Below are 57,671 nucleotides of genomic sequence, written 5' to 3'. Positions count from 1 at the left end.
GATTCTTTATCAATTCCTTAACTCAGATAAAATTACAAATAAAGCGCTTGTTTCCGCTTCAACCATTAAACAGGAAAACACTGATAATCAAATCCATGAACAACCCACTGAAGATTCAAAACCTGCTGGTCCAGAACTGATTGCTGAAATCGAAAATACGGATAACAGTTCTGTACTGAATAAATTCGATGTAGATAACATCATTGAAAAGGAAGAAATACTGACAGAGGATTTTATTTTGGTTAACGGAGAAAAAAACCGATTACTTTTTGATGGCGAGGAAAATTTCTTGGAAGAAAAATCTTCGGAAGTTGATTTAGATGCCTCGAAAGAATCCGGGCAACTGGTTCTAATAGAGGAAACTAAAACTGTTAATACTCAAATCATCATCGACGAAAATCCTTCTGAAGAGTCGATTTCTGAACCGAAACATATTGAAGACATTTTAACTTTACAAGAAACTAAAGTTGAGAATATTGCTGGAAAACAAGAATCTGAGCCTGAAGTTTCTTCTAAAGACATCAGTTTTAGTGGCATTCAGGATTTTCTTCCTGAAGTGAAATTTTCTGTTCCGAAAAATCACTTGGATTATCTCAATCCGCCTAAAAAACAAAATCTACAATCTCCAAAAGTTGTAGATTCGAAGAGTGAAAATATAAATTTCGAAACAGAAAAAAAGACATTTTTTGCTGAACAGTTAGCGGAAAAAGAATTGGAAATCGAAAATGAAAATTCCATTAGCTTTGAGAATACGCAAGCTTTTCAAATTACAGAAATAGAAAAAACAACCGCTGATTCTAATGTTGAACATCATAAAAATTCTGAAAATGAGGTCAGTTTTGAAGTAACTAAGAATTTTGAAGTTGCTAATGAATTCTCTGCTGAAAGCGGGCTAGATATAATTGAGCCGATTTCTAATGAAACAGAGTGGAAACCAATGGTTTTCGATGCGCATATCCCGGATGCTTTAATCGGAAAACAACCTGAATCAGAATCTAAAAAAGCTGATAAAAATTTTATCGATCAAGAAATACAGCCATCGCCTAAACCTGCTGAACCTGCTGACATAAATGAAAACAAAAAAGAAGTTGCGGAAGAGAAATTAATTCCGGAAACAGAAAGGCCTGTTTTCAATGTATCTTTTTTTGGAAATGATGTTTCTAAAATTGAGGAAAAACAGGAACTTCAGCCCGAGAGTCCAGCACAACAAGTTGAACTACAAACTGAAAGTAATGTTGGAACTTTCATCAATACGTGGCAAAGCTGGCTGAAAATTGACCGACCAAAAGCAGAAGAAAATACAGCAAAGGCTAAAGAAAAAATCATTGACAATTTCATCGAAAATAATCCAAGAATTTCTCAGTTAAAAGAGGAAAGTAGTTTTATTATCAAGGAGAAAAAGGATGACATTTCACACCTGATGACAGAAACACTGGCAAGACTCTATGCTGAGCAGAAGCTTTATTCCAAAGCCATAAAAGCTTTCGAAATACTCTCCGAAAAACATCCTCACAAAAAGGATTATTTCAAGGAAAAAATTGAAGAAATCAAGGCAATTAGAAAAGCATAAATAAAAATGTCCCAAACTCGGGACATTTTTTATTTTAATTCAATCGGATTATTCCGACTTTTAATTTCGGCTTCCATTCTTTTCTGCATTTCCTGCATCTGCTTTGGATCCATTCCCAGACGATTTCCACCCGAACCTCCTGGCGCACCTCCAGAATTTCGCTGCGCAGAGATGAAACTTGCCGGATCCTTCTGGAATTTTTTCTCGATATCCATGTATTTATTTTTCGGCAGATTGATGAATTGTCCTCTAACCTGTGGTTGCTGGATCTCAGCGATTTTTTTAGTCTGCATCAGGTCAAATGAATAATCGCCTTTCGAGTCCTGAACTTTCACTATCAGTCCCGGCAGACCAGAAAATTTATACGGTCCATCCTGCAAAGGAATTTCTGGAGTAAACCAGGCGTACCAAGTTCTTCCGCCGAAAGTCGTTTCTGCTTTCTGCGTTTTAAAATCCCCTATCTTCACAGTTTCTGGTAAGATTTTCCAACTTAAAGATGGGTTTTCGTTATAAGAATATTGATCTCTTCCGATTCTGGATTTATATACCAAGCTTTGATTGGACAAATCCTTTTCGATGGTGAAGTTAATATTGCTTCTCAGATTCTGCATTTGCGTTCTGTCAAAATTTCTTGTGGTACGCATTCTATCCATTATAGAATCTCTCTTCAATGCATTCTCTGCGTAAAAAAAAGATTTTTTGCCATCTGAATCCAGATATGCAAGTTCGGTTTTCTTTTCTGCATTGGTAGAATCAAGCGTCATAGAAACCTGGTAAATAAATCTTGTGCCTTGCTGCGCCATTAGAAACGGCATCGAAATGAAAGCTAATAGTTTTAAAAATTTCATGTTAATTTATTATTTGCAAAATCAGTTATTTTTTTTGATTGATAAAATCGAACAAAGTTAATTTTTAATCAAACGGAAGTAACACTATTTGGTAAAATTTATAATTTCCTTAACATCAACTGATTGAATTTCAACATCAATAGAATAAGTTCCTAATACTAAAATCAACAAAATAGATGTTGTCGATTTGAGAATGCGGAAATTAGTTCGTACTTTTGTAGACTAAAATCAGTCTAAATAAAAACAATGATACAAGTAAGCGATCAGGCAAAATCCAAAGCAGCTCAGTTGATGACTGAAGAAGGCTTCAACCCTGAGACTGACTATATAAGAGTGGGCGTAAAAAGTGGCGGTTGTTCCGGGCTAGAATACGTTCTGAAATTTGACAATGTGAAAGGCGAAACCGATCAGATTTTTGAAGATAATGGTGTACGCGTAATCATCGAGAAAAAATCAATCCTTTATCTTGCAGGAACAACTCTGGAATATTCTGGAGGATTGAATGGGAAAGGTTTTGTTTTTAATAATCCAAATGCGGCAAGAACCTGTGGCTGCGGAGAATCTTTTAGTTTATAAAAATTATGTCTAAATATACCGAAGACGATTTACGCGTCGATTTAGAAAATAAAAAGTACGAATTCGGATTTGAAACGGATATCGAGTATGAAGATTTTCCGATTGGTCTGAATGAAGATATCATTCGTGCTATTTCTGCCAAAAAAGAAGAACCAGAATGGATGACCGACTGGCGTCTTGAATCTTTCCGAATCTGGCAAAAAATGGAAGAACCAAATTGGGCCAACATCAGATACCAAAAACCTGATTTCCAAGCCATCAGATATTATGCAGCTCCAAAGGCAAAACCAGAATTGGCTAGCCTTGATGAAGTGGACCCAGAATTGTTGAAGACTTTCGCAAAATTGGGAATCAATATCGAGGAACAAAAAAGATTAGCGAACGTTGCGGTTGATATTGTAGTAGATTCAGTATCCGTAAAAACGACTTTTCAGGAAACTTTGAAAGAGAAAGGTATTATCTTTTGTTCAATTTCTGAAGCTATCAAAGAACATCCGGATTTGGTAAAAAAATACATCGGAAAAGTAGTTCCAAGAGGTGATAATTTTTACGCAGCTTTGAATTCCGCTGTTTTTTCTGACGGAAGTTTCTGCTACATCCCAAAAGGTGTAAAATGTCCGATGGAATTATCAACTTATTTCCGTATCAATCAGTCTGGAACTGGACAATTCGAGAGAACTTTGGTTATTGCGGATGAAGGAAGTTATGTTTCATATTTGGAAGGTTGTACAGCGCCATCAAGAGACGAAAACCAGCTTCACGCGGCAGTGGTTGAATTAATTGCAATGAACGACGCTGAAATCAAATATTCTACGGTTCAGAACTGGTATCCTGGAGATGAAGAAGGAAAAGGAGGTGTTTTCAATTTTGTAACAAAAAGAGGACTTTGTGAAAGAAATGCAAAAATCTCTTGGACTCAGGTTGAAACAGGTTCTGCTGTAACTTGGAAATATCCGAGCTGTATTTTGAAAGGAGACAATTCGGTTGGAGAATTTTATTCAATCGCTGTTACTAATATGCACCAATATGCAGACACAGGAACGAAGATGATTCACATCGGAAAGAATACCAAATCAACTATTATTTCTAAAGGTATCTCAGCTGGAAAATCTCAAAACTCTTATCGTGGATTGGTAAAAGTAATGCCAACTGCAAAAGGAGCGCGTAACTTTTCTCAGTGCGACTCTTTGTTGATGGGTAATGAATGTGGAGCTCATACTTTTCCTTACATTGAAATCAAAGATCCGACTGCACAATTGGAACATGAAGCAACCACCTCGAAAATTGGAGAAGACCAGATTTTCTACTGTAACCAAAGAGGAATTGACACAGAAAGAGCAATTGCTTTGATAGTAAATGGATTCAGTAAAGAAGTTTTGAATAAGCTTCCAATGGAATTCGCAATCGAAGCTCAGAAATTGTTGGAAATTTCTTTGGAAGGAAGCGTTGGTTAGATTCTGCCATAAAAAACATAACAATATGAATATCAAATTAAAGTGTATATTTTTTATATTATTTTTGAGCATCAATGGCTTTGCTCAAAACAACTATTACAGAATACTTGGTGGAAAACCTTTTGATGAAGAAAAATATAAAACCATCAAAGAAAATGTTGCCAAGCACGGAAAAGTTGAAGAAATCATTTTAAAAACGGAAATCAAAAAAGATTCGATTATAAATTATGTGAAAATTGGAACCAGTGCACTCACACCTGATGGAATCGACCCTTATGAAGATTTGAAAAAATTGATTGGCACAAAATTTAAAATCGAGAAATTCGTTGATGAAAATTCTAAAAATTTCAAAAACGATTATCTCAATGGAAAACCTACACTCATCAATTTTTGGTTTACGAGATGTCCGCCTTGTATCGAAGAACTTCCGACCTTAAATAATCTGAAAGAAAAATATGGCGACAAAGTGAATTTCATCAGTATTACTTTTGAAAATCAAAAAGCTGTTGAAACGTTTTTGAAAAAATACAAATACAATTTCAAGCACATTCCAAATTCCCAAAAACAAATTGACGAGCTGAATATTTCCAGTTATCCAAGCAATTTAATTCTGGACAAAAACGGAATTGTAAAAATCGGAGAAAGTGAAATTGTTGAACAAAATGTAGCAACTATTGAGAAAATTCTTGATATTTTGCTATAAAAAAATGATAATTTTTCAACATTAAGAAATTTAGGAAAATAGAAAAACTTAATCTAAATCAATTTATTGAATTACTTAAAAAGAAATAAAAACATTAGAATTAACTTAAATTCTTAATGTTTTAAAATATAATATTTAAGAAAATTTGCGATAATTTATATAATTAAAATGTTAAATATCAAAAACTTACACGCCAAAATTGAAGATGGCGCAGAAATTTTAAAAGGAATCAATCTTGAAATAAAACCAGGCGAAGTTCACGCTATTATGGGACCGAACGGAGCTGGAAAATCTACACTTTCTTCTGTGATTGCAGGAAAAGAGGATTATGAAGTAACAGATGGCGAAATTCTTTTTGAAGGAGAAGAAATCGGCGAAGACGCACCTGAGGAAAGAGCTCACAAAGGAATTTTCCTTTCTTTCCAATATCCTGTGGAAATCCCTGGTGTTACTGTTACCAATTTCATCAAAGCAGCTCTTAATGAGACAAGAAAAGCAAACGGATTGGAAGAAATGGGCGCGAAAGAAATGTTGGCATTGATTCGTGAAAACTCTGAGAAATTAGGAATCAGAAAAGATTTCCTTTCTCGTTCTCTGAACGAAGGTTTCTCTGGCGGTGAAAAGAAAAGAAATGAGATTTTCCAAATGATGATGCTGAATCCGAAGTTGGCAATTCTTGACGAAACCGATTCTGGATTAGACATTGATGCGTTGAGAATCGTTGCGGATGGTGTGAATCGATTCAAAAATGAAGGCAACGCAGTTTTATTAATCACGCATTACCAAAGACTTTTGAACTACATTCAGCCAGATTTCGTTCACGTTTTGGCAGATGGAAAAATCATAAAAACAGGAGATAAATCTTTGGCTTTGGAATTGGAAGAAAAAGGTTACGATTGGCTTTTAAACTAATCCGGTTTTCATTTAATCTTCTAATCGATACAAAATCAAACCATTACAATGGCTTTATTTGAACAAACTATCAACACGCATTCTTCTTTCTTAGGAACGCTTCAACATTCTTTTTTGGATGAAGACAGAAAAACTGCCCTTCAAAACTTTGAATTGAAAGGTTTCCCTACCAAAAAAGATGAGGAATATAAATACACCAATCTCAAAGAAATCACGGAAAAAGAATACAACTTTTTTCCGACAGAAGAGCATAATATCTCTAAAGAGCAATTGGATGCCCTTCATTTGGGCGAAGAAAACTTTGACAGAATTGTCTTTATCAACGGAAAACTTCACAAAGAATTTTCTAAGATTTCGATTGGCAACGCAGAGTTTCTATCTTTCGGTTATGCACTGAATGATTCTGCTCACAAAGAAGCTTTCGACCAATATTTCAACACGATTGCAAACAGAGATTTGGCTTTCACTAACTTGAATTCAGCTTACTGCAACTTCGGATTTTTCCTGAGAGTTCCAAAAAATGTAGTGATTGAAAAACCAATTCACATTTTCTATCTGTCTCAAAATCAAAATGAAAACACTTTTTACAACACCCGAAATTTACTAATTGTAGAAGAAGGAGCGAAAGTAGAAATCATTGAAAGTCATCACAATCTGGACGAATCTTTTGTGCTAACGAATTCGGTTACAGAAATTTTCACTTATCTAAATGCAAAAACCGATTGGCATAAATTACAGAACGATAGCGACACTTCTTACCTTGTGGACCACACATTTGCGAAGCAGGAAAGAGACAGCTTAACGACTGTGAACACATTCTCTTTCGGAGGAAAATTAGTTCGTAACAATCTGGATTTCATCCACAACGGAGAAAATATCAATTCGTTTATGAACGGAATCACAATTATCGGAAAAGACCAATTGGTAGACCACCACACCGCAGTGCATCACAATACGCCAAACTGCGAGTCTTACCAGAATTACAAAGGGATTTTCAAGGACAACTCGCACGGTGTTTTCAACGGAAAAGTATTCGTAAACAAGATTGCTCAGAAAACTAATGCTTATCAGCAGAACAACAACATTTTGCTGGACGAAGGCGCAACTATCGACACGAAACCTCAGCTGGAGATTTTTGCAGACGATGTAAAATGTTCGCACGGTTGTACCGTTGGACAGTTGAACGAGGACGCAATGTTCTACCTTAGAGCTCGTGGAATTTCCAAGAAAGAAGCAAGAGCATTGTTGCTTTACGCTTTCGCCAACGATGCGATGCAAAACATCGATATCGAGCCACTCAAAGTAAAAGTTTCCAAACTTCTGGCAGAAAAACTGGAAGTCAATATGGAATTCTAAATCAATCAAATCGCATCTCTCAGGTGCGATTTTTTTATTGTTCATTATTTTTGTGCGCCTTAATCCGCCTGTAGTTTATCCTGAAGGGCTCCCGCTTTTTTCTTTTTTATTCAAAAAAGAAAAAGAGCTCCACTCAAGTCGGGGCGCAGATTCAGCTTCTACAGAACATTTGAGCCCAAAAATTAGTTTTAAATTATCAGCACGAAACAAATTCAGAATTTCATTAACTTTGAAATCATCAAATAACACAAAATGGACTCAAGCATTCAACTCAGAAAAAAAATCCACGACTTTATCGACCAAGCTGACGATAAAATGTTGCAGATTTTTAATGCGATTATTTCGTCGGAACAAGCTTCCAAACCTGTTATTCCCGAATCTTTTTATAAAGAATTGGATGAAGACAGAGAAAAGCATTTAATAGCTGAAACACCTTCTCATACTTGGGAAGACGTTAAAGAAAGGCTAAGCAAAAAATTATGAAATATAATTTAATTCTTAAGCCTCGCGCAGAAAATGATTTAGCAGAAGCGATAGAATGGTATGAAAGTAAACAAAAAGGATTAGGTCAGAAATTCTTAAATCAAATTGATAAATATCTCAATCAAATAAAAAGAAATCCTCTACATTATCCGTCCAAAAGACTTCCATTCCGCGAAGCATATATCAAGAAATTTCCTTATATCATTATTTATGAAGTTTTTAATTTAGAAATCGTTGTCTATTCCGTCTTCTGCTCATATCAAAATCCCGACAAAAAGCCTTAACCAAAAACACACAAATGAATTACGAACAATTACAATTCAACCTCAACGCTTACAAAGAAACAGGCGAAATCCTAGACGGTGCAAGATTCCTAATCCACGAATTCGAATTGGATGATGAAAACTTTTTAGGATTCGGCTTTCGGGAAGAATTAGAAAAGAACTCGATTTTATTGACTGCTAATGGAGAAATCGGAGATATGCAGGAAGTGATGATTCCAAGAAATCTTTTCGATTTTGATTTGACACTAGTTCTTAATCTTCTGGCTCACGAGATGCTGCACGTTCGTCAGAAATCGCCAAAAATGATGATTATGGACAAGAACGAACGCGAATGGCAGGCTTACTACGAAATGTTATTTCATACCAATTTTCCACAGATTCCAGAACTTTCCGATTATTACAAAAACTTCTTTGGCGAAAAAGCTTTGATTTATTATGGAAGAATGGGCGAAGGAAGTGAACTTCAATTAAAATATTTGGAACAGAAAAAAGAAGTTGAAACTTTGCTGAAAAAAATTAACAACTCAAACACTTCGACAAGCTCAGTGAGACATCTCTAGTATTATTTGTTCAAATTGGACTGTCAGGCTGAGCCTGTCGAAGCCTTTACATGATAACCATCATTAAAACAAAAAACAATGACAAAATCAGAAATATCTTGGCAAGATTTTGAGATAATCGACATTAGAGTTGGAACCATTATTTCCGTGAATGATTTTGAAAAAGCCAGAAATTCTTCTTATCAATTGGAAATCGATTTTGGAGATTTGGGAATCCGGAAATCATCAGCTCAAATAACAGCTTTATATAAAAAAGAAGATCTGATGGGACAACAGATTCTCGCCGTGGTTAATTTCCCAAAGAAACAAATCGCCAATTTCTTCAGCGAGTGTCTTGTTCTTGGAGTTTATGGAGACAATAAGAGTGAGGTGACTTTATTGAGTCCGAGTTTGCCTGTGAAGAACGGATTGGAAGTCGGGTAAAATTCAATTAAAATCAAAAATTTATTTGATATAAGTCTTCACCTCATCAAGAATATTAAAAATCAATTCCATTGGTAAATCTTCATCCATATCCAAAAGCAAAATTTTGAATTTTTTTCTACCTTCAGACAAGAGTTCGGGATAATCCACTCTATCGCCGTGATAAAAACTGAGATAATGTTTCTGATGTTGTTTGCTGTAATAAAAATAGCAGAGCATTTTCTTTTTGTATTTCAAAAAAGGAAGCCCAAAGCTGAAAGTCTCGGTAATCAGTTCATCAGAATTCAGAATCTTTTCTCGGATAAATAGAAGAGAACTTCTCGCAGGCTCATCAATCCGATAAAAATATTCCTGAATTGGATTCATCGATTGAAATTAATCAAAATTCTGGAGCTCAACCAACTTTCTGTAAGTTCCATCTTTTTCCATCAAATCCTGATGAGAACCTTGCTCTATAATGTCACCTTTTTCCATCACGACAATATGATCCGCTTTCTGAATCGTCGATAATCGATGTGCTATTACCAAAGATGTTCTGTTTTCCATCATTTTTTCCAATGCGTCCTGAACATATCTTTCTGACTCTGTATCCAACGCAGAAGTTGCCTCATCGAGAATCATAATTGGCGGATTTTTAAGAACCGCTCTCGCAATAGAAACCCGCTGTTTCTGTCCACCGGAAAGTTTGTTTCCATCATCTCCAATATTGGTATCATAACCTTCTGGGAGACTTTCTATGAATTGATGGGCATTGGCAATTTTCGAAGCTTCGATAATTTCTTCTCTCGTCGCATTCTCTTTACCCATTGCAATGTTGTTGTAAACCGTATCATTGAAAAGAACAGATTCCTGCGTTACCATTCCCAGAAGAGAGCGATAATCTTTTAAATTAAGATTTTTGATATTCTCTCCATCAATTTCGATACTTCCTTCGGTTACATCATAGAAGCGTGCCAGAAGATTGGCAATTGTTGTTTTTCCACTTCCACTTTGTCCAACGAGGGCAACCGTTTTTCCTTTCGGAATTTTAAGTTCGAAATTTTTAATAATTGTTCTATCCTGATTATAGTAGAAACCAACATCTTTGAAATTAATTTCAGACTTGAAATCGTGGATTGGAACTGGATTAGCAATCTCATCCACACGAACATCAGCGTCTAAAATTTCCATTACTCTTACCAAAGACGCTTCTGCTTTTTGAACATTAGAAATGGATGATGACAAACTCTTGATTGGAGGAAGAATTTGGAAAAATATCCCTAAGAAAACCAAGAAATCTTCTGGACGAATACTTTGATTCACGATGATTTCTTTCCCTCCGTACCAGGTGATAATCAAGAAAGTAACAGCGCCAAGAAACTCACTCATCGGCGAAGCTAATTCTTTTTTACGACCAAGACTTACGGAATTACTAATCCATTTTGACATTGAATTGGTAAATCTGTTACTCAATAATTTTTCTGCATTGAAGATTTTGATGATTTTAGAAGACTTCAAAGTTTCATCAACAATAGAAAAAATATTTCCCAATTCGTGTTGCGCTTCGTGAGAATCTTTTTTAAGGCTTTTCCCAATTAACGAAATCATTGTACCCATTATTGGCAAGACAATCAAACTAAATAACGTTAATTGAGGACTTAAATAAAATAATGTCACCAAGGTACTGATTAGCATAAAAGGTGAGTTGATAAGATCCACCAAACTTCCTAAAATATTATTTTCAACTTCGCCAACATCATTGGACATTCTGGACATCATATCGCCTTTTCTCTGTTCTGTAAAAAAGGAAACAGGCAGAGCCAGAACTTTATTATACATGGCACTTCTCAAATCTTTGGTAACGCCCACTCTGTAAAAAATCAAAAGATAGGCACCAAAATATCGGAAAATATTTCTCAATAAAAATGTAAATGCCGTGATGACACAAAGCCAAGCCAAAACCGTCAAAGCACCTCTTTCATTAACTTCTGATTGTATGAAATAATAAGAATATTCTTTCACATAGCCGAAGAAGTTGGTGATATCGCCGTCGTAGACTGGTTTTACAATATTGGCGTCCATTTTTACACTTCCGAACAACATACCTAAAACCGGTAAAATGGTTCCTAAAGATGCAATTTGAAATACAGAATACAGAATATTAAAAAATAAACTGGCGTAGATATATTTCTGATGCGGACTGGCAAATTTTAGAATTCGTCGATATAAATTCATTGAAAAAAATTGAAATGCGAAATTACGGAAAATAAATAGTTTACTTTATCAAGACGTTAGAAATCGTATTTTACTTTATCGTTATACTTCGGCTGGAAATTTTTCGTGTTCAATTTTTCAATCGTCTTCGCAAAATTATTGATGATGTTCGTCAGATTATCTGCATCAACAATATTAATATCATCATTCACAGCGTGATAATGCATTGCTTTATTCATATCTACCGTTGAAATAGAATGAGCGACGATCTTTTTCTTAACAAAATTGACATTGTCTGACCTGTAAAATAATTGCTGACCTTGATATGGATCTGGATAAACTTTCAACCCGTTCACTGCGCTGGCATTAATCAATTCATCAAAATCAGAGAATTCATCGCCTGTCATAAACACCGCATTTTTTCCGAACTGAGATTCTGTAGCCAGCATTTCGAAATTGAAAAGCGCTTTGATATTATCGAAAACAGGACTCAAGTTTTGATTTTCCGATAAAGCTCTGGAGCCCACCAATCCAATCTCTTCTGCATTGAAAGCCATGAAAACCATCGAATAATCTGTCTTTTTATCTTTGAAATAATCTGCCAAACCAATCACGGTGGCAACACCACTTGCATCATCATCTGCGCCGTTGTAGATATTATCGCCTTCTTTATTGTTAGTTCCGATATGATCAAAATGAGCCGAATAAGCTAAACTTTCCTGTGATTTACCTTTCTTGAGAGCACAAACATTGTAACCTTTCTTTCCTTTATATTCAAAGGGAATCAAATAAGAATCTCCAAAACAGTAATCCAAATTATTTTTTTTGAATTCAGAAGCGATATATTCTGCAGCTCTATCATTTTCTTGCGTTCCGAACTTTCTGCCTTTCATTTCGTCTGAAGCTAAAGTTGAAACAATATTTACAATTCTTTCTTTGGAAATATCCTGCGAAAACACGACTAATGGTAACATCAAAAGAAAAATAACACCAGATTTTTTCATAATTTTATGGTTAATTTTGTAAAGTTAATTAAGAATAAGTATTTTCATCTAGCAACTTGTTACTTTGAAGGCATAAAAAAAACAGCCTCCAAAAAAGGAAGCTGTTCTCACTCAAAAAAATCGTCGCTAGGTCTATCGTAGTCTGTCTACAGATTTTACGAGCCTCTCATCTTTTCTGATATACATATTTGCAAGCAGCAAACAAACTATAGAAAGGAATGGAAAAACCGGCTCAATACCCTTCTCAGGAATAGAAATTCCTCCGGATAAGTTTAGCAGCCAATACGCCAAAAGACCAATCAACAAAGCGTTTATAATGATGCTGATGTTGTTCAGCAAAATCTGTCTTTTTCTGTTTCTGAAACTAAAAATACTTAAAACCCCGAATAAAATTAATATGACTGTGGAAACATTAATGGTGAGATAGGCTCCCAGAACATCAAAATCCTGCGCAGTGATATTTAGGAAAACGGCTCCTAAAACGGCTAAAAATATCCAGACTGTCTGTATTCTTTGTAACATCTTCAGTGGTAAATCCTTGATATAAAGCTTATCAATAGGTTACAAAAATAAAATAATTTTTGCTTAATTCAAAAATTAATGTAGATTTGCATTGTAATTACCTTTTTTAAAAATGATAACCTCCTGGTTTTCATTCTTATCAGATACACAAATAAAAATTACCCTTTTTACGATTATATGTTTAATATCGAAACGCTAAGGTCCAAATCCGATGAGGAATTGGCTAAACTTTCTAAAGATTTAGGCGTTAAACTGACAAAAAAAAGTACTCCCGAAGAAACTATTTTTGCAATCCTTGATTATCAGGCTTCTAACCCGAAGGTTATCAAAGATTATCTGAACGCCAACAATGAAAATATGAATAACACTCCCGACGAAACTCCGAAGGAAGATAGCCCTGCTCCAAAAAAAAGAGGCCGGAAACCCGCTGAAAAATCAGCTGAAAAACAGGAAGAAAAGCCAGCAGATCTAGAAAATTCTGAAACAGAAAAACCTGTGAAAGAAGAAAAAGCTAATGAGGATGCTAAACCTCAAAATCCTGCAAAGAAAAAACAAAGAGCAAGAATCAGCCAAGAAAAAACAGAAGTTAAGAATACTGACACGCCTCAAGCTGAAACTTCGCAAGTTGAAGAAAAAACTGAGCATTCAAGACCAAAAAATCAGAATCAGCAGCAGAACAATCAACAACAAAAGGCTAATCAAAATAAAGGTCAGCAAAAGGTGCAGAGACCACAACAGCAGTCAAATCAGTCTCAACACAATTATTCGCAACAAAATAATCAACCTACCGAAACGCAGCAGCCAGTTGAAGCTCCTAAAAAGGAATTCAATTTTGATGGTATCGTTACGATTGAAGGCGTTTTGGAAATTCTACCGGATAACTACGGATTTCTCCGCTCTTCAGACTTCAGTTATATTTCTTCTCCGGATGATGTTTATGTTTCTACCAATCAGATCAGAAATTACGGACTAAAAACGGGTGACACTGTAAAAGGAATCGTGAGATTGCCAAAAGAAGGTGAAAAATATTTCTCTCTTCAAAAACCTACAGAAGTTAACGGAAGAGATTTAGCTTTCATCAAAGACAGAGTTGCTTTTGAGTTCTTGACACCACTTTTTCCTCAGGAAAAATTCAATTTGGCAGGTAAAAATTCTACACTTTCTACTAGAATCGTAGATTTATTTGCGCCCATCGGAAAAGGACAAAGAGCAATGATTGTTGCACAACCTAAAACCGGTAAAACAATTTTACTAAAAGATATCGCTAACGCCATTTCTGCCAATCATCCTGAAGCTTATATGATGGTTCTTCTAATCGATGAAAGACCAGAGGAAGTTACAGATATGCAAAGAAGTGTGAATGCAGAAGTAATTGCTTCTACATTTGATGAAGCAGCAGATAAGCACGTAAAAGTGGCGAATTTGGTATTATCAAAAGCGCAAAGAATGGTAGAATGTGGCCACGATGTTGTGATTCTTTTGGATTCTATCACGCGTTTGGCAAGAGCTTACAACACTGTAACGCCGGCTTCTGGAAAAATTCTTTCCGGAGGTGTGGATGCAAACGCTCTTCACAGACCTAAACGTTTCTTCGGAGCAGCTAGAAAAATCGAAAATGGAGGTTCTTTGACAATCATCGCAACTGCTTTGATTGATACAGGTTCCAAAATGGACGAAGTAATCTTCGAAGAGTTTAAAGGAACGGGAAATATGGAACTGCAACTGGACAGAAGAATTGCCAATAAACGTATCTATCCAGCTGTGGATTTGGTATCCTCCAGTACCAGAAGAGATGACCTTCTTCAGGATGAAGCCACCCAGCAACGGATGTGGATTATGAGAAAATATCTCGCAGATATGAATCCTTTGGAAGCAATGGAATTTGTTCAGAAACAAATGCAGGGAACGCGGAACAATGAAGAATTCCTTATGTCTATGAACAGATAATTTTCAAATTAAATAAAAAAAGCTCGGCTCGCAATTGCGAGCCGTAACTTTAGTATTACCACGGTAAAAATTTTATTTTTAAGCCACGAAAACGTCTTCTACATCTGCCTTTCTGCTTAGAACTGCGTGAGCATAAGAACAGTGAGCTTTGATTGTCCAACCATTTTTTCTGGCAAATTCCACAGAATTTTCAACCAATTTTTTTCCCAGTCCCTGACCTTCAAATTTTGGAAAAACCATTACGTAGCTAACGATTATTTTTTTTAGTTCCGGAACAATCGTATAAGTCAATCTTCCTATTTCTTCGTGAGGATTTTTCATTGTGATAAAACCACCATTTCCGGATTTATGATTTTCAAAAAAAAGTTCCATAAATTTTTTTTAAAATAATCAGCTAAAATTGTTCCAAATTACCTCACAGGTGTTCTAAATTCTCCATAACCAATCAAACCATCGAAGTTTCTTCCGAAAGGTGTATAATATAAAAACGCCTGATAAAGGTTTTCTGTCTGCCAAAAATTCCCGTTAACTTCGCCGTAATTCAGCTTTCCGTCTGAACCTTTTGTTGCGATGATGTAATTGTAGAAACCTTGTTTCAGATATATTTTGGCGATGTATTTCTGTGCTTTTTCATCGTATTGCATTTGGCTGGTTTTGTCCGCTTTGTAGTCGTTAAAAAGTCCCAAAACATAAAATTCCTTATCTGATTTCTGACTATCCAGTGCGAAATAAACCCAGGAATAATCTGCCTCACGATTCGCATTTCTCTCGATTCCGAGATCATTCCTACGGAAATAAAAAGCACCATTCACATCTGGCTGGTACTGGTAATCCCCGGGATAAGCCCAAACCGGATGAAGATATGTATAATTTCTGCCTTCAATATTTTCTGTTCCGGCAACCATATCCATTGCCTGATTAATCACCTTGTTATCAAAATAATAGAATTCATTATTGCCGGGAAAAGCCAGATTCAGCTGCTGGAACAACAGTTTATTTCCCATAGTGGAACTGGCCCTAAGATTTCGGAGTGCGATATTCCAGTTATTATTCTGAATGACATTGAGGGTGATAGAAGAAAGATTATTAGTAATTCCCGCACCATTTCCTACAGCCTGGATTTCTAATCGCTGCTTTAGATCCGGATTTTTCGCGTCCATAAACCTGCTTACATTGATGCCTAAATTAGCGCCATCTTCATAGATACAAAATCTTCTTGTAAACAAAGGTTTTTCCTGAGAATCTTTGTAAACAATAATCTCATAGTTACCTGAGATTTTTGGCTGAATTTTTTCATTCGGGAAAGCTAATTCGTAATGTGTATATTTCTGATAAGTATTGAAAGAATATTGGAAATTCTCAATCAACGCATTCATACTTCCATTAGCAAATTCTGTGAAGAAAAGTCCGTCATCTTCCCAATTTCGGCTGTAGTGTTTTAATGTATAGCGATATAACTGGCTGCTGTTGGAGAGATCGTCAAATCTCAGGATTAGTTGTTCACCCATCGCAATAACAGGCGTTTCATCATTGGTTTTAGGGTTAAAAACCTGAACACTCCTGATTTCCTGAGAAAAAATAGAAATGCTCAAAAAAACAGTTAATATCTTGAATAACTTCATCCGCTGATAATTGTAAAAAGTTTATTAGGCTAAGTTAATGTTTTATATTTTTACATCTAAATTTAAAAGAATGTTGCACGTAAAATCCCTTACCTTTAATCCTTTTTCCGAGAATACATACATCATTTATAACGATGAAAAGGAAGCTTTTCTTATAGATGCTGGAAATATGCCGGAAGCAGAAACCCAAACTTTGCATAGTTTCATCAAAACGAATGAACTTAAAGTGAAAAATATTTTGCTCACACACGCTCATATCGATCATATTATCGGTTTACAATGGGCTTATGATATGTTTAGTGTTCCTGTCCTGATTCACCCTGACGAAATGGAAATTCTTGACAGAGCGTCTTTCACCGCAAAGAACTATGGTTTTTTCTTTCCAGCTTTTAAAGGAGAACTTCAAAACATTAAAGAAGGGGAAACACTGATGTTAGGCTCCGAAACTATCGAAATCTATGATGTTCCGGGACATTCGCCGGGAAGCGTGGCTTTTTATAATCAAAATAATGGATTTGTGATTTCCGGTGATGCATTGTTTATGATGAGCATTGGCAGAACCGATCTTTACAAAGGTGATTATGACCAACTGATCTCCAGCATCAAAACTAAATTACTGACTTTACCAGATCATACAAAAGTCTACAGCGGACACGGAGAACCAACATCTATTGGTTTTGAAAAGGAACATAATCCTTTTTTGAAATAATAATAAGAATTATGCGTTATAAGGCTAAAGCTCTGGAAGCCTTTTTGCAAAAAAAACGCTTCCAATTCCGGAAGCGTTCCTATTTTTTTAGTCCTGATGAATTTCAGACAAAATCGGGCCGGAGGAAACCAATTCCAAGGCTTCTTCATTATCAGTAAATTGCTCAAAATACTTAATATATCTCGCAGCCAAATCTTTCGCTTTAGCTTCCCAATCCGAATTATTCTCATAAGTATCTCTTGGGTCAAGTATGTTTTCAGAAACATTCGGCAATGCAACTGGGAATTCCAGATTCATTACAGGAACTTTGTTCGTATCAGCTTTATCAATACTTCCATCAATAATTGCATCGATAATCGCTCTTGTATCTTTCAGAGAAATTCTCTTTCCGGTTCCGTTCCAGCCTGTGTTTACCAAATAAGCTTTCGCGCCGTGTTGCTTCATTTTTCCAATTAATGTTTTGGAATACATCGTTGGATGCAATGTCAAAAATGCTTCTCCAAATGCCGGTGAAAAAGAAGGCGTTGGTTCTGTAATGCCTCTTTCAGTTCCTGCTAATTTTGATGTATAGCCACAAAGGAAGTGATATTGCGCCTGTTTATCCGTCAATATAGAAACCGGAGGCAAAACCCCGAATGCATCGGCTGACAAATAAATGATCTTACTCGCGTGACCAGCCTTGGAAGGTAAAACAATTTTGCTAATATAATAAATAGGGTACGAAACTCTTGTATTCTCTGTAATCGAACCGTCGGCATAATCTACGTTGCCTTCATCATCCGTTACCACATTTTCCAGCAATGCATCCCTTCTAATGGCACCATAGATATCTGGTTCTTTTTCTTTGCTCAAGTCAATCACCTTGGCATAGCAACCACCTTCGTAATTGAAAACACCGTTGTTATCCCAGCCGTGCTCATCGTCACCAATTAGGTAACGTTTTGGGTCTGCAGAAAGCGTTGTTTTTCCAGTACCGGAAAGTCCAAAGAAAACTGCTACATCTCCCTCCTCACCTACGTTTGCTGAACAATGCATAGAAGCCATTCCTTTCAGAGGAAGATAATAATTCATAATAGAGAACATTCCTTTCTTCATTTCTCCGCCGTACCAAGTTCCTCCGATAATCTGCATTTTCTTGGTCAAATCGAACATTACAAACACTTCGGAATTAAGTTCGTGTTGTTCCCAATTGGGGTTTACAGATTCGGAAGAATTGATCACCACAAAATCTGGTTCACCATAATTTTGAAGATCGTAATGAGAAGGACGAATGAACATATTCATCACAAAATGAGCTTGCCAAGCCACTTTTGTAACGAACCTCACTTTCAGTCTCGTGTCTTCGTTCGAACCACAATAGGTATCGATAACATAGATTCTGTCGCCCGAAAGGTCTTTGGTTACAATGTCTTTTAATTCATCAAAAACTTCGACTGTAGTTGGACGATTGATGTTCCCGTCCCACCAAATCGTATCCTGAGTGATATTGTCTTTTACAATATATCTGTCTTTCGGAGACCTGCCGGTAAAAATTCCTGTTTTTACAGCCACAGCTCCCGACTTTGTCAGAACGCCTTTAGCAAATCCGGAATTATTAGGATCCATCTCTGCTTGGAAAATTTCTTCGTAAGTTGGATTGTGGATAATCTCTTTCGGATTGAAAATACCTTGACGTTCAAGATAAGATTTTAACTTGTCCATTTTTAATTTTTTTTGAAGATTAAGGGTGTTGCGACAAATGTAAAAATATCAGCGAATTATCAATGCATTTATAAACTGACATTCATCAGTTTAAATAAAATTTATAATTAATTGATAATCAATTTATTAAACATTTCCAAGAAAATATTTTGGAAAAACCACGCTGTTTGAAATAGTCTTGATAATCTCCAAATTTGGATGCAAGGACGAAATCTCCTCCCCAAGCTCCCAAACTTTTGACAAAACTTGGACAATCTTGGAAATATTTTTCTTTCACAGTTGGAGTTCCGAGAAAATCAGACAGTTTTTGCTCGTGAATTGTCATTAACTGTGAAAATTCTTCCAAATTTTGACTATTGACAATCTTTTTGGTTAATTCAGAATAATCATTGATTAATTCCGTTGAAGTTGGCATGGATCTGTAATGAGAAATTCCCTCCCGCGTATCTTGTTTTTGATTGAGATGAATGAAAATCAACTCATCTTTGAAATTCGGTTGAAAATCAATCGTTTCATAAACTCTTTCAGGAAAACGACTGTAAAGAACTGCAGATTTTTCTTTGGCAACCGCAACATCATAACCACTTCCTCCTAAACTGATTTCATTAAGAATAAAAGGGTCGATATTTGCCCATTCTGCAAGATTATTCATCAAGGTAGAACTGCTTCCTAATCCAAAATCTGAAGGAAATTGAAGGTTGGTTTTGACGTGATAAGAAGTATCGCTTTTCAGTTTGATTTCAGAAAGATTCTGAACATTTTTGAGCGTTTTAAGAATGAATTCTGAAGCTTTGGAATCATTGGTTTCAAGGATTTTCCAATTTTTATAATCAATTGTAGCCTTTAACCATAATTGATTCTGATGATAAGCTTCCCAAAAAATCAATGACTTTTGGTTTTCATTCTCTGTATAAAAAAGCTCTTGTCCCAGCTTTGTTGGAATAGCTAGAACAAGAGCGCCATCAACAGCAACATATTCTGAGGTAAGCATTAACTTGCCCGGTGAAAATATCCTGCTCATTTGTTGATTATTTATATTGCAGATGCAACACTTACTTCAGGATTAATTTTTTTAATCAAACCTTGAAGCGTTTTTCCAGGTCCAACTTCTATAAAATTGGTTGCTCCGTCTTTTATCATATTTTGCACACTTTGAGTCCATTTTACAGGACCAGTCAATTGAGCAATCAAATTTTTCTTGATTTCTTCCGGGTCAGAAACTGCAGTAGTTGTGATGTTCTGGTAAACCGGAATTGTTGCTTTACGGAATTTGGTTTTCTCTATCGCTGCAGCCAATCTCTCTTGAGCAGGCATCATCAATGGTGAATGGAAAGCGCCATTTACAGGTAGTAATAAAGCTCTTTTTGCACCAGCCGCTTTCAAAGCTTCACAAGCTTTCTCAACAGCTGCTGTTTCTCCGGAAATCACCAATTGCCCAGGACAATTGTAATTTGCAGGAACTACAATTCCTTCGATTTCTGCACAGATTTCTTCAACTTTGGTATCTTCTAATCCAAGGATTGCAGCCATCGAACTTGGATTGATATCGCAAGCCATTTGCATTGCTTGTGCTCTTTCGGAAACCAATTTCAATCCGTCTTCGAAAGATAAAACGCCGTTAGCAACCAACGCGGAAAATTCGCCCAAAGAATGTCCGGCAACCATCTCTGCGCCCAAACCATTCGCTACTTTTACAGCAGCAACCGAGTGTAGGAAAATAGCTGGCTGAGTTACGCTGGTTTTTTTAAGATCTTCGTCCGTTCCGTTGAACATCACCGAAACGATATCAAAACCAAGAATATCATTGGCAGAATCCATCAGGTCTTTCACGTCTTTTCGGGAATCGTAAAGTTCTTTTCCCATCCCGACAAACTGTGAACCCTGCCCAGGAAATACAAGTGCTTTCATATATTTATAAATAATAATTGATGAATAATAAATGATTATACCATCAATGTTTTTAAATTTTATTTTCTCTCTAATGTCAAAGCGAATCCTGAATCAGTTATCATCCATCGCTTATCAACTATAATTATTGCATCAATCTCACAACTCTGTAACCGTTGTTAATGTAAGCGCCATTTGGTTTTGCTTTTACAAATTCGAATTTTGTAGCCAGCTGTGTTTGAGATTTACCGATTTGTTTGAAAATTTCTCCTTTTTTGTTTTCTCTCGTCAGCATATCATTCATCACATCAAAACCGATTACGGCATATTTTGAAGGCGTTTTACAATATTTGCCTTTGTAAGCTGCAAGAATTTCTTTTTCGAAATCTCCGTCATAATTGATTTTTCTATCCATTAGATAAACCAAACTCGCTTTCGAAAGGTCATCTACATTTTTTTCAAAACTTGGGCTGTAGAACATACTGAACGCTTTCACGCCTTCTGTCTGTTTTCCAAGAGCAATAACCTTTGATGCAAATGCAGAACCTGCCGATTCGTCATCATCAGCTAAAATAGCAATCACAGGAACTGATTGTCCCGTCATCATATTATTTTCTAACTGAATTTCTGATGAAGAATTAACAATAACGACATTAGGTTTTGATAAAGATTTTTCTAAACCTGCTTTAATCGCGTTTGCATTAGCTTTAGAATTATCAGCAACGATATAGATTTTTTGATCCTGATAAACCTGACCAACTTCTTTCACAATTCTGTCTGAATAAACCGAATTCTCTGTTTCAATGATAATCAAATTACTGTAATCGAAAAGGTCTTCTGAGTTTGCAAATGGCGCAACTACAGGAATTTTTTTATCATTGACGAACCTCAGAACTTCAAGAACATTTGATTTGAAAAAAGGGCCAACAATCAAGTCTGTATTTTCAGGATTCAATTGAGCAAGGCTATTTTTGAAAGTCGTTTCATTTCCTGCATCTACAACTTTGATGTCCAGTTTTTGTCCGTTAGTTGCATTTCTCTCAGCAGCAAGTTTTGCACCCGTCAAGAAATCCATAGACATGGTTCTGTATTTGGCATCATTTGCATCATATCCGAAAGGCAACATCAAAACAACACTCAAAACATCACCGCTTTTCTTAGAATACATCGGGTCTTGTTTCTTGATTTTCAAAGTCATGCCTGCTTTCAAACCGTCTGCAAGATTTGGATTTAATGACATCAACTGATCCAATGTCGCATTAAATCGGCTCATTATACTGAACATCGTGTCGCCATTCTGAACGGTGTAAGTCACATAATCATCTTCGGCAGGCAATGTGTTAGAAGAGTTTTTCGCTGGGACAGATCTTGTAGTTTCCGTTACCGGTGCAGAACTTGAGTTGCTATTAGAATTATCTTGAACTTGAATACCTTCTGAAGATACAGAAATAGTATTTGCATCAGAAACTCTAATGGCTTCCCCCGGTTTCAAACCTGTGGTTTCCAATCCTGGATTCAAAGCGAATAACTGCTTTTGAGTCAGGTTGAATTGTCTCGAAATCTTATAATAATTGTCTTTTGCTTGAACAACATATAAACCTTTGTCGGAAGAAGTGGTTTCAGTTTTAGTTACTGTTTTTACTTCCGCAGGTTTTTCCGTCGTAGTCGTTGTTGTCGTTTGAACAACTGTTGCAGGTGCAGAACCTCCAAATTTCTGAAGATTATCTAGTGGCAAAATGATTTTGTCACCGATTTTCATATGAGAATCCAATTCAGGATTCAGTTTTCTAAGTTCGGACTCAGAAATCTGATATTGTTTTGTAATACCGTAGATGGTTTGCTTTGGCTGTAAAGTAATGGTTCCTGTTTTACCTGTTTTAGCTACAGAAGTCACAGCAGGTGCAGAAACAACAGATTTCGAAGCACTTCCGCTTTTTGAAACTACGACAACATCCCCAATCTTCAGTCCGTTTTCCTTTGCGGAAGGATTAAGGCGGTATAATTCATCAATTGTTAAGCCATATTGTTTAGAAATCCCATAAGGCGTTTCCTTTGGCGCAACGGTATGCGTTTTCTGAGCAGAAAGCCCTAAAAAGCCGATAAGTCCTGATAAAATGAAAATCTTTTTAATCATCCTTTTTATATAATGTTACAAAAATAATGCTTTCAGATTAAATTGCCGAAATTATCAGTTCCGATTTTTGAACATCCATTAACTGATAACTGTCGGCAATCCATTGTTTGCCAAAATCTGCGTAGAACACGCTGAAATTGAATACTCTTTCCTGCCAAGTCCCGCCCGGATGAACTTTCAAAAATAAATTCTGCATCTGATTAAACTTCTCCGATTGTTTTATTTTCTCCGCTTTCAGAAGGCGTTTTTGCATTCTTTTGAATGATTTTAATTGTCGAGTTTCCTCTGCATTAACAAGGTTTACAAACGTTTTATCTGTTTGTTCTGCCTTTGTTTTTATTTCTGAAAACGAATTAATCAAATCTTGTTCTTTTTTTTCAAGAAGTGTTTTGATTTCGTTGTTGTCTAATATTTTTTGATTGATGACTTCAGCAAAATTCCCGAAGAAATCTTCGATTTTCAAGCCTGAGTTTTCAATTTTTCTGAAAGTTTTTTCTTCCAAAAACAACATCGAGTTTCTTGGAATCAAAATTGGGAAAGGAAGATTAATGGATTCAAAATAATCTTTGAGCTCTATCCAATACATAATTTCTGCGTTTCCGCCAACGTAAGCCAGATTCGGCATAATCGTTTCCTGATAAGCCGGACGAAGAACCGCATTGGGACTAAATTTTTCAGGATGATTATCCAGTTCATTGAGAATTTCTTCTTCTGAGAATTTCAAATCGGTGTCAAGAATGAAATAATCATTGCCTATTTTCTCGATTCGGTTTCTGGTTTCTGTTAGATAAAACAGATTGATTTCTCTTGGATTGACCTGAACTTTGTGATATTCTTTTTCAAGAAATTCTCTTTGTTGTTTTGTAGCTTCAAAAAGATTGTTGGATAATAATTCTTTTCTGAAAATATCTTTAACCTGATTTTTAAGTTCTTTTTCGTTTCCATCAATGGTCAACAAACCGTAATCCGAAAACAATTGATTCACCAGATATCGGATTGCCTGTGTATGTGTTTTACCTTTTTTGTAGGCATTTTTGATCCACATAATCAGTTCAGTTCCATAGAGATGATCTTTGAATTCTTTCTCAAACTCCTGAATAAAAAAAGTATCATCGATTTTGATATTTCCAACATCTCCGCCAGCTTTACCTTTGATTTCGTAATAATGCGCTCTGGTTTTAAAATGATTGATTTCGTCAAAATCGTGATCTTCCGTCGCCATCCAAAAAACGGGAACAAAATTATGTTCTGGGAAATTGGATGTTAAGAACTCTGCAGTTTTGATGGTCTGCAAAATTTTATAAATAAAAAAAACAGGACCCGTAAAGAGATTGAGCTGATGGCCTGTGGTGATGGTAAAGGTATTTTTATCTTTTAGAGAAAACAGATAATTCAATTGTTTCGGAGACATCTGCTCTTCCTGATTCTGAGAAAAAATCGTGTTGTAAAGAATTTCTCTTTTATTATCAGAATAAGAATTTTGTTTTTCTGTAATCTGATTTTTGAAGTTCTCCAAGTCAAAAATTTTTTCTTGAAATCCTTCCAGATTATGCCCAAGAAAGTCTTTTACCAATTTTGGAATGCTGTCAATATTTTCGAAACCGATGGTCATTTGGTTGGTACTTTTTAAATTTTTAAACGCAAGGTCCGTAAAGTTTTAAACTTCTATTGATGTACAACAATTATTTTTATGTACGCTTTGCAGCCCGGCTTGAACGGAGCTCTTTTTCTGAAAAAACTGCCACCGGCAAATGCGGATGCTTTTTCAGAAAAAAGCGGGAGTGGAAGACGGATAAAGCTGCCATAATTATTCTAACAAAATTAATGGAAAAGATACCACACGATTCCTATGTTCAGACGAAAATCATAAATCGGGTAATCTGGTGCTGCAAATGACTTGTTCTGCATAAAGGTCTGGTTGATATGCTGGCCTTCCAGATAGAAAAACATTCTTTTGACTTTCATGTTGAAATAGACATCTGCAATTGGCCTACCACCAATCGAATAAGGGTTGGTTCCTGGCAAAACGTATTCATTCAGCAGAGGAGAATAGTTTCTGGATGCAAATTTTGTGAAATAATAAATTTTGATTCCTGTCTGGATAGTGGCTGCTTTTTTGAAGGCCGAAGCTTGATAAAAAATGTTAACTCTTCCCACAAAATCAGGAACAGGCAGCAAATCCTGATTGCTTAGAACTTTTTGGAAAAGCACTCTTCCGTTGAAATTGAATTTGCCATACTTCAAAGTTGTTTCGCCTCCAATCTGAGAAATATTGAGCGAAGATGAACTCTGCTGTGGCTTAGCTGAATTATCAAAATAAGTGTAATTATCGATCCTGTAATAATCTACAAATAATTGTGTGTTGAACCATTTTGCCAATTTCAAAGTTCCACCGATTTGGGTAACTGCTTCGTTATTTGGATTTTGCAAATAATAGTTATAATTAAGATAATGCGAAGAATTTACAAGATAATTGAAGCTTGGATAAGCTGATTGGAAATTAACTCGTCCTTCTATCAAATAATCTTTGATTGGTTCAAAATCCAATTCGTTGGTGGTTTTGATATAGTTCCCGAATTCTGAACCTTTGGAAATTTCTAAGAACGATTTGAGTTCAATCTTATCTAACAATTTGATTTGTAAATTGCCAACTGCGCCAAATCTCTGCTCTTTGAAATAACCTGGAATATTGAGTGTAGGAAACGTATTTTTATTCCCAAAATCTATGGTCTGATGGCGAAAACCTGCATCCAGCTTAAATTTGTCATTGTCCCAGACCAAACTAAAGGTGTTGCTAAGATTGTTGGAAAACTTCTTATTTGTTAACGGAAAATCTGTTATATCTGTACCCCCAAAGAAATCAACATTGGTTGATGTCTCAGAGAAATAATATTTATTTCCCTGATGAAAAATGGTATGTCTCAGTTTAAATGGATATTTCGCTGGATCGAAAGGAGAAAACTCCTGGCTAAAATAATACCTCCTATAACCATATCTCGATTCTACCCCCGAAAGATTAGTTTCAAGATTTTGACGGTTATTGAATCTTGAATCACCTCCTAAAAAAACATCCAAAGCTGCAATTCCTCCATTCTCTTGGTTATTGACATTCTGATGAATGTAATGCGCATAGGCCTCATATTTATTATTTTTAGAAAGATAATGTGCGCTGAAAACTGTATTATTGCTGGAAGCCAAGCTATTTCTGTAAAGTCCCTGAGACCTCAGTCCCATATATTCTATTGCAAAGTTGAAATTTTTGCCTACATTCTGAGTATACGTCGTTTGTAATTGGCCACCATTTTTCATCGCATTATTGTAGAAAAATGTAGTTGTTGGCGTTTTTACATCGTAGTAATTGATATCATTCTCGCCCAAAATAAAAAAAGATTTGTTCTCAGGAAGCAGTGTCAGATTTTGTTCAGTATTTTTTTCATAAACCAAATTTTGAAAACCCGATCCGATATTCGCATATTGTATTTTTCCGAAATTATCCTTCTTGTTGTACTGTGAAAATATGTATGATTTCTGTATAGCAAAAGTGGTGTCAAAAACTTTCTTTTCAGAAAATCTTTTCTTAACCAGATAATCATTGATTGTAGGCTTGTAGATCTCTAAAGAATCTTTTTCTCCAGAATCAACTTTGAGCGTGTCGGATATTTTGTTTGCATCTGTTTTGTTGACTTGCTGGGCATTTACAAAAACACCAAAAACAATGAATATAATCGATAAATATTTCATCAAGGAAATTTGAGTACAAAAGTACTAATAATCCTGTAATAAAAAACCCCGCGGATTGCGGGGCTGGATTATGTAAAATATAATGTACAAATATGTTAAAAAAAATTAACATCACAAAAAATGAATTACGAACTCTATGGCAATTCCTAAATAACGTTGTATTTTTCGTTTAAAAAATTAATTTTATTTTTCATTATTAACAATTTTATTATTGTAAAATTATATACATCATACTTAACATCGGAAAGGTAATTTAAAATTTAATAATTTTAATAATTTATTTAGAATTATTACAAATAAAATAAATAAAAAAAACCGCTAATACATTAGCGGTTTTATTATTAACTTAATAACTATTTCAATTTTTTCTTTACAGCTACCTCTTCATAGACTTCCAGAATATCTCCCACTTCTATATCATTATAGCCTTTCAAATTAAGTCCACATTCGTAACCTTTGGTCACTTCTTTCACATCATCCTTGTATCGTTTTAAGCTTTCCAGCTCTCCGTCAAATTTAACAATTCCATCTCGAAGTAGTCTGATTTTGGAATTTCTCGTTACCTTACCTGTAAGAACCATACATCCTGCGATGGAACCAACTTTAGAAATCCTAAATACTTCACGAATCTCAACGTTACCTACAACCTGCTCCTGAATTTCTGGAGATAGTAAACCTTCCATTGCTTCTTTTACTTCATCAATAGCTTTATAGATAATGGAGTAAGTTCTGATCTCTACTTCTTCCTTGTCTGCAATATCTTTAGCATTTACACTTGCTCTAACATTAAATCCAATCACAATTGCATCCGAAGCTGCAGCTAGCAAGATATCACTTTCTGTAATCTGACCAACGCCTTTGTGGAGAATATTGACCTGAATTTCTTCAGTAGATAATCTCTGAAGCTGATCAGACAATGCCTCTACAGATCCATCCACGTCACCTTTAAGAATGATATTCAACTCTTTGAAGTCACCTAAAGCGATACGACGTCCTATCTCATCCAATGTAAGATGTTTTTTAGTTCTGATGGACTGCTCACGTTGCAATTGTTCTCTCTTATTGGCAATTGTTTTCGCCTCTTTCTCATCCGCAAAAACTCTGAATTTATCACCAGCTGTCGGCGCACCATCCAGACCAAGAATTGTGACAGGAATAGAAGGTCCCGCTTTTTCCATAGATCGTCCACGTTCGTCTAGCATTGCTTTTACTTTTCCGTGGTTTTTACCTGCAAGTACATAATCTCCTACTTTCAAAGTACCACTCTGAACCAACATCGTTGCTACATATCCACGTCCTTTATCTAAAGCAGCTTCAATCACTACCCCACTAGCCTGTTTATTTGGATTAGATTTTAATTCTAATAATTCCGCTTGTAAAAGGACTTTTTCTAGCAATAAATCAACATTATTACCAAATTTAGCAGAAATTTCCTGTGCCTGAACATTTCCACCCCATTCTTCTACAAGAACATTCATTGCAGAAAGTTGCTCACGGATTTTATCCGGATTGGCATTGGGTTTATCCACTTTATTGATAGCGATAATCATTGGCACACCAGCAGCCTGTGCGTGGGCAATTGCTTCCTTGGTTTGTGGCATTACATCATCATCGGCAGCCACCACAATAATCGCAATATCGGTAACTTGAGCACCTCTCGCTCTCATCGCTGTAAAGGCTTCGTGACCTGGCGTATCAAGGAAAGTAATCCTTTGTCCGTTTTCCAATTTTACATTATAAGCACCAATATGCTGAGTAATCCCTCCGGATTCACCAGCGATTACGTTAGTTTTTCTAACATAATCCAGCAATGAAGTCTTACCGTGGTCTACGTGTCCCATTACTGTAACTATAGGTGCTCTTGGAAGCAAATCTTCTTCGGCATCTGGTTCTTCTTCAGCAGCAGCTTCTTCGATATCAGCATCCGAAAATTCGATTTTATAACCAAATTCATCTGCAACAAGCATTAACGTGTCTGCCTCTAATCTTTGGTTCATCGTTACCATAACTCCAAGAGAGAAACAAGCGGAAATCACCTCTGTTGCACTTACATTCATCAATGAAGCTAACTCGCTTACAGTGATAAATTCAGTTACTTTCAGTGTTCTGTCCTGAGCGTCCATTTCCTGCTGAAGTTCATCTTGTTCCCTTCTCCAAGTTCTTTTTTCTTTTCTATGTTTAGAGCCTTTAGATTTACCTCCTTTGTTAGTCAGTTTTTCTAAAGTTTCTTTAATTTGATTTTTTACTTGCTCATCTGTAAGCTCAACAGGCATTGTACGAGCTTGTCCTCTATTATTACCACCTCGGTTATTATTATTTCCAGGTCGGTTGTTATTATTTCCACCACGGTTTCCACCTTGGTTGTTTCGTCCCTGACCTTGCGGACGATTATTATTTCCTCCTTGTCCTTGTCTGTTGCCTCCGCCTTGCTGATTATTATTTTGTCCGGCATTATTCTGACCGGGCGTATCTTTGGTTATACGCTTTCTTTTTTTCTTCGCAGCATTATTGTTAGAGCTGGATTTAGGCTTGTTAAACTGCGAAAGATCGACAGTTTCTTTCAGAATCTTAGGACCGTCTAGCTTTTGATAAACCGTCTCAATTTTTTGAGGCTCATCATTTTCCTGAACTGCAGGCTTCTCCTGCTGTACGGGCTTTTCAGCAATCACTTCTTTTTTAGGCTCTGGCTGAGCTGCTGGGACTGGTTTAGATTCTTCTTCTTTTTTAGAAGGTCTTGGTTTATTTCCTTCAACTTTGGTAAGATCAATATTACCCAAAACTTTGAACTCCTGTCTTTCCTCTTTTTTTGGAACTTCTTTTATTGGAGCTTCCTCTTTAGGCTCTTCTTTTTGCTGAATCGGTTCCTCTTTAACAGCTGGTGTTTCTACCGGCTTTTTAGAGTCCAGATCTATTTTACCTAAAACTTTGGTTTCAGGTTTCAGGTTTGCTTTGGCTCTTATAACCTCAGGCGCTTTTTCCTCAATTGCTAATTTTTCATCAGGAACTTTAGAAATCACAACCTCATGAGAAGCTTTTCTCTGTTCTCCATCTTTTCGGAACTCAGCTTCTAATGCAGAAAATGCCTGTTCTTCCAATAGAGCGTTAGGATTACTATCCACAGCTATCCCTTTACTCTGGAGATATTCCACAGCTCTAGGTATAGAAATGTTTAGTTCTTTAACGGCTTTATTTAATCTTATTTTTGGCATAAATATCAATTTGCTTTTGGCTTTTAGCGTTTTAAGCTTTCAAGCTTTTATTTTTCTTTTTATTAAAATTTAGTTTCAGAATTTTTGAAAATTCAATATATAAATTATCCCTCGAGTTCTTCTTTCAGAATACTTTTAACTTCTTCTATAGTTTCCTCCTCAAGATCAACAATATTCAACAATGCTTCTGTATCTTTATCTAGAACGCTTCTTGCAGTATTCAGACCAACTTTTTTAAACTCGTCAATAATCCAAGATTCGATTTCGTCCGCAAATTCTACCAATTCAACATCATCATCTTCGGTCGTTTCCCTGTAAACATCAATCTCAAAACCAGATAACCAAGATGCCAGCTTAATATTCTGACCCTGCTTACCAATGACTTTAGAAATCTCATCAACAGGCGTATAAACTAACGCGTAATTAGTTTCCTGATTAACCTCAATTTTATTGATGGTAATATTTCCCAAAGCTCTCTTTACAAGAATCTCAGGATTTTTAGACCACTGAATGACATCTATGTTTTCGTTTCTCAGTTCTCTTACAACACCGTGAATTCTAGAACCTTTAACTCCAACACAAGCTCCTACAGGATCAATTCTGTCATCATACGCATCTACAGCAATTTTCGCCTTTTCACCCGGGATTCTGACTACCTTTTTCAGGATAATAGTTCCGTCCTGAATTTCTGGAATCTCCAGCTCCAATAGCTCTTCTAAGAATTTTGGCGCGGTTCTGGAAACAATGATTTGAGGTTTTGACCCTCGGAAATCTACACTTTCCACAATTGCTCTCACATTATCTCCCTTTTTGAAGAAATCTGAAGGAATTTGATTTTCCTTTGGCAGGATAAATTCATTGCCTTCATCATCAAGCAAAATTACGTGCTTATGACGGATATGATGCACCTCTCCAACAATCAACTCACCAATTTTATCGCGGAACTGCTCGTACAGGGTTGCATTGAAATGCTCCTGGATTTTGGTTGCCAAAATCTGCTTTAGTGTAAGGATATTTCTCCTACCCAATTTAGAAACGGGAATTTCCTGAGTGTACTCTTCACCAACTTCAAATGTAGGATCTATTTTTCTAACTTCAGAGATTTCGATTTCTAGATCATCATCTTCAGACATCTCATCTTCCACAATTGTTTTGTTTAGGAAGATTTGGAAGTCTCCTTTATCCGGGTTTACAATAACATCAAAATGATCATCAGAGTCATATCTTTTTCTCAAAAGCGTCTTAAGCGAATCTTCGATAATCGCCATCAAATCGATTTTGCTTATATTTTTTATTTCTTTAAAATCACCAAAGGCTTCTATTAAAGCTAAATTATCCATATTGATTTATAAATGATAAGTAATGATTGAGAATTAATCCTTTTATGATCAATTTCTTTCATTATATTGTTAAAATTTTATTGCTACCAATGCTTTTTTGATTTCTGAATAAGATATATCCTTATCTTCTACCACATCTTCCTTTCCTTTGCCCACAAGCTTGGGACGTCTGTAAGCTAGCCTGATTGTAATCTTTTCATCATCAACATGAACTAGCTCTCCTTCAATTTTTGAGTCATCAGTTAAAACAATATCTAAAGTTCTCCCGATATTCTTCCTAAATTGTCTTGGAGATTCCAGCGGCTCACTTAAGCCTGAGGACATTACCTGCAGCCCAAAATCGTGCACTTCACGATCCAGATTAAACTCTACAGCCCTGCTTGCATCAAGACAATCCTGTAACGAAACACCATTATCTCCATCCAGGATTACAGTAATATCAGAAGAAGCAGAAATCTTCAGATCAATCAAAAAAAGATCTGGTCTTGTCAATAAAAATTCATTAATCAGACGTGTCACTTCTGTTTTAAAATCCATAATTATCTTCTCCAAAGTTACATCTACGAAAAAAGGCATTCTTGCGAAAGCCTTCCCATTTTTCCCGTAAATCTTTTGCAAAGATAATTATTTTTTATTTAATACACAAGAAGTCAATCATTTCAATTATAATTACCGCAAACATTTTTTTCTTATTTTTGCCTGAATTTTAAAACTTATTCTTTGTGAATATTACAATAGTTGGAACTGGATATGTTGGGCTGTCTAATGCTGTTTTATTAGCACAACATCATAACGTAATTGCTTTGGATATTATTCCAGAAAAGGTTGAAATGCTTAATAATAAGCAATCTCCGATTGACGACAATGAAATTACCGAATTTCTAGAAACAAAACAACTCAATATAAAAGCAACTCTTGATAAAGAAGAGGCTTATAAAAATGCGGATTTTATTATAGTAGCTACGCCTACAGATTATGATCCTTCTACAAATTATTTTGATACCAAAAGTGTTGAAAATGTTATAAAAGAAGTTAAAGCTTACAACCCGAAAGCCGTAGTTATTGTAAAATCTACTGTTCCAGTTGGTTTTACAGAAAATCTGAAAAAAGAATTAGAATTTGACAATATTATATTTTCTCCAGAGTTCTTGAGAGAAGGAAGAGCACTTTATGACAACCTTTATCCATCAAGAATTATTATTGGTGAACAAAGCGAGAGAGCAACAGTTTTTGCAGATCTTTTGAAAGAAGGTGCCATTAAAAAAGATATCCCTACTCTTTTTACTAATGCAACAGAGGCAGAAGCTATCAAATTATTCTCGAATACCTATTTAGCAATGCGCGTAGCTTACTTCAATGAGCTGGACAGTTATGCCCAAATCCATGGGTTGGATAGCCGTCAGATTATAGAAGGAGTTGGTTTGGATCCAAGAATTGGCTCCCACTACAATAATCCATCTTTTGGATATGGTGGCTATTGCCTTCCGAAAGACACCAAACAACTACTTGCCAATTATAATTCGGTTCCAAATAATCTGATACAGGCTATTGTGGATGCTAATCGCACTAGAAAGGATTTTATCGCAGATTCGATTTTAGCAAAAAAGCCAAAAAAAGTAGGTGTTTATCGATTAATAATGAAATCTGGGTCAGACAATTTTCGGGCCTCCGCAATACAGGGCATTATGAAAAGGATTAAAGCGAAAGGCGTAGAAGTAGTGGTTTATGAACCCGTGCTAAAGGAAGACTCTTTTTTCGGATCGATGGTTTATCGGGATCTGGATGCATTTAAACAAGAATGTGATATTATTATTTCCAACAGAAACACAGCAGATTTACAGGACGTTAAAGATAAAGTTTACACAAGAGATTTATTCGGAAGCGATTAAAATAAAACATAATTTTATAAAAAATATTTATGAAAAACATTATAATAACCGGAGGAGCAGGTTTCATAGGTTCTCACGTGGTTCGAGAATTCGTAAAAAACAATCCAGATTCAAAAATCATAAATCTGGACGCTTTGACCTATGCAGGTAACCTTGAAAACCTAAAAGATATCGAAAACGAGCCTAATTACGTTTTTGAAAAAGCAGACATCACAAAACCTGAGGAACTGAGAAAAGTTTTTGAAAAATATAATCCCGATGCAGTGGTGCATTTGGCTGCAGAAAGTCACGTGGACAGAAGTATCACCGACCCCAACGCTTTCATCAATACCAACGTAAACGGAACGGCTAATCTTCTAAATCTTTGTATCGAGTTCTGGACGTTAAACCCAGATCACACGCACGGAAGATTTCCTAATGAACCTAGAAAAAATTTGTTCTATCACGTTTCTACGGACGAAGTTTATGGAAGCTTAGGTGAGACTGGATTTTTCTTAGAGACTACTCCTTATGATCCGCAATCACCTTACTCTGCGTCCAAAGCAGCTTCTGACCATTTGGTAAGAGCGTATGGAAATACTTACGGGATGCCTTTTATTGTTTCTAATTGCTCCAATAACTATGGTCCTAATCACTTCCCAGAGAAACTAATTCCACTTTGTATTTCTAACATTCTTAATGAAAAACCATTGCCTATCTATGGAGATGGAAAATATACAAGGGACTGGCTTTTTGTGATTGACCATGCCAGAGCAATACACCAGATTTTCAATGAGGCAAAAACTGGCGAAACTTACAATATCGGTGGCTTTAATGAGTGGCAAAACATTGACCTTGTGAAAGAACTTATCAAACAGCTAGATGCTAAACTTGGTAAACCAGAAGGACATTCAGAAAAACTGATAACTTATGTAAAAGACAGACCTGGTCACGACAAACGTTATGCGATTGACGCCACAAAACTGAACAAAGATCTAGGCTGGAAACCATCTGTTACGTTTGAAGAAGGATTAGGCAAAACGATTGACTGGTTCCTGGAAAACAAAGAATGGCTGGAGAATGTAACTTCTGGAGATTATCAAAAATACTACGATAAACAATATTCATAAAAAAACTATAACCAAAAACCATTTTCAATGAAAGGAATTATTCTCGCCGGAGGATCCGGAACCAGACTTTATCCATTGACCATTGCAGTAAGCAAACAACTGATGCCGGTTTATGACAAACCGATGATTTATTATCCGCTTTCTACATTGTTGTTGGCAGGAATAAAAGACATCCTGATAATCACAACACCTCACGATCAAGAAGGATTTATTAAACTTTTAGGAGATGGATCCCAGATTGGTTGTAACATTCAATATAAAGTTCAACCCAGCCCAGACGGATTGGCTCAAGCTTTTATTTTGGGTGATGAGTTTATCGGAAATGACGCAGCAGCGTTAGTTCTTGGAGATAACATATTTTACGGTTCTGAAATGGGAACATTATTAAAAAACAAAACCAATCCAGACGGCGGTGTTGTTTTTGCGTACCACGTGTCTGACCCAGAAAGATATGGTGTAGTTGAATTTGACAAAGATTTCAAAGCACTTTCTATTGAAGAAAAACCAACTCATCCTAAATCCAACTATGCTGTTCCAGGGCTATATTTTTATGATAATGAAGTCGTTGAGATTGCAAAAAACATAAAACCATCTCCAAGAGGCGAGCTAGAAATTACCGATGTGAACAACGTTTATTTAAGCAAAGGTAAACTTGAGGTTGGCGTTTTGGACAGAGGAACGGCTTGGCTGGATACTGGAACTTTTGATTCTTTACACGATGCTTCAGAATTTGTGAGCGTAATAGAAAAAAGGCAAGGTTTCAAAATCGGATGTATAGAAGAGATTGCTTTCAGAAATAAATTCATCAATGAAGAAAAACTTCTGGAAACCGCAGCAAAATATGGTAAAAGCGGCTATGGACAATATCTGAAAAACCTAATAAAATAAATCAAATCAAAACACAAATGAGTGATTCTCATAAACAAGAATGGACCGAAACGATTGAATCGAATCATTCCCTTCTAGATCTTAATCTTAAGGAAGTATGGCGCTACAAAGACTTGGTTTACATGTTTGTGAAGAGAGACTTTGTATCTAGTTTCAAACAGACCATTCTGGGTCCGATTTGGTTCTTTATTAATCCAATTTTCACCACTATTGTTTACCTTGTGGTATTTGGTGGTATCGCAAATATTTCTACCGATGGAGCTCCAAAAATTCTTTTTTATTTGGCAGGTGTCACTTTATGGAACTATTTTTCTTCTTGTCTTAATGGAACATCCAGTGTGTTTACAAGCAATGCGGCAATTTTTGGAAAAGTTTATTTCCCAAGATTGGTAATGCCAATTTCAATTGTATTCTCCAACTTGATGCGTTTTGGAGTACAAATGGTTTTGTTCTTAATTGCATTTTTATATTATTTAACAAAAGGAGAAGTACAGCCGAACTGGTGGATTTTAGCAACGCCATTTTTAATAATATTAATGGCGATGTTTGCATTGGGCGTAGGAATGATTTTCTCCTCGATGACGACCAAATACAGAGATTTGCAAATGTTATTAGGATTTGGGGTCAGTTTATATATGTATGCTACGCCAGTGATCTATCCTGTATCTGCTCTTCCAAAAGCTATCCAGCCTTACGCAGCGTGGAATCCCTTAACCGGGATATTCGAATGCTTCAAATACGGATGGCTGGGTGTAGGTGAGTTTAATCCAACCATGCTTGCAATAAGCAGTTTAATTATTTTACTTTTATTGGCAATAGGTACCATTACCTTCAATAAAGTAGAAAAAAGTTTTATGGACACTGTATAATCAATTTATCAATGAGATTAGCATTAAAAGCAGAAGATATTTCGAAACAATATCGCTTAGGACAAGTTGGAACCGGCACATTATCCCACGATCTTAATAGATTTTGGCATCAGATCAGAGGAAAAGAAAATCCTTATTTAAAAATTGGTGAAGTTAATGACAGAACAACAAAAGGTGGAAGCGATTATGTATGGTCTTTGAAGGATATCAATTTTGAAATAGAGCAAGGTGATGCAGTAGGAATTATTGGTAGAAATGGTGCCGGAAAATCAACATTATTAAAATTACTCAGTAAGGTTACAAAACCTACTACCGGAAAAATATATACTAATGGAAGAATTGCTTCATTGTTAGAAGTAGGAACAGGCTTTCACCCAGAGATGACAGGTCGTGAAAATGTATTTTTGAACGGTGCGATCCTTGGTATGACAAGAAAAGAGATCACAAGAAAATTTGATGAAATTGTAGATTTTTCAGGGGTAGAAAAATACATCGACACACCAGTAAAGCGCTATAGTTCAGGAATGTATGTTCGTCTTGCATTCGCAGTGGCTGCACATTTGGAATCAGAAGTCTTAATTGTGGATGAAGTTTTAGCGGTGGGAGACCTGGAGTTTCAGAAAAAATGTTTGGGAAAGATGGACGATGTAAGCTCTGGAGAAGGGAGAACCGTCCTCTTTGTCAGCCACAACATGGCATCTATCAAACAGCTTTGTAATAAAGGAATCTTTTTAGATAAGGGAACGTTGAATTATGAAGGAAACATCGAAAGGTGTGTTGAACTTTATTCAAATAGTAATTCTTTTGAAGGAAATTCTTTGATGGACTACGTTAAAACAAAATCCCCATCCCTTATAATAGATGATATACAAATTAACGGCTCGGCTCAAACCTCGCTTTTCATTCCGAATGATGCTAATGAGATCAATATATCAATCAAGGGACAAATAAAAGAACCTATGCATTTTGATGTTGAAAGCTTTTTCTTTAATAATTATGACACTCCTTTTGCATTCTACAGCCCTTCCCACTATGGCGGTATAACCCAAAAGTTTGAGCCAGGCGACTTTTCATTGGAAAGAACTATCACTTTACCTAACGATATCAATAAAGGAAGCATGTATATGTCGCTAACGCTTTGCGACCCTGGTAAAACAACATTTATGGAACTAACATCTAAAATAAAGGTAGAGTTTGAAGGCGTTCCAATGAAAAATGGATGGGTATTTATGATTGACAATGCCGGGATGTTATATCTAAAATAATTTTGAGTATGAATAAACTCCTCAAAAGGCTACGCCGCTCTTACGCAACCAGAAATGGAATTCCTTTAGATGAAAATCTTTTTTCGCCGCCACCAGTCGATTTTTCAGGACAAGAAGCATCTGACTTAATATATGAAAAACTTATTTCTGATAAACCGGTTATGATTGCAAGATATGGGGGGACTGAGTTAGGTACTCTAAGTAATTATTTGGATATGCAAACGCCTGTCATAATAAGACCGCTTTTATATATTATCAATAAAATTGATAGTTTTTTTTGGGATGAACAATACAGAATATGGATGTCTGTTTACTCTGGCTTTTATCCCAATGACAGAAAGAATATTATTAAATTTTGCAAGCTGTTTTTAAATGATATTAAAGAACTTGATGTTTTAGGCGCTTGGCAAACTAGAGAGAGAAAAATTAAAAAACCTAAAAGAGCAAGAACGATTCCTCTTTTAGATTTAGAGCCTTATTATCACAAAAAACCTTGGAGCAAAGCATTAAAAGGAAAAAAGGTTTTAGTAATTCATCCTTTTGAAGAAAGTATAAAGAACCAATATAAAATTAGGGAAAAACTATTTGAAAATCCAGATGTTTTACCCGAGTTCGAGCTTATAACAATCAAAGCTGTACAAACTGTTGCTGGTAACAATCACGATGCTTTCAATGATTGGTTTGAGGCTTTGGAATATATGAAGAATGGAATCAATAAAACAGATTTTGACATAGCCATCATTGGATGTGGTGCTTATGGGTTTTCTTTAGCCGCTCATGTAAAAAGAATAGGAAAAAAGGCCGTACATTTAGGAGGGGCAACCCAACTTCTATTTGGTATTATTGGTAAGAGATGGGAATCAGCTGATATATATATAAAAAAATTTACTTTCAAAAATGATTATTGGGTTCGTCCTCTGGAATCAGAAAAACCAAATAATTCAGAAAAAGTTGAAGGTTCTACATATTGGTAATGTATGGCAAAAAAATTCATAACATATGGAAGCAATGCTTTTGTCCACTCTGCTAAAAGAATTATTGAAGAGGCGAAATCCTTAAACATATTCGACGAGACACAACGCTATGATTTCAAGGATCTACCCTTATCTATACAATCTTCTCCTTTATTTTTAGATAAAAAAAAGGGAGGCTTTTGGTTATGGAAAGCCTATGTTATATATGACAGTCTTTCAAAATTGAATGACGGAGATATTTTAGTTTATTCGGATTCCGGATGCGAATTAAAAAACCCCGATGGCTGGAAGGCAGAATTAGAATTGTTGAAACAAAAAGACGCCATCTTTTATCAATATAGTGAAAATCGCAACTATGCGTTTAGCAAATTTAATCCGGCTTTTAATGACAGTCCTAAGTTAAAATATTGGATGAAGAAAATTCTAAAACAGACTTTTCAACCTATTTTTGACAACGAAGAATGGTTAGAAAAAAACAAGCTATTGGCGGGCTTCATTATTATCAAGAAAACACCTGAAATGATGATATTAGTAAAAGAATGGTTGGATATAATGACTTTTCGCCCTGATCTTGTGGCAGATCCAATGCTTTTTGAAAAACAAAATCTGGGATTTTCATCGCATCGCCATGATCAATCAGTTTTATCCGCAATTGTTCGTTATTACGAAGACAAAACCAACATCTTTATTAAAGATGAAATGAGCGAAGGTGATTATCCAAACCAAATTGTCAAAGCTTCGCGAAGAGTTGATAAAATAGAAGAACATAAAATCAAATCTTTGTTAAAAAGTTTATACTACAGAATAAAAAAATAATGGACAAAAATGCCAAAATATACGTTGCCGGTCACAGAGGTCTTGTCGGCAGTGCCATTCTAAGAGCATTGGAAAAGCAAGGTTTTACTAATATTGTAACAAGAACTTCTCAGGAACTTGATCTCAGAAACTACCAACATACTGCTGATTTTTTCGCTGATGAAAAACCGGATTATGTTTTTTTGGCTGCCGCAAAAGTCGGCGGCATCCAAGCTAATAACACATACAGAGCAGAGTTTCTTTACGATAATATGATGATTCAGAATAATGTGATTCATCAAGCTTATGTCAATAATGTCAAGAAGCTATTATTTTTGGGTTCAAGCTGTATTTATCCAAAGATGGCACCTCAACCTCTGAAAGAAGATTCTCTATTAACAGGAACATTAGAACCTACTAATGAACCTTATGCTATTGCTAAAATTGCTGGAATCAAAATGTGTGATGCTTACAGAAGCCAATATAATTCTAATTTTATTTCGGCAATGCCTACCAATATGTATGGGCCGAATGATAATTACGATCTGAATAATTCTCACGTTCTACCGGCTTTGTTAAGAAAATTCCACGAAGCTAAAGAACAGAATCATCCTGAAGTTGTGGTTTGGGGAACGGGAACACCGCTTCGTGAGTTTTTACATTCTGACGATCTTGCGGAAGCCTGTATTTTTTTGATGGAGAATTATAATGATTTCGGACACGTGAATGTCGGTATTGGAGAAGATATAAGCATAAAGGATTTAGCATTGTTAATAAAAAAAATCGTTGGCTATGAAGGTAATTTGGTTTGGGACACTTCCAAACCAGATGGCACACCTAGAAAATTGATGGATGTTTCTAAGATCAATGATATGGGCTGGAACGCAAAAATCGGATTGGAAGAAGGTATAAGAGATGTTTATGAAAAAAAATTTAAAAACTAAATGCTGATCTGTCTTTCTATATTAGGTGGTGGCCGTGGAAATGATTTATTCCAGTTTATGCACGCAGATGCGTTTTGCAGAAGAAATGGCGTAACTTTTTATTCCCCGACATTTACTGAGAAATATTGCAAGGATTTTCCAAATCTTCCTAAATCTCCAAAAACACCCTATTTAGTTAAGAAATTTTTGTATAATCAATACTATAGAAAGGTTAATCCAAATTGTATTATTGGTTTTACAGATGAAAAGAAAATCCCAAAATACAGAGCACAAATCAAGAAAGATTTTTTGGTTAATTTCTGCTACGGTTGGTTTTTTAATAATGATTTTTATAGAGAAGAAGACATCAGACATTATCAAAAACTATTTGATCCAAATGTTGACAAAGAAACTTTGAAACAAAAATATCTTCAACTTCAATCTAATGAAAAATTAATTGGCATCCCTATAAGAAGAGGTGATTATAAAGATTTTATGGACGGGAAATACTTTTACAATGATGATATGTACATCCAAAAAATTAAAGAATTTTTAAAATCAATTCCGGAAAGCAATTACAAATTTTTAATCTGTACCAATGAAGAAATTTTGATTTGGAACGTTATATAACAGAATTTTGAAATGTCATCCAATCCCAAGAAGGCCCTTTAGAAGATCAATACCTAATGTCTCAGGCACATTATCTTTTAGGAGCTCCTTCAACATTTTCTCAATGGGCAAGTGTGATGGGTGAGGTTCCATATGATCATATTTATAATAGCGAAGAAACAATTACGGCAGACAAATTAATCAACGAAATAAGAGGATACAAATACAAAACCAAATAGATGAAAACAGCATTAATAACAGGAGTTACAGGACAGGACGGCTCATATCTGGCAGAATTGCTTTTAGAAAAAGGCTATAATGTTCACGGTGTAAAAAGAAGAGCTTCTTCTTTTAATACCCAAAGAATCGATCATTTGTATGTAGATCAGCATGAAAATCATGTGAATTTCAAACTTCATTATGGTGATTTGACAGACTCTACCAATATTATTAGAATCATTCAGGAAGTTCAGCCAGATGAGATTTATAATTTGGGCGCGATGTCACACGTAAAAGTATCATTTGATTCACCGGAATATGTTGCTAATGTTGACGGTATCGGAACTCTTAGAATTCTGGAAGCAGTTCGTATTCTTGGTTTGGAGAAAAAAACCAGAATCTATCAGGCATCAACATCAGAACTTTATGGTGGTTTGGAAGAGAATAAAAATGCGGCCGGTTTTTATGATGAAAATTCACCGTTCTATCCACGTTCGCCTTATGGTGTTGCCAAGATCTACGGATTCTGGATTACTAAAAATTATCGTGAAGCTTATAATATGTACGCCTGCAACGGAATACTTTTCAACCACGAATCTCCTAGAAGAGGAGAAACATTCGTAACCAGAAAAATCACCATGGCAACCGCTGCCATCGCAAAAGGTAAACAAGAAGTGCTTTATCTTGGGAACCTGAATGCCCAAAGAGACTGGGGGCACGCCAAAGATTATGTAGAAGCTATGTGGAGAATTCTTCAGCAAGATGTTGCAGAGGATTATGTGATTGCTACAGGAAAAACGACCTATGTGAGAGACTTTGTAAGAATGGCTTTTGCGGAAGCTGGCATTGAATTGACTTTTGAAGGAGAAAATGAAAATGAAGTCGCAAAAGTATCAAAATGCAACCACCCTGATTATCAGTTAGAAATTGGAAAAACGGTTGTAAAAATCGACCCTCAATATTATAGACCTACAGAAGTAGATATGTTAATTGGCGATCCTACAAAATCCAAAACAAAACTAGGCTGGGAACCAAAATATGATCTTGCTGGATTGGTGAAAGAGATGATGCAATCTGACTTAGAATTAGTTTAACAAAATGGCTAAAAAGTTATTAAGCAAAATAAAATGGGAGATTCTTAGAGTCACTGGGTTTTATAAACCAACGCCCAATAGATTTAAAGTAACAACTTTGAATGAGCGAGTTTTAAACTTTATCAAATCAAAGGAAGATCAGCCTATTCCTGTACGCGAAAAAAACTTATTGCCAGAAATCCTAATCCCTTGCTACAATCACGGAAAGTATTTGCCAGATCTATTTTTAACTTTACCTAAAGATATCCCTATTACAATTATCAATGACAATTCTACAGACGATACGGAGTCGTATATTAATCAGTTAAAAGAAAAATATACTTTTAAGGTTATTAAGAATGACATCAATCTTTATCAGTACGGAAGCATTAACCAAGCCATAAAAGAGTCTGAGAACAACTTATTTATCATCGTAAATGCAGATGATTTAATGGTCCCTAATTGGATAGAATATGCTATTGAAACAGTAGAAAAAACTGACATCTTTATGTTCGCCGGTGTTGCATTTCCTTTTAACACTTTGTCAGAAGAATATGATAAGTGGAATCATATTTTTTCTGAGTTGGTACAATCTATATCCTACAAACCAACTAAGGAAATTAAATATTACGGACCAGATTCGGCAAAGGATTTCTCCCACGATAATTCTATCAACATGACCTTTAACGGATGTACTTTTACCAGATCTGCTTGGGAATATGTTGGCGGTATGTTGCCTCTTCACCAGCGAGTTTCTATGCACGATGACAGAGATTTCCAAATGCGTATTTGTTCCTTCTTTAAGATAGGAATTTCAGACGACATCACAACTTTATACAGAACAGATTCTTCAACAGGAAAAGGAACAGCAGCATAATGAAAAAAAAAATCTCCGTAATCACCGTTGCATATAACAATAAAAATGGTCTGGAAGAAACAATCAAAAGTGTGATTAACCAAACTTACCGCGCTTTTGAATTTGTAATCATAGACGGTGGTTCTAATGATGGAAGCAAAGAATTGTTAGAGTCTTATTCTTCTCAAATAGACTTCTGGGTCAGCGAACCAGACAAAGGAATCTATAATGCTATGAACAAAGGCATTAGAAAGGCAAGCGGAGAATATCTGATTTTTATGAACAGCGGCGACCGTTTTTCTGCTAATGACATTTTAGAAAAAATCATACCTCATTTTAATAATGAAGATATTGTTTACGGTAACGCTTATTACGAACTGGAAAATCGTAAAAAGTATGAATATAAAATCCCTCCTAAAATAACAATCGGCTCCCTTCTAAAAGAACCAATCTGTCATCAGTCTGCTTTTTTCCGAAAAGAACTTTTTGAGAAATATGGCATGTATGATGAAAATAATAAAATAGCCTCTGACTGGACTTTTATGATGGATATTTTTGTTCATCATAATATCTCACAAAAATACATCAATGTGTTTATCAGTATTTTTGAAAAGACAGGAATCAGCTCCACAAATAGTAATCTTGGCGTGGGCGAGCAGAAGAAATATTTGGCTGACAATGTCTCCGAAGAAGTCCAGAATATGGCTCTATATTTTGATGAATATTCCAAATTCTACAACGGAAAACCAGGAACAATGCTGAGAATTGTAAAAGACAAAATCTACAGTTTGATTTACCGAAAAAAATATGACAGAAAATTTGTTGATTAGATTTTCAGCAATGGATTGATATATTTGGGGAATTTTCCGTACAAAAAGAATTTTTCATCAAATTTCATTCTGTATAAAAAATAAGCTATCATTGGTGCTAAACCAAATTCGTTTTTGCGAGGAAAATAACTTGAGAAATCGTTTTTTATCTCAAGATAGAATGTTCTGAAGGTTTTAAAATCCAAAAGAACCGCTTTTGGCAGCAGAATCTTTTTTGCAAAACTTCTGATGTAGTTTTCCGTCCTGTCATTGCTATCATATAAATTGAGTTCCTTAGCAAACTTCAGCTTTTCCTTCAAAATTGCTTTGTAATCATTCAAGTTTTTGATACCGACATTGGCTGTAATAGAACCACTATTGGAGTAATAATAATTATACGTTTTTCTGTTTAGGAAATTGATTTTTTTTGCCAAAGCAGATATTTGAAAAACCCAAAGTTCATCTTCATGAAGAAGTCCTTCTGGAAATCTTAAATTATTTTTTCTTATAAAATTAATATCATACAGCTTGTTCCAAACTACAGACGCCCATTCTGTTGAAAAAAAACCATTTAGGATTTCATTACCTGTATAAACATCTTTTTTATTTTTCAATTTGTGATATTTACTTTCCGTCATTTTCCCATCAACAAAGAAATAATTCTCACCAAATACGATATCAGGATTACCTTCGGTTTTACCAATGAAACTCTGTAAAGCTAGGTCGTCTGCAAAGTCATCATCCGCATCCATAAAAAAAATGTAACTTCCTTTTGCATTATCAATTCCAAAATTTCTGCTGATGCTTGGTCCGGAATTTTTCTCATTGGTCAATATTCTAATATCCAAATTTTTGTTTTCCGTTTGGTAATTAGTTAGAACTTCCAATGTATTGTCTGTACTTTTATCATTGATTAAGACAATTTCAAAATCTTGATAACTTTGGGATTTCACAGAATCCAAACATCGTACAATATAGTTTTCCGCATTATATACGGGAATTACAATCGATATTTTTTTCATTATTTTTTGTGCTTACTAATCAGAACTCTTAGGATTAGAAAAGGATTGATACCAAAGAATCTTTTCATAAAAGGTTGATTTGACTTGGATGCGATATCCCAATAAGTTTTGGCTAGACTCAGCTTTTCTTCGTCAGATAATTGATCTTGGAAACGCTCTTTGATATTGAGCAGAGAGGCTTTTGGATTTTTCAGCAAAAGCTGATAATAATTTTTTGTAAGTCCATCATCCAAATAATCTCCAAAAGAAAGGACATTATCTGTTGCCAAAATGTCGTAGCGTCTTTCTATTCTTCTAATGATTAGTGATTCTGGACAAAACTTTTCGCCTTCAAATTCGGGGAAGTAAAACTGCTGATGGATTTTGGTTTTCAAGCAAAATGTCATCTCACCAGGGAATTCCCATTCGTACTGGATTCTTCCGGAGGAAAGCCACTCCTTCTTTCCATATTTATTTTTATCGTATTTAAGTGCTTCCGAAAATCTGATAAACGTGAAACCTGCAATTTGGTTATTATCAATGATTTTTTCTGAAAGATATTGCATTTCCTGTATTGCATTTTCTGCCAGATAATCATCGCTGTCTATTACACAAAAATAATCGGTATGTGTATTTTTCAATCCATTATTAATCGCAACATGTTTTCCTTTGTTGGTTTGGAAAATGTACCGGATTTCAATAATTTTTTCATTAACAAATCCCTCTACTAAAGTTTTAGTTTCATCATTAGAACCATCATCTACAATCAACCAAATAAAATTTTTATTCGATTGATTTTTAAGACTATTGTAAAGTCTTGGTAAGGTATGAGCACGATTATAGGTTGGGGTGAAAACTGTAAATAACTTTTGCATTATGGGAGATTTATTGCTTCATAATCTCCATAATCCAAAGCATAATTGAGCCAGTTTTTGATTCCGTACTTCTCAACAATTTTTCTATCGATTTTATGATAAGGTTTCTGTAAAAACTCTTTCAATCCGACAAAATCTTCAAAATCTGTGATAAAAATATTATCCGGATGATAAAAATCGTAATTTTTCATCTCAGTATTATTAGTTATAATTTTTTGCTCTCTGTTTAAACACTCAAAAAAACGAAATGAAGCGCCGGTATGGTAATCAATCTTAAAATCAATAACAACTTCCGCTTTTGTGGCAAAATCTTCATTTTCCTCCAAACTGATTCCTTTATGCTGAAAACTGACAGACTCTGTAATTTCTTCCTCTCTAAACTCGGGAATCGTTAAAATAGCTTTGATACGCAAACCATTTGCAATTACAAATTCTTCAATGTTTTTAATTAATCGAATTCTATCATCCAAGCCAACTCCAATGTAAAAAAAATCGTACTCTGCAATGTTGTTTTTTTTTCTATCGGAATAATAAAAATTAGTTAAGGGCAAAAGATTCAGACTCTTATATTTCCTCATATCTGCTTTATCAAAAACAAAGAAACGATCAAAATATTTGTAGTAATCAAGAACTCTGGGATAAATATCAATGCCGTCCCACTGGTAATTGATCATTTTTTTCGTTTGTTTTCTTACTCTTTTGATGAGATTTTCAGAATACATATCCGCTCTTATAAAAAATGCAATATCATAAGTTTTATTTTTCAATCGCTTCAATGCAAATTTTTCAAAAATATGTTTTTCTTTTTTGATGAAATAATTCTTGTCTTTCAAAATTAATATTGAAAAAACATTTCCAATTTTATGACTAAATGCAGATTTATTAAGAGCCTTAGGCAAAGATTCTATCAGAATATCTACTTCAAAACCCATTTTAATCATCTGATTCACAATAGGTTTCGAAAGATTAAGATTTTTATTGATATATAATATCTTCATTAAACAAATTTAACACGACCTTGGTGTTATTTTCCGCTAAATTATGCTTTTTTTGTACTTTTACAAATTGAAATTTTATTTATTTTGACCCAAAAAACAATATATAAACAACTAATTTTTTAGGAAACGATTTAAAATGGTTGGAACATTAATTTGGAGATTTCGTGAGGCTTTAGCTGTGATTTTAGGAAAAAAGAAAACTTTTTCCGACAAAAAACCGATTTCTAAAAAGTCTTTGTCAATTGAAAATCTAACCGAATATAAAATTGATAATCAAGAAACTAAAGTTTTTCTTGAATCTATTTCCATAGAATTTTTGTTTTGCGAATTTGGAGAAAATCGAGTAAACGCCGGAGGTTCAGAATTTAATTTGAAAAACAGATTAGAACCTTCCCTTTCAACCATTAGACATTACTTCCCGAATGCAAAATTCACGGTTTATTCTGACTTTGATTTGGAAATTGAAGGTGTCCATCTTAAAAAAGTAACGTCTCCTGTTCCGGAAAAAGAACATCCAAGATATCTTTACAGAACTGCAGATTATTTCAAATTCAAATCCCTTGCAGAGTCGCAGGCTGACTTCCGTTGTGTTGTGGATTCTGATATGTTTGTGGTTTCACCGGACATTTACAGCTTGATTTATCTTACCAAGACTTTTGGTTTTTGTGCGCCTTACACGCCAAGAAATCTTCTGAAAAGAGATATGGAAAATTCTCTGGATGCCGGCAAAATCACTGATGAAAGCAACGGTTTTGGACATTCTTATAATCAAAGTCCGATGACACTTTGGAAAGATTCAGAAAAGGGAAAAGCGTTCTTTGAAAAGTGCTGTGAAATTATGATAAAAGAACCGTCCAGAGCGTCTCTTGTCATGTGGAAATCTGCTGCTGACACCCAATCTTCTCCTTATCTTTTACCTGCAGAGTTTTGTGTTTGTGGTGATGATGTTGGGATTGGAAACGAGGTAATGTTGCACGTTGGACACACTCAAGTTGCTGATTATTACAATGTAAAACTGAAAGGCTAGATGAAAAAAACAATTCTTTTTATTGTTGACAAACCGGATTGGGCTTATGAGTTTATGATCAAAGCTTGGCTTCCTTTTTTACAAAAAGATTATGATTGTTTTGTGGCTTATGATGACGATTATAATGTCAAAAAGAACAATTCCCGAAGCAAGATTTTGCAATTCATTTTCAATATCAAAAGCTTGCTGAAGTTCTTCGTTTTTAAAATAATTAATAAAAATGAAGCCGTTTATTTTCTGGATAAAAGCGGAAAATATTATTATCCCAAATATCCAAAAGAAAAAGTTTTCAAATACAAAACTGACCTTAGCAAAGAACTGACGGATAAGAAAAATTTTGATATAAAAGTTGAGATGGCTTATTATTTCCAATATATGGCTGAACTGCCGTTTTCTGCAAAGAAAAATATTGTTGGTATTTTCACGAACAAATTCCCACACGAAGGTCCTGCAAACGATTTGAAAAATAATATTGACAGAAGCCTTCTGAGCCAAGAATCGTTTTTTGAAAAATACATAAAACCTTATGACAACCTCATCGTTGGCGGAGGTAATCTGTTATCACGATATAAACAATTGACTGACAAAGTTGATTTTGTTTACGGGATCTATGGACAGGAGAACTTTGTTGAAAATAAAAATGTTGGAGAAAATGATTTTCTAACAATCGGATGGACAGGCAATCCAACGAGAAAGATGAAAGGTTTTGAAGACTACATTGTTCCTGCAATAGAAAAAGTTAAAAAAACGGGAAGAGAAATTAGATTAAAAACCAAATTCTCAGGTCCTTATCAGGAGCTTTTCACGTTCTATCAGGATGTGGACTTAATCATTGTTGCTTCTGATGCGGATTCGGGTCCATCGATGTATGCAGAAGCGAGTTTGTCTGGTGTTCCTTGCATCTCAACAAAAGTCGGACTTCCACTGATGGGAATAAAAAATAACGAAAACGGATTTCTAATTAATCGTGATGTTGAAGAATTAGAAAATCAAATCATCAATCTGTATGATAATCGGGAACTTTTAAAGGCAATGTCTCACCGTGTTAAGTCTGATTATCTGAAATGGATGGATAACAAAGTAACTTTTGAACATATTAAAAAAGTACTGGAAAAATAATTTTTTTCAGCTTACAAATTATAATATTATTGCATGGACACTATTAATCCTTTTTTTGCATTCATAGCTTTGAGTATTGCTGTATTAACCGGCTGGTTGATCAATTGTAAATACCAGTTGAAAATTAACTCAACAAGAAATTTAAGTATTGATGGATTAAGAGGTTTTCTGGCAATAGGGGTATTTATTAATCACTCCTCGGTTTGGTATAGGTATTTACATACGGGAGAATGGCTTCACGCGGCTTCAAATTTTTACAATCAATTAGGTTCGGCTTGTGTTGCCATATTTTTATGATTACCGCATATCTTTTTGTAAATAAGCTACTGAATACAAAAGACAAATACGATTGGAATAGTTTCTTTATATCCCGTTTTTTCAGACTCGCCCCAGCTTACTATTTTTCATTTTTTTTAATTTTATGTGTAATTTTTATAATTGACAAACAACTGTATGTAGGACCTATCAAGTTTATATTATCCCTTGGGCATTGGATGGCTTTCACAACATTCAATAATCCGTTTATCAATAATAATGGTTACACAAAAATTATAAATGCTGGTGTTCTTTGGTCTTTACGATATGAGTGGTTGTTCTACTTCTGTCGGCCTTTCATTTCGATTCCTATTCCAAAAGAAATCCCTCCTGTAAGGATTATAATAATTAGTATTGTTTTTTTAGTGATTTTTTTTAAGTACAGATTTGTCGACTTCAATCATATCTACTCATTTTTAGGAGGAGCAATTGCCCCTTTTCTGATTAAATATACCAAGAATAATTTTGACACAAAGCTGATTTCTACTTTGGTTGTTTTATGTTTTTTAGCAATTCCATTCTTTCATAGCTCCGATAATATTGTCAGCAAAATCATATTGATTATAGCTTTCAATTTCATCGCCTTAGGCAATACCATTTTTGGAGTTTTAAAAAAATCTTACCTTATTTTTTTAGGTGAGATTTGTTACAGCACATACCTCCTTCATGGTATATTATTGTTTATAACATTTCACCTGATGATTGGGACAAAAACGGCAGCTAATTTTACCGAATTACAATATTGGCTATGTATTTTTGCAATAACACCATTTGTTGTATTTATAAGCTTTTTATCTTTTATATATTTTGAAAATCCCGGGATGAATTTATCAAAAAAAATTATTAAAAAACTAAGAAAATGATCATCGGTAGAGGACTTTTAGCATCATTATTCATAGAAAGCGACAGAGAAGATGTTATTTTCTTCGCTTCCGGTGTTTCTAATTCTCTGGAAGACAATCCACAAGAATTTTTGAGAGAGGAAAACCTCATCAAAAAGACAATGGAAGAAAATCCGGACAAACTATTCATTTATTTCTCGACTTGCAGCATCTACGACTCCTCCAAAACAGGCAGTGATTATGTTCTTCACAAACTGAAAATGGAACAATTAATCAAAAATTCCTGCGGAAAATATCTGATTCTAAGAGTTAGTAATGCCGTTGGAAATGGCGGCAATCCTAACTTGTTGATGAATTATCTCATTCGTTCTATCAAAAACAATGAGACTATTAATGTCCATACAAAAGCAACGAGAAACCTCATAGATGCCGAAGATATAAAAAACATTACTTTTCAATTAATTGAGAAATCTGAGTTGAACAAAATAGTGAATGTGGCTTATGTTCAAAACTACACGATCATTGAAATATTAGAAATCATCGAACGTTTTTACAATACCAACATCTATCTTAATCTTATTAAAAGTGGTTCTGGTTATGACATTAACATTCCGGATGTTGAAGATTATTTTAGAATTAACAATCTTAACAACAAAGAATCATATCTTTGCCGAATCTTAGAGAAATATTACTCTTAAACTATGAACGATTTTAAAAATAAACTTAACAATAAAAATATTTTGGTCACTGGTGGCGCTGGTTTTATTGGTTCCAATCTTTGTGAAGAACTGATAAGCCTGGGCGCAAATGTGACTTGCCTTGATAACTTTTCTACAGGTTTCCGAGAAAATCTGGATGCGATTAAAGACCATCCCAATTTCAAATTAATAGAAGGTGACATCCGTAATTTGGAAGATTGTAAACTGGCTTGTGAAAATCAGGATTTCGTTTTGCACGAAGCGGCTTTGGGTTCTGTTCCAAGGTCAATCAATGATCCAATCACCAGCAATGATGTAAATGTTGGCGGATTTCTGAACATGCTTGTTGCAGCCAGAGATGCCAACGTAAAAAGATTTGTTTATGCCGCAAGTTCATCTACTTACGGCGATTCTGAAAGTCTTCCAAAGGTGGAAGATGTGATTGGCAAACCATTGTCGCCGTATGCGATTACAAAATATGTCAACGAGTTATATGCGGATGTTTTCAAAAGAACTTATGATTTCGACACGATTGGCTTAAGATATTTTAATGTTTTTGGAAGAAAGCAGAATCCAAATGGTGCTTATGCAGCTGTGATTCCAAAATTTGTGATGCAGTTTATGAATCACGAAAGTCCGGTCATCAACGGTGGCGGAGAATATTCCCGAGATTTTACCTATATTGATAATGTGATATTGATGAATCTTCTGGCATTAACTTCAGAAAATCCTGAATCTCAAAATCAGGTTTACAATACAGCATTTGGGGAAAGAACAACACTGAATGATTTGGTTAAGTATCTGAAAGAATATCTATCCGAATTTGACCCAAAAATCGCCGATGTAGAAATCATCTATGGCGATTACAGAAAAGGTGATGTTCCACACTCGCTTGCAAGTATCGATAAAGCTAAAAATTTATTAAACTACAATCCTCAATTCTCCATGAAAAATGGTTTGAAAGAAGCCGTGAAATGGTATTGGGAGAATTTGAAATAATTAAATAAAAAATTAATGAATCATAAAATTACTGTTATCGGTCTTGGCTACGTAGGTTTACCTTTAGCAAGATTGTTTTCTACAAAATATCCAGTTGTAGGTTTTGACATCAATGAAAAAAGAATTTCTGAACTTAATTCTGGAAAAGATGACACTTTGGAAGTTTCCGACGAACTTTTACAATCTGCTTTGGTGCCGAACAATCCGAAAGCTGGAGAAACGGGTTTATATTGTTCAAATAAATTTGAGGATATTGCTGATTCCAATATTTACGTGGTAACAGTTCCGACACCAGTTGACAAGAACAATCGTCCAGATCTTACGCCTCTTTACAAAGCAAGTGAAACAGTTGCTAAAGTTCTAAAAAAAGGAGACATTGTGATTTACGAATCCACTGTTTATCCTGGTGTAACAGAAGAAGAATGCATTCCTGTTTTGGAAAAAAATACCGGCATGAAATTCAATGTTGATTTCTTCGCAGGTTATTCCCCAGAGAGAATCAATCCCGGCGACAAGCTTCACACGGTAGAGAAAATCTTAAAAGTAACCGCAGGCTCTAATCCTGAAATTGGAAAAATTGTAGATGATCTTTACAATTCCGTGATAGAAGCTGGGACTTATTTGGCTCCCACAATCAAAGTGGCAGAGGCGGCAAAAGTGATAGAAAATTCTCAGAGGGATATTAATATCGCATTCGTAAACGAATTGGCAAAGATTTTCAACCTGATGGGAATCGACACTCATGATGTATTAACTGCGGCTGGTACAAAATGGAATTTCCTTCCGTTCAAACCAGGTTTGGTTGGCGGGCACTGTATTGGTGTAGATCCTTATTATCTGGCACAGAAAGCGCAGGAATTCGGCTATCATCCGGAAATCATTTTGGCTGGAAGAAGGATGAATGATTCTATGGGACAATATGTTGCCAGCGAAACCGTAAAACAAATGCTAAGACAGGATCTAAAAGTTAACGGTTCTGATGTTTTGGTTTTAGGATTTACCTTCAAAGAAAATTGTCCTGATGTTAGAAATACCAAAGTGGTAGATGTTGTGAGAAACCTGGAAGATTATGGAATCAATGTTTCGATTTACGATCCTTGGGCTAATCCAGAAGAAGTGAAACACGAATACGGTCTGGAAACCTCAACAAAACCACCTTTCAAAAAATATGATGCTGTAGTTTTAGCCGTTTCTCATAAAGAATTTGAGAATCTTAACATCAAAAATCTTCTTTCCGAAAAAGGAATTATTTATGATGTAAAAGGCATTTTAGCAAAAGAAGATGGCGTGAAAAGACTGTAATTATCGGTCAAATCTCCATCGGAAAAATTTGTATCCAACAAACAAAGGCAGGCGATAAAATAAGTCCTGCTTTTTTATTTTTGCAGAATAATTTGAAGAGAAATAATCTGTAATGCTCAAGGATTTCATTTGTTTATAAGCAACGTAGCTTCTTTTCCATAGCTTTTCATTTTTCTGCGCTTTCCAATTCATTTGTAAAGTTGTTGCTTTAAAATCGACCAGATATTCCAAAATTAATTTCTTTTTATAAAAATCTTTTTCTTCACGATAAGCCTTATCCATATAAGATGCTATTGTGATCCAATTCCCAAAATGCTTCTCTCCCCTATTATGAATAATTGAAGCGCCATGGAAATAATATAGATAAGTATCCTCTCTGAGAAACGCAATCTTTTCAAACTTCAGCATACTTTGAAAACTCCACAAAACGTCTTGAGAGAAGAGATCTTTTACAAAATACAGCTTATTTTTCATTAGAAAATCCATCCTTACAAGTTTATCACAAGCCATTACAGGATATTGACCTTTTACAAAATTCCAGACAATTTCTTTAGAACCTTGCAGAATATCTTTTTTGGACTCTATTGGGAAATAGTTTCTTCTCCACCCTTCTTCTTCATTAATACAAACACTCTGTCCCAAGACCATTTCTGCATTGGTTTTTTCTGCCAATTCTACAAGATGCTCTATAGCATAATCTGTAATCTCGTCATCACTATCCAGAAAATAGATGTATTTTCCTTTTGCCAGATCCATCCCAGCATTTCTAGCCATTGATAAACCTTGGTTAGTCGGCTGATTAAATACAATAAAATTAAAATCCGGATTTTTCTGAATAAATCTCTCAGCAATTTCCATAGACGAATCTGGTGTTAGATCGTTTACCAAGATACATTCGATATTTTTGTAGGTTTGAGTAACAACCGACTGCAAACACCTTTCGATGAATTGTTCAACTTTATAGACAGGAATTACTATTGTAACAAGCGGACTCATCAGGTGTATTTTAATTTTATTAAATTTAGGCAAAAATAGAAATAAAAATCTGGCATAACAGTATCTTTGCATTAATAGAAACACAATGGGTTTAATTTCCAAAATTATTTTTAAAATACTGAAAGAGAATTCTCTCGAGGTCGTCCGAAAAAACAAAAATTCCAAAATTGGGAACGCATTCAGAATTGGGAATTATTCTCATTTTTCTATTCATCCGTCTGCTTCTTTGTTGATTAACAATCGGGTTAATCTTAGAAACTATTGCAATTTTGTATTGGGAGAAAACGCGACAGTTATTCTGGAAGAGAATGTTTTTATGAATAATTATTGTTCCATCAATGCTATCGAAAAAATAGAAATCGGGGAAAACACTTTGTTTGGCGAAGGTGTGAAACTTTACGACCACAACCACGAATATAACGAAAAAACTGTTGAACATCGCAAATTCACATCTTCTCCCATAAAAATTGGGAAAAATTGTTGGCTGGGAAGCAATGTTACAGTTTTAAAAGGTGTTACCATTGGCGACAATTGTATTATCGGAGCAGGTTGTCTCATTCACAAAGATGTTCCAGCCCACTCCATTCTTCTTTCTGAACAAAAACTTATTTCAAAATAACTGCCAATGCTTTTCTCATTACTAATCGCACATTACAATAATTACGATTTGTTTTTGGACTGTTATGACAGTATTGTAAAACAGTCTTATAGTAATTTTGAAGTCATTATTTTAGATGATTGCTCCACAGATGGCTCATTCGAAAAACTGACTGAACTTTTAAAAGACGATGCCCGTTTTAAGATTTATCAAAATGACAGCAATCAAGGTGTAGGTTTCACAAAAAAGAGATTAGCTGAACTGGCCAATGGCGAGGTATGCGGTTTTCTGGATCCAGATGATGCACTGACGGAAAATGCGATAGAAAACAGTGTGAAAAATCATACAGAGAAAAATGTAGTAACGTATTCTAAGTTTTTGTTGTGCGATGCTAATCTTAATTATTTAAAACTTTTTCCGCAATCAAGAGCTATTAAAAATGGTGATGAGAAATTTTTTAATATCTTTTTAGAAGCTAATCACTTTTTTACTTTTAAAAAATCTGCTTATAACAAAACATCAGGGATCAATGCGGACCTTACTTCAGCCGTTGATCAGGATTTATACCTAAAATTATATGAGATTGGCAATTTCACTTTCATTAATGAGGCTTTATATTATTATAGACTACATGAAAAAGGTGTTTCGCAGGAAAAATCTAAAAAGGGTAAACTGAATGAAAATTGGCAAAAAGTAATTTTAGACACAGCAAAAAGAAGAAATATTGGAAGATTATATGGTAAAGACATTCAGGATATAGATAACCTGCCAGAGTTCATTTTTAAGAACCAAAACACTTTTTTAAAAAAAATCCAAAGAAAGCTGCAGTAATGGATATCTTTATCAAATCCTTCAATCGTCCATTTTATCTGGACAGATGTATTTCTTCGATTAATAAATATGTTTCTGGAGATTTTAGGATCAAAGTTTTGGATGATGGAACGCCTGAACAATATCTGGACAAAATCAGAAAAAAATATCCAAATGTCGAAATTCTTCTTTCTGATAATTATGAAAGAAAAATTAAGGCTATTAAGGAAAATCTACTTACCGGCAAATCAGTTAATGGCTTTGAAATCCCTACAAGATTTTGGTATGATAATGTAAAAAAAGCTTCAAACTATGTCATTGTAACTGAGGATGATGTTTGGTTTACACAACCCATAAATGTGGATGAATTGTCACAAGAAGCGAAGAACCTCAATATTAATCTAATCAAACTAGGCTGGCTTGGAAATCAATCTAACAGAAAAGATTTGATAATTGAATCTATATCTGAAAATCTGGAATCGGCACAACCAAAAGATCTTCCTTATTTTCCAAAAAAACTGATGGAAGCTTTTTTCTATAATCAGTACAAATTCTTCACAATTCTATACAAGTTGGGACAAGTTGACAATCTTACACAAAGAAAATATTGGGCACTTAACTCGATACTAATGGGATTTTTCAATAAGGAGTATTGGCTGAAAATATGGGAAGGAATGAATGGGAAAGTAGATGAGAAAAGACAGCTGATCAATGCCGCTTTGTTCTACAAAAAAAATAAAAACAATCCCAATTTCATTTCTAAGCTGAAGTTGGAAGCAATGAAAACAACCTTCCAATCATCTGCCACGAATTCTTATCACGAGTATGGTTTTGATTTCGATGTCAACCGATTCAATCATCTAATTAATGAAGCTTGGCTGAAAGATGAATTTGATGCTATGGAAAACTTCCCAAAAGATTTCTCCATCAATTATTTTAAAAAGTTTGTACAAGGAAAAATTAACTTCGGAGAATACGAGAAGTGGATTAATAAGTTCAGACATCAATATGAAAATTTGGGATGCAATGTTGAGTAGGATAAAATCATACAGCAATTTATATCCTATATTAGGGTTATTAATCTTTCTTTATATATGTATAATTTCGAACAATGTTCTGTTGGCCGACGATCTTAGTAAATTATATGAGGGGATTCATAATAAAGATAATTATGGGTCATTTTTGGGTTCCTTCATGTCTGGAACCAACATGACATCTAGACCTATTTCTGCTTTTTTCACAGGAAGCATTATATATCTTCTCAAGTATAATCCTCTCTATTATTATCTTGCTTTTATTTTCTTCTTGCTTTCTCTGTTTTGGGTAAAAGCCCTTAGCTATCAATTTTTCAAAAATGAATATCTAGCTATTGCAGCCACTTTTTTATATGCTACAATACCTATTGGGACTTCTCTTGTATTTTCTCCTATAATGCTGAATTCTGCTCTAGCTACGATATTTTTCTGCTCTTCTGTAATTATTTTTATGAAAAAAAAGAAAGGATACATTTTTCTAAGTGCTGCCCTCTTTGTTTTTTCTTTTCTTAGTTATGAAATATTTGCTCCTTGCATTCTTATTTTTGTCTTTTTATCGGATAAGCCTAAAAATATATTTTTTCATTTCATAATCTCTATTGGTCTTATTATTTTTTATAAAAAAGTAATAGAGCCATCTGTCTTTGAGAGTTTTTACCAAAGAGAAAGACTACAAGAGGTTCTTAATATAAATAGAGCCTATTCTAATATTATACTTATTGGTAAACTTATTTTTAGAGATTTGCCTTTAACTTTTTATAAAAGCTTAATCTCTTTAAAATATTTTGATATGCTAGATTGGTCGGCTTTTTTCTTGTTTAATCTTTCCTCCTTACTTATTTTAAAAAAATTAAAATTTGAAACAAACTTCAAACAAAATAAAATTACAAAGTTCTTAATCTTTATATTTTTGTTTTCTTTTATGATTTTTTTTATGTCAAATTATAAACCAACTTTATTTGGATTTGACAATAGAAATCTTGGTGGTGTAAAACTTTTTTTTATCCTCACAATAGTTAGTATAATTATTACAATAGCTTCAAAAACGAATGAAAACGTAACAAAATATGCTCTTACAACGTTGACTATATTATTTTCTATAACAATTATTACTACAAAAAATGCTTGGTTATATGCTAGTAAATTCAACCGGGACTTATTTTCTGAAGTAAAACAGGCCATCATAAAAGAAGATGCTTTAAAGGCCGATACAATTTATATCAAATATGATGTATTTAAAAAATTAAAACATGATCCCCAACTATTATTAAGAGAGCAAATATTTTTTTATAATTGGGAGTCGCCACTTTTAAAGGAGGAAAATGGGTTAGAAAAAGTAAATATTTATTTATTCCACGAAAATAATATTCCCAAAAAGTCCTATTATATCTACGACTATGATAAAAAAATTTTAATCTTAAAATAAAGATGTAAAAAAACTCTGAAAGATAATTTTCAGAGTTTTTTATATTAGATTTACCTGTTGTGCATTTAGCACAAATTAATTTTTAACTTATTCAAACTTCTCTTGAAGACGAAAAAATTTAGATATTGAATCATGGTAAAAGAAGTTATTTTTGATACTATTCTTGTTGCCAAAC

At 34.8% G+C, this 57,671-nt stretch carries 56 protein-coding genes and 1 pseudogene (1 of these 57 running past the window's edge); 36 read left to right on the top strand and 21 right to left on the bottom strand.

The window, feature by feature from the left end:
• Positions 1–1,570 carry the 3' portion of a hypothetical protein gene (locus tag EGH73_RS11785; protein ID WP_123282005.1) on the top strand. It extends 200 nt beyond the left edge of the window, so 1,570 of the gene's 1,770 nt are visible here — the last part of the coding sequence; its start codon lies off the left edge, out of view; the stop codon is at positions 1,568–1,570.
• A 29-nt stretch (positions 1,571–1,599) separates the two neighbouring features.
• Here EGH73_RS11785 and EGH73_RS11780 read toward each other — a convergent pair whose 3' ends face one another.
• Positions 1,600–2,418 carry a GLPGLI family protein gene (locus tag EGH73_RS11780; RefSeq protein WP_123282004.1) on the bottom strand — a complete coding sequence of 273 codons (819 nt, stop codon included), beginning with the start codon at positions 2,416–2,418 and terminating at the stop codon, positions 1,600–1,602.
• A gap of 246 nt (positions 2,419–2,664) precedes the next feature.
• On the opposite strand from EGH73_RS11780, the gene EGH73_RS11775 reads away from it, so the two are divergent.
• The 9 genes from EGH73_RS11775 to EGH73_RS11735 all read left to right on the top strand — a co-directional run bounded on the left by EGH73_RS11775 (position 2,665) and on the right by EGH73_RS11735 (position 9,169).
• Positions 2,665–2,994 (top strand): HesB/IscA family protein, encoded by a 330-nt coding sequence (locus EGH73_RS11775; RefSeq protein ID WP_123282003.1) that lies wholly within the window; start codon positions 2,665–2,667, stop codon positions 2,992–2,994.
• Positions 2,995–2,999: 5 nt separating this feature from the next.
• A complete protein-coding gene (sufB, locus tag EGH73_RS11770) occupies positions 3,000–4,448 on the top strand; it encodes a Fe-S cluster assembly protein SufB (RefSeq protein WP_123282002.1) in 1,449 nt (482 codons plus the stop codon).
• Between the two features lie 25 nt (positions 4,449–4,473).
• Complete coding sequence (locus EGH73_RS11765; RefSeq protein WP_123282001.1) at positions 4,474–5,151, top strand: TlpA family protein disulfide reductase; 678 nt, start codon at positions 4,474–4,476, stop codon at positions 5,149–5,151.
• A 168-nt stretch (positions 5,152–5,319) separates the two neighbouring features.
• The gene (gene sufC, locus EGH73_RS11760; RefSeq protein WP_123282000.1) at positions 5,320–6,063 is read left to right on the top strand and encodes a Fe-S cluster assembly ATPase SufC; all 744 of its coding nucleotides are present in this window, start codon (positions 5,320–5,322) and stop codon (positions 6,061–6,063) included.
• Positions 6,064–6,111: 48 nt separating this feature from the next.
• A complete protein-coding gene (sufD, locus tag EGH73_RS11755; protein ID WP_123281999.1) occupies positions 6,112–7,419 on the top strand; it encodes a Fe-S cluster assembly protein SufD in 1,308 nt (435 codons plus the stop codon).
• Positions 7,420–7,671: 252 nt separating this feature from the next.
• Positions 7,672–7,902, top strand: a complete 231-nt coding sequence (locus EGH73_RS11750) for a hypothetical protein (protein ID WP_089769676.1) — start codon at positions 7,672–7,674, stop codon at positions 7,900–7,902.
• Positions 7,899–8,186 (top strand): type II toxin-antitoxin system RelE/ParE family toxin, encoded by a 288-nt coding sequence (locus EGH73_RS11745; RefSeq protein WP_089769679.1) that lies wholly within the window; start codon positions 7,899–7,901, stop codon positions 8,184–8,186. Before EGH73_RS11750 ends, EGH73_RS11745 begins: the two co-directional genes overlap by 4 nt.
• A gap of 14 nt (positions 8,187–8,200) precedes the next feature.
• On the top strand, positions 8,201–8,746 hold the full coding sequence (locus EGH73_RS11740; RefSeq protein WP_089769681.1) for a hypothetical protein: 546 nt from the start codon (positions 8,201–8,203) through the stop codon (positions 8,744–8,746).
• Positions 8,747–8,824: 78 nt separating this feature from the next.
• Complete coding sequence (locus EGH73_RS11735) at positions 8,825–9,169, top strand: tRNA-binding protein (protein ID WP_123281998.1); 345 nt, start codon at positions 8,825–8,827, stop codon at positions 9,167–9,169.
• Positions 9,170–9,190: 21 nt separating this feature from the next.
• On the opposite strand, the gene EGH73_RS11730 is transcribed toward EGH73_RS11735, so the two are convergent.
• The 4 genes from EGH73_RS11730 to EGH73_RS11715 all read right to left on the bottom strand — a co-directional run bounded on the left by EGH73_RS11730 (position 9,191) and on the right by EGH73_RS11715 (position 12,888).
• Positions 9,191–9,535 carry a DUF1801 domain-containing protein gene (locus EGH73_RS11730; protein ID WP_123281997.1) on the bottom strand — a complete coding sequence of 115 codons (345 nt, stop codon included), beginning with the start codon at positions 9,533–9,535 and terminating at the stop codon, positions 9,191–9,193.
• A gap of 9 nt (positions 9,536–9,544) precedes the next feature.
• On the bottom strand, positions 9,545–11,383 hold the full coding sequence (locus EGH73_RS11725; protein WP_123281996.1) for an ABC transporter ATP-binding protein: 1,839 nt from the start codon (positions 11,381–11,383) through the stop codon (positions 9,545–9,547).
• Positions 11,384–11,439: 56 nt separating this feature from the next.
• Positions 11,440–12,366 (bottom strand): M28 family peptidase, encoded by a 927-nt coding sequence (locus EGH73_RS11720; protein WP_123281995.1) that lies wholly within the window; start codon positions 12,364–12,366, stop codon positions 11,440–11,442.
• A gap of 132 nt (positions 12,367–12,498) precedes the next feature.
• A complete protein-coding gene (locus EGH73_RS11715; RefSeq protein ID WP_123281994.1) occupies positions 12,499–12,888 on the bottom strand; it encodes a DUF4293 family protein in 390 nt (129 codons plus the stop codon).
• Between the two features lie 177 nt (positions 12,889–13,065).
• On the opposite strand from EGH73_RS11715, the gene rho reads away from it, so the two are divergent.
• On the top strand, positions 13,066–14,835 hold the full coding sequence (gene rho / locus EGH73_RS11710) for a transcription termination factor Rho (RefSeq protein ID WP_123281993.1): 1,770 nt from the start codon (positions 13,066–13,068) through the stop codon (positions 14,833–14,835).
• A gap of 78 nt (positions 14,836–14,913) precedes the next feature.
• Here rho and EGH73_RS11705 read toward each other — a convergent pair whose 3' ends face one another.
• Both EGH73_RS11705 and EGH73_RS11700 read right to left on the bottom strand, forming a co-directional pair.
• On the bottom strand, positions 14,914–15,207 hold the full coding sequence (locus EGH73_RS11705; protein ID WP_123281992.1) for a GNAT family N-acetyltransferase: 294 nt from the start codon (positions 15,205–15,207) through the stop codon (positions 14,914–14,916).
• Positions 15,208–15,245: 38 nt separating this feature from the next.
• Positions 15,246–16,457, bottom strand: coding sequence for a type IX secretion system plug protein (locus EGH73_RS11700; protein ID WP_123281991.1), 1,212 nt, complete (start codon positions 16,455–16,457; stop codon positions 15,246–15,248).
• A 70-nt stretch (positions 16,458–16,527) separates the two neighbouring features.
• On the opposite strand from EGH73_RS11700, the gene EGH73_RS11695 reads away from it, so the two are divergent.
• Entirely contained in the window at positions 16,528–17,166 is a 639-nt protein-coding gene (locus tag EGH73_RS11695) for an MBL fold metallo-hydrolase (RefSeq protein WP_123281990.1), read from the top strand.
• Between the two features lie 87 nt (positions 17,167–17,253).
• On the opposite strand, the gene pckA is transcribed toward EGH73_RS11695, so the two are convergent.
• The 9 genes from pckA to rimP form a co-directional block, all read right to left on the bottom strand.
• A complete protein-coding gene (gene pckA / locus EGH73_RS11690) occupies positions 17,254–18,867 on the bottom strand; it encodes a phosphoenolpyruvate carboxykinase (ATP) (protein ID WP_123281989.1) in 1,614 nt (537 codons plus the stop codon).
• Positions 18,868–18,985: 118 nt separating this feature from the next.
• Positions 18,986–19,888, bottom strand: a complete 903-nt coding sequence (locus EGH73_RS11685; RefSeq protein WP_123281988.1) for a GYDIA family GHMP kinase — start codon at positions 19,886–19,888, stop codon at positions 18,986–18,988.
• Between the two features lie 11 nt (positions 19,889–19,899).
• Positions 19,900–20,775, bottom strand: a complete 876-nt coding sequence (fabD, locus tag EGH73_RS11680) for an ACP S-malonyltransferase (RefSeq protein ID WP_089769700.1) — start codon at positions 20,773–20,775, stop codon at positions 19,900–19,902.
• Between the two features lie 124 nt (positions 20,776–20,899).
• Entirely contained in the window at positions 20,900–22,888 is a 1,989-nt protein-coding gene (locus EGH73_RS11675) for a LysM peptidoglycan-binding domain-containing protein (protein ID WP_123281987.1), read from the bottom strand.
• A 37-nt stretch (positions 22,889–22,925) separates the two neighbouring features.
• Positions 22,926–24,500 (bottom strand): bacillithiol biosynthesis cysteine-adding enzyme BshC, encoded by a 1,575-nt coding sequence (gene bshC, locus EGH73_RS11670; RefSeq protein WP_123281986.1) that lies wholly within the window; start codon positions 24,498–24,500, stop codon positions 22,926–22,928.
• Between the two features lie 209 nt (positions 24,501–24,709).
• Positions 24,710–26,629, bottom strand: coding sequence for a putative porin (locus tag EGH73_RS11665; RefSeq protein ID WP_123281985.1), 1,920 nt, complete (start codon positions 26,627–26,629; stop codon positions 24,710–24,712).
• A gap of 353 nt (positions 26,630–26,982) precedes the next feature.
• The gene (gene infB, locus EGH73_RS11660) at positions 26,983–29,838 is read right to left on the bottom strand and encodes a translation initiation factor IF-2 (RefSeq protein ID WP_123281984.1); all 2,856 of its coding nucleotides are present in this window, start codon (positions 29,836–29,838) and stop codon (positions 26,983–26,985) included.
• Positions 29,839–29,942: 104 nt separating this feature from the next.
• Complete coding sequence (gene nusA / locus EGH73_RS11655) at positions 29,943–31,178, bottom strand: transcription termination factor NusA (RefSeq protein ID WP_123281983.1); 1,236 nt, start codon at positions 31,176–31,178, stop codon at positions 29,943–29,945.
• Between the two features lie 69 nt (positions 31,179–31,247).
• On the bottom strand, positions 31,248–31,715 hold the full coding sequence (gene rimP / locus EGH73_RS11650) for a ribosome assembly cofactor RimP (RefSeq protein ID WP_089769767.1): 468 nt from the start codon (positions 31,713–31,715) through the stop codon (positions 31,248–31,250).
• Positions 31,716–31,900: 185 nt separating this feature from the next.
• On the opposite strand from rimP, the gene EGH73_RS11645 reads away from it, so the two are divergent.
• Genes EGH73_RS11645 through EGH73_RS11590 form a run of 13 tightly spaced genes read left to right on the top strand, consistent with a single transcriptional unit; the run spans position 31,901 to position 43,477 of the window.
• Complete coding sequence (locus EGH73_RS11645; protein ID WP_123281982.1) at positions 31,901–33,067, top strand: nucleotide sugar dehydrogenase; 1,167 nt, start codon at positions 31,901–31,903, stop codon at positions 33,065–33,067.
• A gap of 29 nt (positions 33,068–33,096) precedes the next feature.
• Positions 33,097–34,176 carry a dTDP-glucose 4,6-dehydratase gene (gene rfbB, locus EGH73_RS11640; RefSeq protein ID WP_123281981.1) on the top strand — a complete coding sequence of 360 codons (1,080 nt, stop codon included), beginning with the start codon at positions 33,097–33,099 and terminating at the stop codon, positions 34,174–34,176.
• 27 nt (positions 34,177–34,203) lie between these two features.
• A complete protein-coding gene (gene rfbA / locus EGH73_RS11635) occupies positions 34,204–35,064 on the top strand; it encodes a glucose-1-phosphate thymidylyltransferase RfbA (protein WP_123281980.1) in 861 nt (286 codons plus the stop codon).
• A 17-nt stretch (positions 35,065–35,081) separates the two neighbouring features.
• Positions 35,082–35,933, top strand: coding sequence for an ABC transporter permease (locus tag EGH73_RS11630; RefSeq protein WP_123281979.1), 852 nt, complete (start codon positions 35,082–35,084; stop codon positions 35,931–35,933).
• An 11-nt stretch (positions 35,934–35,944) separates the two neighbouring features.
• Complete coding sequence (locus EGH73_RS14235) at positions 35,945–37,198, top strand: ABC transporter ATP-binding protein (protein ID WP_245985518.1); 1,254 nt, start codon at positions 35,945–35,947, stop codon at positions 37,196–37,198.
• An 8-nt stretch (positions 37,199–37,206) separates the two neighbouring features.
• A complete protein-coding gene (locus tag EGH73_RS11620) occupies positions 37,207–38,172 on the top strand; it encodes a hypothetical protein (protein WP_089769720.1) in 966 nt (321 codons plus the stop codon).
• A gap of 3 nt (positions 38,173–38,175) precedes the next feature.
• A complete protein-coding gene (locus tag EGH73_RS11615; RefSeq protein ID WP_123281978.1) occupies positions 38,176–38,988 on the top strand; it encodes a hypothetical protein in 813 nt (270 codons plus the stop codon).
• Positions 38,988–39,911: a GDP-L-fucose synthase gene (fcl, locus tag EGH73_RS11610; protein WP_123281977.1), complete on the top strand. Its 924-nt coding sequence runs from the start codon at positions 38,988–38,990 to the stop codon at positions 39,909–39,911. The genes EGH73_RS11615 and fcl overlap by 1 nt, the downstream gene beginning before the upstream one ends.
• A complete protein-coding gene (locus tag EGH73_RS11605; protein ID WP_123281976.1) occupies positions 39,912–40,520 on the top strand; it encodes an O-fucosyltransferase family protein in 609 nt (202 codons plus the stop codon).
• A gap of 56 nt (positions 40,521–40,576) precedes the next feature.
• A complete protein-coding gene (locus EGH73_RS14045) occupies positions 40,577–40,738 on the top strand; it encodes a hypothetical protein (RefSeq protein ID WP_184808108.1) in 162 nt (53 codons plus the stop codon).
• Positions 40,739–41,812 (top strand): GDP-mannose 4,6-dehydratase, encoded by a 1,074-nt coding sequence (gene gmd, locus EGH73_RS11600; RefSeq protein WP_123281975.1) that lies wholly within the window; start codon positions 40,739–40,741, stop codon positions 41,810–41,812.
• A gap of 4 nt (positions 41,813–41,816) precedes the next feature.
• Positions 41,817–42,668: a glycosyltransferase family 2 protein gene (locus EGH73_RS11595; protein WP_123281974.1), complete on the top strand. Its 852-nt coding sequence runs from the start codon at positions 41,817–41,819 to the stop codon at positions 42,666–42,668.
• A complete protein-coding gene (locus EGH73_RS11590; protein WP_123281973.1) occupies positions 42,668–43,477 on the top strand; it encodes a glycosyltransferase family 2 protein in 810 nt (269 codons plus the stop codon). Before EGH73_RS11595 ends, EGH73_RS11590 begins: the two co-directional genes overlap by 1 nt.
• On the opposite strand, the gene EGH73_RS11585 is transcribed toward EGH73_RS11590, so the two are convergent.
• Genes EGH73_RS11585 through EGH73_RS11575 form a run of 3 tightly spaced genes read right to left on the bottom strand, consistent with a single transcriptional unit; the run spans position 43,474 to position 46,330 of the window.
• On the bottom strand, positions 43,474–44,478 hold the full coding sequence (locus tag EGH73_RS11585; protein WP_089769734.1) for a glycosyltransferase: 1,005 nt from the start codon (positions 44,476–44,478) through the stop codon (positions 43,474–43,476). The two genes, EGH73_RS11590 and EGH73_RS11585, sit on opposite strands and share 4 nt — an antisense overlap.
• Positions 44,478–45,332, bottom strand: coding sequence for a glycosyltransferase family A protein (locus EGH73_RS11580; RefSeq protein ID WP_123281972.1), 855 nt, complete (start codon positions 45,330–45,332; stop codon positions 44,478–44,480). Before EGH73_RS11580 ends, EGH73_RS11585 begins: the two co-directional genes overlap by 1 nt.
• Positions 45,332–46,330, bottom strand: coding sequence for a hypothetical protein (locus EGH73_RS11575; RefSeq protein WP_123281971.1), 999 nt, complete (start codon positions 46,328–46,330; stop codon positions 45,332–45,334). Before EGH73_RS11575 ends, EGH73_RS11580 begins: the two co-directional genes overlap by 1 nt.
• Positions 46,331–46,466: 136 nt before the next feature.
• Between EGH73_RS11575 and EGH73_RS11570 the strand changes: the two genes are divergently transcribed.
• The 7 genes from EGH73_RS11570 to EGH73_RS11545 are packed head-to-tail and all read left to right on the top strand — an operon-like array spanning position 46,467 to position 52,632.
• A complete protein-coding gene (locus tag EGH73_RS11570) occupies positions 46,467–47,357 on the top strand; it encodes a hypothetical protein (protein ID WP_123281970.1) in 891 nt (296 codons plus the stop codon).
• On the top strand, positions 47,358–48,476 hold the full coding sequence (locus EGH73_RS11565) for a glycosyltransferase (protein ID WP_123281969.1): 1,119 nt from the start codon (positions 47,358–47,360) through the stop codon (positions 48,474–48,476).
• Between the two features lie 33 nt (positions 48,477–48,509).
• Positions 48,510–48,773, top strand: coding sequence for a hypothetical protein (locus EGH73_RS14040; RefSeq protein ID WP_184808107.1), 264 nt, complete (start codon positions 48,510–48,512; stop codon positions 48,771–48,773).
• Positions 48,770–49,654, top strand: coding sequence for an acyltransferase family protein (locus tag EGH73_RS11560; RefSeq protein WP_184808106.1), 885 nt, complete (start codon positions 48,770–48,772; stop codon positions 49,652–49,654). The genes EGH73_RS14040 and EGH73_RS11560 overlap by 4 nt, the downstream gene beginning before the upstream one ends.
• Positions 49,651–50,331 (top strand): NAD-dependent epimerase/dehydratase family protein, encoded by a 681-nt coding sequence (locus tag EGH73_RS11555; protein WP_123281967.1) that lies wholly within the window; start codon positions 49,651–49,653, stop codon positions 50,329–50,331. Before EGH73_RS11560 ends, EGH73_RS11555 begins: the two co-directional genes overlap by 4 nt.
• Positions 50,332–50,334: 3 nt before the next feature.
• Positions 50,335–51,330: an SDR family oxidoreductase gene (locus tag EGH73_RS11550; RefSeq protein WP_123281966.1), complete on the top strand. Its 996-nt coding sequence runs from the start codon at positions 50,335–50,337 to the stop codon at positions 51,328–51,330.
• A gap of 15 nt (positions 51,331–51,345) precedes the next feature.
• Entirely contained in the window at positions 51,346–52,632 is a 1,287-nt protein-coding gene (locus tag EGH73_RS11545; RefSeq protein WP_123281965.1) for a nucleotide sugar dehydrogenase, read from the top strand.
• Here EGH73_RS11545 and EGH73_RS11540 read toward each other — a convergent pair whose 3' ends face one another.
• Complete coding sequence (locus EGH73_RS11540; protein WP_123281964.1) at positions 52,633–53,628, bottom strand: glycosyltransferase; 996 nt, start codon at positions 53,626–53,628, stop codon at positions 52,633–52,635.
• 85 nt (positions 53,629–53,713) lie between these two features.
• On the opposite strand from EGH73_RS11540, the gene EGH73_RS11535 reads away from it, so the two are divergent.
• The 4 genes from EGH73_RS11535 (at position 53,714) to EGH73_RS11520 (ending at position 57,496) form a co-directional block, all read left to right on the top strand.
• Entirely contained in the window at positions 53,714–54,247 is a 534-nt protein-coding gene (locus EGH73_RS11535; RefSeq protein WP_123281963.1) for an acyltransferase, read from the top strand.
• A 6-nt stretch (positions 54,248–54,253) separates the two neighbouring features.
• Positions 54,254–55,057 (top strand): glycosyltransferase family 2 protein, encoded by an 804-nt coding sequence (locus EGH73_RS11530; protein ID WP_123281962.1) that lies wholly within the window; start codon positions 54,254–54,256, stop codon positions 55,055–55,057.
• Positions 55,057–56,073: a glycosyltransferase family protein gene (locus EGH73_RS11525; RefSeq protein ID WP_123281961.1), complete on the top strand. Its 1,017-nt coding sequence runs from the start codon at positions 55,057–55,059 to the stop codon at positions 56,071–56,073. Before EGH73_RS11530 ends, EGH73_RS11525 begins: the two co-directional genes overlap by 1 nt.
• 82 nt (positions 56,074–56,155) lie before the next feature.
• On the top strand, positions 56,156–57,496 hold the full coding sequence (locus EGH73_RS11520) for a hypothetical protein (protein WP_148041704.1): 1,341 nt from the start codon (positions 56,156–56,158) through the stop codon (positions 57,494–57,496).
• A 65-nt stretch (positions 57,497–57,561) separates the two neighbouring features.
• On the opposite strand, the pseudogene EGH73_RS14475 reads toward EGH73_RS11520, so the two are convergent.
• Positions 57,562–57,671: pseudogene (locus tag EGH73_RS14475) on the bottom strand (IS982 family transposase); the annotation flags it as partial.

Origin of the sequence: Epilithonimonas hominis (assembly GCF_003730015.1) — a bacterium.
Classification (GTDB): domain Bacteria; phylum Bacteroidota; class Bacteroidia; order Flavobacteriales; family Weeksellaceae; genus Epilithonimonas; species Epilithonimonas hominis.
Note: the sequence above shows the minus strand (reverse complement) of the source record. Positions and strands in the feature narration are given on the sequence as shown.

Excerpts from the sequence above, each read along its gene's own strand:
- EGH73_RS11780 (WP_123282004.1), bottom strand. The coding sequence starts at position 2,418 with ATGAAATTTTTAAAACTATTAGCTTTCATTTCGATGCCGTTTCTAATG.
- EGH73_RS11775 (WP_123282003.1), top strand. The coding sequence starts at position 2,665 with ATGATACAAGTAAGCGATCAGGCAAAATCCAAAGCAGCTCAGTTGATG.
- sufB (WP_123282002.1), top strand. The coding sequence starts at position 3,000 with ATGTCTAAATATACCGAAGACGATTTACGCGTCGATTTAGAAAATAAA.
- EGH73_RS11765 (WP_123282001.1), top strand. The coding sequence starts at position 4,474 with ATGAATATCAAATTAAAGTGTATATTTTTTATATTATTTTTGAGCATC.
- sufC (WP_123282000.1), top strand. The coding sequence starts at position 5,320 with ATGTTAAATATCAAAAACTTACACGCCAAAATTGAAGATGGCGCAGAA.
- sufD (WP_123281999.1), top strand. The coding sequence starts at position 6,112 with ATGGCTTTATTTGAACAAACTATCAACACGCATTCTTCTTTCTTAGGA.
- EGH73_RS11750 (WP_089769676.1), top strand. The coding sequence starts at position 7,672 with ATGGACTCAAGCATTCAACTCAGAAAAAAAATCCACGACTTTATCGAC.
- EGH73_RS11745 (WP_089769679.1), top strand. The coding sequence starts at position 7,899 with ATGAAATATAATTTAATTCTTAAGCCTCGCGCAGAAAATGATTTAGCA.
- EGH73_RS11740 (WP_089769681.1), top strand. The coding sequence starts at position 8,201 with ATGAATTACGAACAATTACAATTCAACCTCAACGCTTACAAAGAAACA.
- EGH73_RS11735 (WP_123281998.1), top strand. The coding sequence starts at position 8,825 with ATGACAAAATCAGAAATATCTTGGCAAGATTTTGAGATAATCGACATT.
- EGH73_RS11730 (WP_123281997.1), bottom strand. The coding sequence starts at position 9,535 with ATGAATCCAATTCAGGAATATTTTTATCGGATTGATGAGCCTGCGAGA.
- EGH73_RS11725 (WP_123281996.1), bottom strand. The coding sequence starts at position 11,383 with ATGAATTTATATCGACGAATTCTAAAATTTGCCAGTCCGCATCAGAAA.
- EGH73_RS11720 (WP_123281995.1), bottom strand. The coding sequence starts at position 12,366 with ATGAAAAAATCTGGTGTTATTTTTCTTTTGATGTTACCATTAGTCGTG.
- EGH73_RS11715 (WP_123281994.1), bottom strand. The coding sequence starts at position 12,888 with ATGTTACAAAGAATACAGACAGTCTGGATATTTTTAGCCGTTTTAGGA.
- rho (WP_123281993.1), top strand. The coding sequence starts at position 13,066 with ATGTTTAATATCGAAACGCTAAGGTCCAAATCCGATGAGGAATTGGCT.
- EGH73_RS11705 (WP_123281992.1), bottom strand. The coding sequence starts at position 15,207 with ATGGAACTTTTTTTTGAAAATCATAAATCCGGAAATGGTGGTTTTATC.
- EGH73_RS11700 (WP_123281991.1), bottom strand. The coding sequence starts at position 16,457 with ATGAAGTTATTCAAGATATTAACTGTTTTTTTGAGCATTTCTATTTTT.
- EGH73_RS11695 (WP_123281990.1), top strand. The coding sequence starts at position 16,528 with ATGTTGCACGTAAAATCCCTTACCTTTAATCCTTTTTCCGAGAATACA.
- pckA (WP_123281989.1), bottom strand. The coding sequence starts at position 18,867 with ATGGACAAGTTAAAATCTTATCTTGAACGTCAAGGTATTTTCAATCCG.
- EGH73_RS11685 (WP_123281988.1), bottom strand. The coding sequence starts at position 19,888 with ATGAGCAGGATATTTTCACCGGGCAAGTTAATGCTTACCTCAGAATAT.
- fabD (WP_089769700.1), bottom strand. The coding sequence starts at position 20,775 with ATGAAAGCACTTGTATTTCCTGGGCAGGGTTCACAGTTTGTCGGGATG.
- EGH73_RS11675 (WP_123281987.1), bottom strand. The coding sequence starts at position 22,888 with ATGATTAAAAAGATTTTCATTTTATCAGGACTTATCGGCTTTTTAGGG.
- bshC (WP_123281986.1), bottom strand. The coding sequence starts at position 24,500 with ATGACCATCGGTTTCGAAAATATTGACAGCATTCCAAAATTGGTAAAA.
- EGH73_RS11665 (WP_123281985.1), bottom strand. The coding sequence starts at position 26,629 with ATGAAATATTTATCGATTATATTCATTGTTTTTGGTGTTTTTGTAAAT.
- infB (WP_123281984.1), bottom strand. The coding sequence starts at position 29,838 with ATGCCAAAAATAAGATTAAATAAAGCCGTTAAAGAACTAAACATTTCT.
- nusA (WP_123281983.1), bottom strand. The coding sequence starts at position 31,178 with ATGGATAATTTAGCTTTAATAGAAGCCTTTGGTGATTTTAAAGAAATA.
- rimP (WP_089769767.1), bottom strand. The coding sequence starts at position 31,715 with ATGGATTTTAAAACAGAAGTGACACGTCTGATTAATGAATTTTTATTG.
- rfbB (WP_123281981.1), top strand. The coding sequence starts at position 33,097 with ATGAAAAACATTATAATAACCGGAGGAGCAGGTTTCATAGGTTCTCAC.
- rfbA (WP_123281980.1), top strand. The coding sequence starts at position 34,204 with ATGAAAGGAATTATTCTCGCCGGAGGATCCGGAACCAGACTTTATCCA.
- EGH73_RS11630 (WP_123281979.1), top strand. The coding sequence starts at position 35,082 with ATGAGTGATTCTCATAAACAAGAATGGACCGAAACGATTGAATCGAAT.
- EGH73_RS14235 (WP_245985518.1), top strand. The coding sequence starts at position 35,945 with ATGAGATTAGCATTAAAAGCAGAAGATATTTCGAAACAATATCGCTTA.
- EGH73_RS11620 (WP_089769720.1), top strand. The coding sequence starts at position 37,207 with ATGAATAAACTCCTCAAAAGGCTACGCCGCTCTTACGCAACCAGAAAT.
- EGH73_RS11615 (WP_123281978.1), top strand. The coding sequence starts at position 38,176 with ATGGCAAAAAAATTCATAACATATGGAAGCAATGCTTTTGTCCACTCT.
- fcl (WP_123281977.1), top strand. The coding sequence starts at position 38,988 with ATGGACAAAAATGCCAAAATATACGTTGCCGGTCACAGAGGTCTTGTC.
- EGH73_RS11605 (WP_123281976.1), top strand. The coding sequence starts at position 39,912 with ATGCTGATCTGTCTTTCTATATTAGGTGGTGGCCGTGGAAATGATTTA.
- EGH73_RS14045 (WP_184808108.1), top strand. The coding sequence starts at position 40,577 with ATGTCTCAGGCACATTATCTTTTAGGAGCTCCTTCAACATTTTCTCAA.
- gmd (WP_123281975.1), top strand. The coding sequence starts at position 40,739 with ATGAAAACAGCATTAATAACAGGAGTTACAGGACAGGACGGCTCATAT.
- EGH73_RS11595 (WP_123281974.1), top strand. The coding sequence starts at position 41,817 with ATGGCTAAAAAGTTATTAAGCAAAATAAAATGGGAGATTCTTAGAGTC.
- EGH73_RS11590 (WP_123281973.1), top strand. The coding sequence starts at position 42,668 with ATGAAAAAAAAAATCTCCGTAATCACCGTTGCATATAACAATAAAAAT.
- EGH73_RS11585 (WP_089769734.1), bottom strand. The coding sequence starts at position 44,478 with ATGAAAAAAATATCGATTGTAATTCCCGTATATAATGCGGAAAACTAT.
- EGH73_RS11580 (WP_123281972.1), bottom strand. The coding sequence starts at position 45,332 with ATGCAAAAGTTATTTACAGTTTTCACCCCAACCTATAATCGTGCTCAT.
- EGH73_RS11575 (WP_123281971.1), bottom strand. The coding sequence starts at position 46,330 with ATGAAGATATTATATATCAATAAAAATCTTAATCTTTCGAAACCTATT.
- EGH73_RS11570 (WP_123281970.1), top strand. The coding sequence starts at position 46,467 with ATGGTTGGAACATTAATTTGGAGATTTCGTGAGGCTTTAGCTGTGATT.
- EGH73_RS11565 (WP_123281969.1), top strand. The coding sequence starts at position 47,358 with ATGAAAAAAACAATTCTTTTTATTGTTGACAAACCGGATTGGGCTTAT.
- EGH73_RS14040 (WP_184808107.1), top strand. The coding sequence starts at position 48,510 with ATGGACACTATTAATCCTTTTTTTGCATTCATAGCTTTGAGTATTGCT.
- EGH73_RS11560 (WP_184808106.1), top strand. The coding sequence starts at position 48,770 with ATGATTACCGCATATCTTTTTGTAAATAAGCTACTGAATACAAAAGAC.
- EGH73_RS11555 (WP_123281967.1), top strand. The coding sequence starts at position 49,651 with ATGATCATCGGTAGAGGACTTTTAGCATCATTATTCATAGAAAGCGAC.
- EGH73_RS11550 (WP_123281966.1), top strand. The coding sequence starts at position 50,335 with ATGAACGATTTTAAAAATAAACTTAACAATAAAAATATTTTGGTCACT.
- EGH73_RS11545 (WP_123281965.1), top strand. The coding sequence starts at position 51,346 with ATGAATCATAAAATTACTGTTATCGGTCTTGGCTACGTAGGTTTACCT.
- EGH73_RS11540 (WP_123281964.1), bottom strand. The coding sequence starts at position 53,628 with ATGAGTCCGCTTGTTACAATAGTAATTCCTGTCTATAAAGTTGAACAA.
- EGH73_RS11535 (WP_123281963.1), top strand. The coding sequence starts at position 53,714 with ATGGGTTTAATTTCCAAAATTATTTTTAAAATACTGAAAGAGAATTCT.
- EGH73_RS11530 (WP_123281962.1), top strand. The coding sequence starts at position 54,254 with ATGCTTTTCTCATTACTAATCGCACATTACAATAATTACGATTTGTTT.
- EGH73_RS11525 (WP_123281961.1), top strand. The coding sequence starts at position 55,057 with ATGGATATCTTTATCAAATCCTTCAATCGTCCATTTTATCTGGACAGA.